The sequence below is a fragment of the Thalassobius vesicularis genome, assembly GCF_004799325.1.
GTDB classification, from domain to species: domain Bacteria; phylum Pseudomonadota; class Alphaproteobacteria; order Rhodobacterales; family Rhodobacteraceae; genus Thalassobius; species Thalassobius vesicularis.
In genome coordinates this window covers 1-54,299 of record NZ_SSMD01000013.1, presented here as the reverse complement: position 1 = coordinate 54,299, position 54,299 = coordinate 1, and the positions used below count along the sequence as shown (strand labels likewise).

Sequence of the window (54,299 nt, the reverse complement as noted above, 5' to 3'; positions counted from 1 at the left end):
GGTATCGCCGTCAAAAAGCGTCGGTTCCATGCTGTCGCCTTCCACCTTCATGATGCGCAGTTGGGAGGGCGAGGCTCTCAGGCTTTGTTTGATCCAGGATTTCCGGAAGTGGTAGGCGCGACCCGGCTCATCATACTCTTCGAGTGCCACGGAACCGCCACCCATGGACGGGCGCACTGGAGCCTGCGCGATCGGCACGAAGGTTTCTTCGGGGTTTTCCAAGAAAGGGGAGGGACCCTCGATGTCCCCGATGCCGTGGATCAGCCAATCCACCTCGACTTTCAGGACGCGCGCGACCTCCATCAGCCGATCCAGACCGGGCCGGGAGGAGCGGCCTCGCAGGATGTCGTAAACGAAGGAGCGATTGACCCCGGCCATCTCCGCAACATGCGCGGGGCTGAGCCCAAGCTGGTCGGCGCGCGCCTGAAGTCGGTCGGCCAAACTATGATGCGAGGTCATCTTATCCCCATCCGGTTGTGGATATAATAGGATAAGACATGATTGATATGGGATCGTCAAGGCGATAGAACAATAATGGAACATTCGGGGTGGGAGTCGGAAGTAATCATGCGGATTGAGAAGGAGTATTATTCGCTGCCAGAGATCCTTCGGCGCTGGTCCATTGATGAAGACGATCTGATCTACCTCGCAGAGAACAACCAGGTCCGTTTGTCCATTCGGGTCTTCAATCAACTCCTTGAGTTTGGTGACTATGACGCTGACGTCGACGAGGCGCGGTTTCGGGTGCCTTATGAGGAGAGGGTGTTCAGTGGCCTTCTCGATCTGCACGCTTGCGACGTCTTCCACCTGTTCCGTTGCGGGGAAGCCCATCTGAATGAGTTCCGCCATGATCGCTGCGGTTACGCGGCTTTTCCAGAAACACATGCACCGCAATATGTTGTTATTGGTGACCTTCTGATGCGCCGCCATGAGCGGGATCGCTATGAAATCAAATCAGGATTTCACACGGGCGACGGGCGGACGCCAGAGCAGGGGTTGATCTTTACTGTTGGTTATCGCGAAGTGCGAAGCCGGGGATTTTGCTTCCAGCTTGGCGCCATCCAGGCTGAAGTTGTGCGGGTGCTCCATGCCGCGGCCGAAGCGGGACAGCCTTGGCAGAACGGGAAGACCATTCTTGCGGCGGCAGGGTCTCGTAGCCTGAAGATGGTGGATGTCTTCAAGTCCAAACCACAGTGGCGCGAACTGATTCAGTCCGACGGGCGCGGGAACTACCGTTTGCGCTGCGAGTAAAAAGCGTCCTCCCGTGCATGCTGCGGGATGGGTGCGGGATCAGCTGGGGGATGGGTGCCGGATGCCCATCCCCCAGTGCGTTTCAGGGCTCTGATTTTACTAAGCGTCTTTATCCGGCACCGCATCCCGCTCCAATCCCGACGACATCCCACACCGGCGTTTTGCATTGTCTCCTGGTAACCAAGACAGGAGACCACGATGCAGTCAAAACTCTGCCTCACTCAAAAGGAGTTGGCCCGACGCTGGGCAATCTCACATCGCACGCTTGAGCGGTGGCGCTGGACCGGCGAAGGCCCCGATTATCTGAAACTCGGCGGTCGGGTGATCTACCGGATTGAAGACATCACGGCCTTTGAGGCTGCGGCTTTACGCAGGAGCAACGCCTCACAAAGCGCACAGGTGTCGTGATGGCTTCGCAGATCCGCGACGACATTGCCTTTTACGCCTGGGTCTCGCTGGCAGATCCGGGTGCGGCCGTCAGCTATCACCGGGGGTTTCTGGCGGTGGACAAGGGCTCGCTCATGTCGCGCCTCACGCCCTCCCAGCAGGCCAAGTTGAGCGGCATCGCGGATGCCGCTTGGCGCGCCTCCGAGCAAAAGCTGGTGCACCTCGTCCAGGAACGCCTCGGCCCGGATCTCTTTGAATACCGCGCCATCGCCCGGCCGAAGCCGCCCTCACAGTCCATCCCCGAACGGCTGATTGCGGCCAACTAATCCCATTTGAAAGGAGCCCCTATGGCTTTCCCCGAAAATACCCCGAGCGTGGATGACATGCTTAATATGCCGGTTATAGAACTGGCTCTCATGCCGCCAAGCCTGCTTGCGGCCGTGCAAGCAGAAATCGATGTCGCCACCGACCGCATGAAGGCGGTGACAGAGCGGTTCGCGCTCGCACTTGAGGTCCGCTATTCAACACGAGCCTCTGAGTGCCGTCATCACGAAGGCAAGGACACTGGCACCATCCGGTTCGAGGATGACGGCGTCACCGTCGTCGCGGACTTGCCCAAACGCATCGATTGGGACCAAGCCAAGCTGGCCCAAATCGCTGAGAACATCGCCTCGGCAGGCGAAGACCCGGCGGAGTTCATCGAGACCAAGTTGTCGGTGTCCGAGCGCAAATTCGGCGCTTTGCCGGAAAGCTGGCGCAAGGGCTTCGAGCCTGCGCGCACGGTCCGCACCGGCAAGCCGAAGTTCCGCCTCGTGCTGAACGGAGGTGCGTCGTGACGGCACTTCTTCCTATCCCCCAGGGCGATCCGAGCCTTCCCGGCTTGATTGATCGTGCCGCGACCATGCTTTCGAATGCGAAGACCTCGGCGGAAGTTCTTGAAGCCCGTGAGGCCGCAGGGCTTGCCTACGATGTCGCAAAGCGTGCCGCGCGCCTCAGCCGTGCCAAGTCTGCGCATGATGATCTGATTGCGGCGGCCCATCGCGCCCAGGCTGATGCGTTGGAAATCGAGGCCGCTGCCAAACGCCGCCTCGCCGATGAATACGACGCCGCGCAGGCGCGTGGCGACGTTGCGGGCCACGGCCGGAGTAAGGTTGAACCTGCCAACGTTACGACAGCCGCCGATCTCGGCCTCCGTCGCGACCAAATCCACGATGCGCGTCTGATCCGTGATGCTGAACAGGCTGATCCGGGCATCGTACGCCGCACCCTCGACGAGAAACTGGAACGTGGTGAGGAACCAACACGCTCCGCGGTTCGCCGCGCGGCAGAGGATCGCCTGCAACGCTCTCTCGATCGGCTGCAGCGCATCCAGGAAAGCGTTCGGCAACTCGAAGAGAACCGCCCGCCACCGCTGACGCCCGAGATGCGGGCCCGCCAGATCGCGGTGTTTGGAACCCCAGAGGATCGCGCCATTCACGAGCGCTTGGTCGAGATCGTCGAACGTATCGATGAACAGCCTAGCCCGGCGGAAGCGGTGCGCCGCATTCCACCAGCCTCGCGGCACGCCGTGGAGATCGCGCCCATGCGGCGTGCAGCGGCCTGGCTCACCGACTTCACCACCCTTTACGAACAGGAGGTCCAAAATGGGACATATGCGACTGAATGATGTTGTCGGCGAGATCGTCGGCGAAGTGATCGCGGGACGCGCGATCAACAAGCGGCAAGCTGCGGTAAACCGCTGGGACGATATCGATGCGGATGGCCAATATCTGGCCGGTATCGATGGCGTAGTCGCGCGGATCGACACCCGTGCCCGCCGCCTCAAACTCAAGGCCGAGCAGTCTTCGGCGCCGGACCAAGCGGCGTTACCGTTCCAACTCCCGGCTGCAGTGGCCATGGATATTGACGGAACGACGCTGGTGGCCACGCGCCAATTGTCCCGAGCCGAATTCGAACGCGCCATCGCCATCCGCCGGATGCAGATCGCGAACGACCAACATGCCCTGCGGGAATGGCGCAACGCGTTACGCCAGGCGGATCAGTTCTGGGCGGAAAACCCGGACTGGAGCTTTGGCGAATGCCTTGACGCGATCTTGGCCAAGGGCGGCACCCCGCTCGGTGGGGAGGCTGTGCAATGACCACGCGTCCTCTCAACCCCAGCAATCCGACTGACGACCCTGTTCTCCTTGATGAAATGCGGCGCGCGATGCGGCGTCAGGCCTTCGAACACCGCGCGGAAGCCGACCGGCTCGATGCGCTCTACGCGGCTATCGCCGGCGAAAAGACAACCGCCGCGGCGACGATTTCCAACGACAAACCTGACATGGGAGAGTTTTGATGGCGATTTCCCTCGCATCCCTGCGCACGACATCGGCGCTGACGCCACCGCGCATTCTGATCCACGGCGTGGCCGGGGTCGGCAAATCCACTTTCGCGGCCGCTGCGGACCGGCCGGTGTTCATTATGACCGAGGACGGGCTTGGCAAACTGCAGGTGCCGCACTTTCCGCTGGCAACAAGTTATGCGGAGGTGGCTGAAGCCCTTGATGCGCTGCTGAAGGAGGACCATGATTTTGGCTCCGTGGTGATCGACAGCATCGACTGGCTCGAGCCGCTCATTTGGGCTGAGACCTGCAAGCGCAACGGCTGGGCCTCGATTGAGGCGCCGGGGTTCGGCAAGGGCTACGCCGAAGCGCTGAATGTCTGGCGCGAATATCTCGACAAGCTCAACGCGCTGCGCGACCGCAAGGGCATGGTGGTCATCCAGATCGCCCATACTGACATCAAGCGTTTCGACAGCCCCGAGCACGAGCCCTACGACCGCTATGTGATCAAGCTGCAGACCCGCGCCTCGGCGCTGCTGCAGGAGCATTCAGACGTCGTGCTCTTCGCCAACTACCAGATCTCGGTCGCCAAATCCGATGTCGGATTCAACAAGAAGGTGACCCGGGCGCTCGGGTCCGGTGCGCGCGTCATGCACACCGAAGAGCGCCCCGCCTTCCTCGCCAAGAACCGTTACGGCCTGCCGGACACCCTGCCGCTTGAGTGGTCAGAGTTCCTCGCGGCCATGCCCCAACCTGAATGATTGCCTTGAAAGGATAAGACCATGGCACGTTTTGACACCTCCTTTGACGCCACTAGCGTCGAACCCACCACCGCCTATGAGCTGCTGCCCGCCGGCAAATACCGCGCCCAGATCGTCGAGAGCGAGATGCGCGTCACCAAGAACGGCATGGGGCAGTTTCTCTGGCTGATGCTCGACATCCTCGAGGGCGAGCACAAGGGTCGGAAGATCTTCGACCAGCTGAACCTCGTGAACCCGAACCCGACCACGGTCGAAATCGCACAGCGCACGCTTTCGGCGATCTGCCACGCCACGGGCCGGATGCATGTCAGCGACAGCGAGGAGTTGCACCTGATCCCGATGACGATCCAAGTGAAGATCCGCCCGCCGAAGAACGGCTACGGCGAGAGCAACGCGATTGCCTATCTGCTGCCTGAAAAGGGCGCAGCCTCGGCTACCCGCCCGGCGAAGCCTGCCTCTGACCCGGCTGGATCTGCGGTGCCGCCCAAAATGGCCTCCGCACCCTGGAACAAGAAAGGCTGAGCCTTCGCGCCGCCCTGACCTGTTGACGACCGGGGCGGCGCCCAACCCCACCTGAGGACACCCCCATGACTGACATGACCAACGCAGCCCTTGCGGCTGCGAACAGCCCCGGCTTGCCTGATGACAAGCGCCGGTTGATCGAACTCGACGATGCCATTGCCAAGATCCGCACTCAGATCGCGACGGCCGATCTTGCCCGGCAGCGCGGCCAGAAGCCCATCGACCCGGACTGGTTCCACCGGGCCCGCACGGCACTCCGGCACCTCAGCCGCGAACGCGCGGAACTCTTGGCCCAAGGTACGGGCCGCCGCCGCCGCGAGAAGCTCAAGGACGCGCTGATCGGTGTGCTGCGCGAACGCCATGACCCCGAAACCTGGAGCGGCATTCTGGCCGAGGCACAGGCCCGCAGTGAACGGGAGGGTTTGTGATGGCCGAGTTGCCCTGCGCCCCCACACCGACGTTGACAGCGATTTATGCCGATTATGAGGCTCGCCAGGGCGATGGGTTCCGCGACCACCTCGGCGCCTCGATCATCGGCAAATCCTGCGCACGCGCACTCTGGTATGATTTCCGCTGGGTCACACCTGCGCGCCACTCCGGTCGCCTGTTGCGCCTCTTCGAGACAGGCCAGCTGGAAGAGGACCGTCTCGTACGCAATTTGCGCGCCACCGGGGCGACCGTGCTCGAGGTAGATCCCGAGACCGGTCGCCAGTTCCGGGTCGAGGCCCATGGCGGCCATTTCGGCGGCTCGCTTGATGGCGTGGCTATCGGCATCCTCGAGGCCCCGAAGACCTGGCATGTGCTCGAGTTCAAGACCCATGGGGTCAAGAGCTTCTCTGAGCTGACTGCCAAGGGTGTTGTTTTGGCCAAGCCCCAGCACGCTGCGCAGATGCAGATCTACATGCATCTGACGGGGATCACCCGCGCGCTGTATGTGGCAGTCTGCAAGGACACCGACGCGCTGCATATCGAGCGCACCGAGGCCGACAGCGCCATGGCCGAGCGCCTGCTGGAAAAAGCCGGGCGCATCATCTTCGCCCAGCATCCGCCCACGCGGATCAGCGAGGACCCGGCCTGGTTCGAATGCCGGTTCTGCGATCACCATGCCGCCTGCCACGAGGGCGGTGGGGCGGCCGTAACATGCCGGTCCTGTTTGCATTCCACCCCAATTGAGGGCGGCTGGCACTGCGCTCGGCACGACCGAATGCTGGCACCCGCCGAACAGCGCGCCGCCTGCAACCGCCACCTTTTCATCCCCGATCTCGTTCCGGGCGAGGTCATCGATGCGGGCGACGATATCGTCACCTACCGCATGGCCGATGGCTCGACCTGGATCAATGACGCCCGTTCCCTGGAGGCCGCGCCATGCTGACCCTGCGCCCCTATCAACAGGCCGCGATCACCTCGATCTACGGCTATTTCCAGAACCATAAAGGCAACCCGCTGGTGGTCATCCCGACCGCTGGGGGCAAGAGCTTGGTGATGGCCGCCTTCATCGAGGGCGTGCTGAAGGCATGGCCCGACCAGCGCATCCTGATCGTGACCCATGTCCGCGAGCTGATCGCCCAGAACCATGCCGAGATGATCGGGCTCTGGCCCGAGGCGCCTGCCGGGATCTACTCGGCGGGCCTCGGCAAGCGCGAGGCACAGGCCCGCATTCTCTTCGCAGGCATCCAGTCGATCCACCGCCGCGCGGCTGAAATCGGCCACACGGATCTCGTGCTGATCGATGAGGCCCATCTCATCCCTGGCAATTCCAGCACCATGTACCGCCGGTTTCTGGATGGTCTGACCCGCATCAATCCGGCACTCAAGGTGATCGGGCTCACCGCCACGCCATTCCGGGTCGATAGTGGCATGTTGCACGAGGGCAAGAACGCGCTCTTCACCGACATCGCCTATGAGGCCCCGGTCCGCGCGCTGATCGATGCGGGTTATCTGAGCCCGCTTGTGTCGAAACAGCCCGCCACGCGGCTGGATGTCTCGAAGGTCGGCACCCGTGCGGGCGATTACATCCAGCGCGATCTGGCTGCCGCTGTCGATCAGGAGGCCATCACGCGGGCCGCCGTGACCGAGATCATCGCGCACGGTCGTGACCGGAAATCCTGGCTGGCCTTCTGCTCGGGCGTCGAGCATGCGCGTCATGTCGCCGAAGAGTTTGCCCGCCAAGGCATCAGCTGCCGCACGATCTTCGGCGACACGCCAAAGGACGAGCGGGATGCCATCATCGCCGCCTTCAGGCGCGGAGAAATCCGCGCGCTGGCTTCGATGGGCGTGCTGACCACCGGCTTCAACGCGCCTGGGGTCGATCTCATTGCGCTCCTGCGCCCCACGAAGTCCGCGGGGCTCTATGTGCAGATGGTGGGCCGCGGCACGCGCCTCGCGCCGGGCAAGGAAAACTGCCTGGTCCTCGATTTTGCCGGCAATGTCCGCCGCCATGGGCCGATCGATCTGGTGCGGCCCCGGCGGCCTGGCGAGGCCGGTGGCGGTGAGGCCCCGACCAAGCTCTGCCCCGAATGCGACAGCATCATCGCGCTATCGGCGGCGGAATGCCCGGACTGCGGCTACGTCTTCCCGGCCCGTGAGGTCAAAATCGCGCCGACGGCGGCAACACTTCCGGTCCTATCGCCGAAATTGCAATGGTTGCCCGTCCACGGCGTCTCCTACAGCCGCCACGACAAGCTGGGTGGGCAGCCCTCGCTGAAAGTCACCTATAGCTGCGGGATCAAATCCTACAGTGAGTGGGTCTGCATCGAGCATCAGGGCTATGCGCGCCAGAAGGCGGCTGAGTGGTGGCGCAAGCGCGCCCCCGGCTGTCCGGTGCCGCTCAGCGTGGATGAGGCCATTTTGCAGGCCCAAGAGCTGATGCGCCCCAGCGCAATCTCGGTACGCCCCGCGGGCCGCTATGTCGAAGTCTCCGGCTACAGGTTTGATCCATGCGCCAAAGTTCCCCCGGCCTTTGCGCCGTCTGCCACCGGCAACCTCGCGGGTTTGGCTGGTTCGACCGGAATTTCCGGGTCTCGGACCCGCGCCGCGATGCCAGCCGCAAGTACCTCTGCAGCCGGACCTGCCAAGACATCTGCCACGGGAGGAAGGGCATGATCGATCCCACCCCAAATGAGATGCAGGCGATGACTGTCGGCGGCCAGATGGGCGGCGAGTATCTCGAAAGCATCGGCAAGTCCGATCTCGCCACCCTTACTGAGACCGAGTGGGACCGCTTCATCGATGCGGTTGTCACTGGATATTGCGACCACTTGCGCGAGCTGGCGGGCCACGACCGCACACGCCTCGACGCCATGACCCCCGAGGTGCCCTTCTGATGACCGATACATCCTTCATGGCGCGCTTCGGCGCGCGGCTTGTGACCAATGGCTATGCCATCCTGCCGATCGGCCCGGGCACGAAGAAGCCTGGCCGTTTCCAGCGTGGGGCATGGGCGGATTATCCCGAATGGAACCGCCATGCGGAACGCGGCACCACCGAGGTCGAGGTGGCCACTTGGTCGTCTTGGCCAGATTGCGGCGTCGGGATAGTCGGCGGCGCTGTCGCGGCAGTTGATATCGACATCAAAGATGACGCTGCCCTTGCCTTGCGGATTGAACAGCTGGCCCGCAAACGCCTCGGTGACACACCCGCCCTGCGCATTGGCCGGGCGCCTAAGCGCATGCTGGTCTATCGCACGGCCGCGCCGTTTCGAGGTATCAAGCGCCACCCGCTGGAGGTGCTCTGCCTCGGTCAGCAGTTCGTGGCCTATGCCAATCATCCGGACACGGGCGCACCCTATGCTTGGCCCGAGGAGGGGCTGGCGGACATCGACATCGCCGATTTGCCGGAAATCACGACTGAGGCTGCCACCGCTTTCCTCGACGAGGCCTATGCACTGTTGCCAGAGGCCCTGCGGCAGCGCGGGCTGGCTTTTAATGCACCAGCCGGTGACATCGCGCGTAGCCACAGCCAGATCGGAACCTTGCCCGCCATCGAAGCGGCGCTCGCCTGGCTGCCCAATGCCGAGTTGGACTACGACAGCTGGATGCGGGTCGGCATGGCCCTGAAAGGGGCGCTCGGCGAGGCCGGGGCCGATCTCTTTGCGGATTGGTCAGCGCAGGCGGCCAAGGATGTGCCCGCGACCACGATGAAGGCCTGGGCCAGCTTCAAGCCCGACCGGATCGGGGCGGGCACGATCTACCATCTCGCTATGGAACGTGGATGGCAGCCTGAACCCGACCTTCGGCTGGATGGCAGCCTGCCGGAGCACGGGGATCATCCTGCGGCGGGGATGCTGGCGAGGCTGGATGTGGCTGCAACCGTGTCATCCGCAATTCCAGCCGCACCGTCGTTCTCGCTGGCCATCCCTGACGGATTGGTGGGAGATCTCACGGATTACATGCTGACCACGGCCCGGCGCCCGCAGCCACTCCTGGCATTGGGGGCCAGCCTTTGCGCTATCGGTGCGCTGATGGGTCGGAACTACCGCACCGAAAGCAACCTGCGCTCGAACCTCTATGTCGTTGGCATCGCCGACAGCGGATCGGGCAAGAACCACGCCCGAGAAATCATCAACGAGACCTTCTTCGAGGCGGGGCTCGCGCACCATCTTGGCGGCAACAAGATCGCGTCCGGCGCGGGGCTTCTGACCGCGCTGCATCGTCAACCAGCCATCCTATTCCAGATCGACGAGTTCGGCATGTTCCTGTCGGCGGCGGCCGACCGCAAGCGCAGCCCGCGCCACATTACCGAAATCCTCGACAACATGACCGAGCTTTACACCTCGGCCGGCGGAATTTTCCTCGGGGCGGAATATGCCAACCGCGATGGCACCAACGAGCGGCGCGACATCAACCAGCCCTGCCTCTGCGTCTATGGCACGACGACGCCATTGCACTTCTGGGGCGCGCTGCAGGGAGCGAATGTGGTCGATGGCTCACTGGCGCGCTTCCTGATCTTGCCCAGCGATGAGGACTACCCCGATGAAAACATCGCGGTGGGCATCCGGCAGGCCCCGCCGGCGCTGATCCAAGGGCTGCAGTTGATCGCGGCCGGTGGAGGCGTCCCAATGGGCAATCTTGCTGGCAAGACCGCCGATCAGAACACTGCCGTGAACCCGATGATCGTGCCGATGACCGAGGAGGCTCGCGCCCGGTTCCGCCAGCTCAGCATCGAGCTGACTGAGGAATTGCGCGCCGCCGCTGGCACGGCCTTCACGGCCATCCTCGCCCGCATCGGGGAAAACGCCCTGAAGCTTGCGCTCATCGTGGCGGTTGGGCGTGATCCAGCACGGCCCGAGATCGAGATCACGGCGGCGGAGTGGGCCATCGCCTTTGTGCGGCATTATGCAAAGCGCACCATGGAAGCGGTCGAGCGGCACGTCGCGGACACCGAGACCGAGGCCCACCTGAAGCGGCTGAAGGAGATCATCCGCGCGTCAGGGGCCAAGGGCATCACCAAGTCCGAGATCACCCGGGCCTCGCAGTGGCTGAAATCCCGTGACCGCGATGAGATCCTGCTCACCCTGATCGAGAGCGGGGACATCACCACCGGTATGCGTGGGTCGTCGACGAGACAGGCCATGGTCTATCGCATGGCCCATTGGGGTGGCCCCTGGCGGGATGCTTCAGGGCGTAAAATCATGCAGAAGGAAGTTTGATCATGCTCAAGCACATGAGAATAATGGAGAAAGGAGGAACCCTCACGTCCTTCAATCTTTCAAGAGGACACCTTATCCTCTACGCGTGTACGCGCGCGCGGTTTAATAAAAGAATGACTAACCCCTATAACTATATAATAATATGAATTATATATATTATATATGTGTGCCAATGGGTTAGCATGGGGAAAGCTTCAGGCTGCCTATTTGAAACACCAGAAAGATCTGCCGGGCGGCCCGCTCGCCCTGCGCCTGACATGACCAGACCACCCTTCGGGGCCTGGCGAGACCGCAGCCTTCACCGGCCAGCCCTCTCGCCACGCTCGCCCAAGCGAAGAGGAGGTCTTGATGACCCAATCCGAAAACACCCCGCGCTGCATTCTGGCGCTCGATCTCGGCACCACCACCGGCTGGGCCATCCGTGGCTATGACGGTTTGATCACGACCGGCACAGCCAGTTTCCGTCCCGGACGTTATGACGGCGGCGGTATGCGCTATCTGCGTTTCACCAACTGGCTGACGGAACTCGACCGGTTGTCCGGGCCCATTGCGGCCATCTGGTTCGAAGAGGTCCGCCGCCATGCCGGAACCGACGCAGCCCATGTTTATGGCGGGCTGATAGCCTCGCTGACGGCCTGGGCTGAACTACGGGGAATCCCGTATCAGGGTGTGCCGGTCGGCACCATTAAACGTCACGCGACTGGACACGGAAACGCGCCCAAGCAAGCCATGATCGCGGCCGCCCGTGCGCGGGGTTACAGCCCGGCTGATGACAACGAGGCCGATGCCATCGCCATCTTGCATTGGGCCCTTGAGACCTGGGGAGGTGTGGCATGAGGTTCACTCCCAAGGGCTATGGCGGCCAGCGCCGCGATCCCGAGCAGGTCAAGCGGGAGGGTTGGCATGAACAGCATGTACTGGCCGTGTCTCTGGACGACCCGCGCCTGACCTGGCCCGAGCGCGAACTCGTCCGTCAGCTTGGCGAAAAGCTCTATGGCAGACTTCCTGCCGCGAGGGAGGTGCGCCATGGCTGATCACATCTGGACCGCTGAGGACGTCGCCGATCATTTTGAGGAAGCGTTCCGCACCCTGCGGAAGCTCCCGCCGGTAAAGGTGCAAGGATACTTCAGCGCATGGCCGCAGATCGTGCGGACCGATCGTGAAATCCTCGCGATGGAGCCTGAGCCCATGCGGGTCTGGCCATCGGCCAGCGCCATCACCCGGTTGGAGCAAACCTTCGATTGGGTGCTGTGGATCGGCGAGGACGAGCGTCGTCTGATCTGGTGGCGCGCTGCCCGGCGTCCATGGAAGGAGATCACCTATGAATTGGGTGTCAATCGCAGTACGGCTTGGCGGCAGCACAAGCTCGCGCTGACCAAGATCGCGACCCGGCTCAATGCTGCAGCTGCATAAAGTGTTGCAACACTTTTGTTTTCGACAGCTGCAACAACTCCATGCTATGTGAAGCATATGATGGGGAGAGTACGTCGCGGAGACGTCTCTCCCCGTTTTCCTAATGGATTTAGGTGGTTCGAAGTGGTGCAAATGGTGACCGGATTACCGAAAAACTATCACCGCTCAAAATTTTTTACATCGTAACCCATTGAAATTGAACGGGTCCCTCCTGTTTGCAACCGTATTCGGGGGGGCGAGGCGCGGCGCTTTCCCAGTCACACCCTAAAAAATACCCGTTTCGTTTCGCTTTGAGTTCAGACGTAACAAAACAAGGGCCTGACGGTCCCTAAAACCCTTTTGAAACGAAATGGCCCCTTTGACCCATTTCGTTTCGCGCGCTGACCCCGTTTCGTTTCGGGCCAAATTCGAGGACATTGTGATGGACGTTGTCGACCTGCCGCTCGAGCAGATCATTCCCTATGCGCGCAACCCGCGGAACAACGCAGAGGCTGTGGCGACGGTCGCAGCGTCAATCCAGGAATTCGGGTGGCGTCAGCCCATCGTGGTGGATGAGGCGATGGTCGTGCTGGCCGGGCACACGCGGCTGGAAGCAGCTCGCAAGCTCGGTTTCAAAACCGCGCCGGTGCATGTCGCCAAAGGGCTGACCGCCAATCAGGCGCGGGCGTTCCGGATCATGGACAATCGATCCAGCGAGAATGCCGAATGGGACACGGACTTGCTGAACCTCGAACTGGCGGACCTGCTGGAGGCGGATTTTGACCTTGGGCTGACCGGCTTCACCGAGGACGAACTGAACGCGCTGATGTCGAGCCTTGATGCGGGCACCGGTCCGCAGGAGGGCGAAGACGAGATCCCGGAAACCCCGGAGGAGCCCATCAGCCGTCCCGGCGATCTCTGGATCTTGGGCAACCATCGGCTGCTCTGTGGCGACAGCACCGTTGCTACGGATGTCGAGCGCTTGCTCGGCACAGTGAAGCCGTTGCTGATGGTCACAGATCCTCCATACGGTGTGGAATATGATCCCAGCTGGCGAAACCAGGCAGGTGCGGCCAAGACCAAGCGCACCGGCAAGGTGCTGAACGATGACCGAGCTGACTGGCGCGAAGCCTGGGCGCTGTTTCCCGGGGATGTCGCATATGTCTGGCACGGTGCGTTGCACGCGGCGACGGTCGCCGAAAGTCTCGAGGTCGCGGGCTTCACCATCCGGTCGCAGATCATCTGGGCCAAGGAGCGGCTCGTTCTGAGCCGGGGCGATTATCACTGGCAGCATGAACCGGCCTGGTACGCCGTGCGCAAATCCGGCAAGGGTCATTGGGCCGGGGATCGCAAGCAGACGACATTGTGGCATATCCCGAACAAGGACCAGGACGCAAAGACGGTGCATGGCACCCAAAAGCCGGTCGAATGTATGCGCCGTCCTATCCTGAATAATTCGAGCCCGGGTCAGGCTGTCTATGAGCCTTTCATGGGATCTGGCACGACATTGATCGCGGCCGAGACCACTGGCCGCGTTTGCTATGGCATCGAACTGAACCCCGCCTACGTTGATGTCGCCGTCCAGCGCTGGCAGAAATTCACCGGGCAACAGGCTGTCCTTAAGAGCAGCGGACAGAGTTTCGATGATCTGAATGACAGGGCGGGTACAAAGCCTGACGCGGGCTAACTAAAAAAGGGCCAGCACGTGGCTGGCCCAGTTCAAGGCAGGTGACGCAGGCGAGCAGGCACTGCGTCAGCAGTTGAGGGCCATACAGGCGAATCCTCGGGATCAACTTTCCGCAAAGCAGTGGGGCGGGCAAGCGAGCGGGACCTGTTGGTGTCCGTGAGTCACCTCAAGGACACAGTGAGGTTCTGACGCCCGACCAGCCCAAGGTGCTGATCAGTTGACGTGTTCGCCTTCCTTGAAGGCGCTGTCGGTGATCTGGCGTAGAAGGCCCGCGTAGTGGTCAAGCGTGCCAACCGTCGCCCAGCCCACCTCTTCGGGGTGGCAGTCGAAATGTTCGTCGCTGAGTGCCTGAAGGCGCGCCAGCATCGCATCGATCTCGGCTTTCTTTGCAATGAAGGCGGCGAGGGCTGCCTCCCGGTTCCGCCGGGCGGTCTCGCTGCGGAGCTGGCTGCGGGCGGACTGTGTCAGGCGGTGGGTGGTCATGGCGGCGGTTCCTTCGGGTGCGTCGTTTTGGTAGGGCCAGCTTCGCTCTGATGTCCCCGCATATCCAGTATAATCGCAGCAATAACATAGCTTTAATCGGAGCATCCGGATCATCTCATGTCATCAGCGAGCCAGCCCATCGGGGTGATTGCAAAGCTCCTGGATCTCTCGGAGCGGCGGGTGCAGCAGCTGAGCCGCGAGGGCGTGATCCCGAAGGCCGAGCGCGGACAATACGACTTGATCGGCTCGGTACGCGGCTATGTTCGCTACCTCCGTGATCAGGCACAGAAAGCACAGGCGGGCGCACCGGATTATGCGGCCGAGCGGGCGCGGTTTATTCGGGCGCGCGCCGACCTTGCCGAGATGGAGGCCGAGGAAAAACGCCGATCGCTGATTGCGGCTGACCAGATCGAGGCCGCGTGGATTGCGGTGCTGGCGCTTCTGAGAACCCGCCTCTTGGCACTGCCTGACCGGCTGGCACCACAAGCCTTTGAACAATCAACCGTCGGAGACACCCGGAACCTGATCCGCGCCGCCATCCGCGAGGTGCTCGATGATCTCGCGCAGCCAGACATTGAATTCGAAACCGATCCTGAGATTGACGGGCTCGCCGATCCTGAAGCGGACGGTGGCAAAAGCGCTGGCCGTGCTGAAACCGCCGCCGGACCTGACGATCAGCGATTGGGCCGATCAGAACCGGCGACTGAGTTCTGAAGCCAGCGCCGAGCCTGGTCAGTGGCGCACGAGCCGCGCCGAATACCAACGTGGGATCATGGAGGCGGTCTCGGATGCCGCCACCGAAACTGTCGTGATCATGTCCAGTTCACAGGTGGGCAAAGCCCTGGCGCTGGATACGCCGCTGGTTACGCCGACCGGCTGGACCACGATGGGCGATGTGCAGGTCGGCGACATTCTTTTTGATGAAACCGGCGCGCCTTGCCGGGTCACTGGCGCCACGGATGTGATGCGCAACCGGCGCTGCTACCGTGTGCGGTTTTCGGACGGAAGCTCGATCATCGCCGATGCCGAACACCTGTGGGCGGTGGACAGCGATACGCCAGTGCGCGCGCAGGACGCGATGAGGGACCTGTTCCATGACGATCCACCGGGCGGTCCTGACGACGAAGGAGATTGCTGAGACAGCCCATTACTTTGGTGCGAAGAAAAGGAACAGATACGCCATCCCGGTAGCTGGGCCGCTTCAACTGCCCGAACAGGCATTGCCAATCCCGCCTTACGCCCTTGGCGTCTGGCTGGGGGACGGCCACAGCTACGGCTCGCAGATCACCTGCCATCAGGATGATCTGGAAATCGCCGATCATCTCCGGGCCTGCGGCATGGAGGTTGAGGTCAAGTCGAAGGACAAACGGGTTCCGCATATCCTGACGCTGAAGCCCACGCTGCCTTGGCCCGACAATATGTGTCGCCGTGGCCACGACATGGATGTGCTGGGCCGCCATGGGAATGGGCAATGCGCGGAATGTGGCCGGCAGTTCGCTATGCAGTGGAAGCACGGCCTTCCCGTTGATCCTATATTGGAAGAAGGAAAGCCGTTTAGCCTGCGCTTGCGGGAGATGGGGCTGGCCAAAGATCGGAAGACGCCAGAAACCGGCAAACACATTCCGCCCGCCTACCTGCGCGCCTCGATTGATCAGCGTCTGGCTCTCCTGCAGGGTCTGATGGACACGGACGGCTATATCGCTGAATGCGGCCGCTGCGAGTTCATCACGGTTCATCCGCGTCTGGCCGAGGGCTTCGGCGAGCTTCTTGCCTCTTTGGGCATCAAGTTCACCGCCGTGGACAAGCAGCCGACGGTTGTAATCGATGGCGAACGGCGTCTTGGTAATCCCGCGACGCGGTTCTCCTTCATGATCTATGACGACACGCCAGTGTTCCGACTGGCAAGGAAGAGCGCGCGTCAGGTCTCGCGCGCGGGGCGGCGGACGACGGAAACCGAGCGGCGCCGCATTGTGGCCGTCGAGCCGGTCGAAAGTGTTCCTGTGCGCTGCATTCAGGTGGACAGCCCGAACCGTTTGTATCTGGCCGGGCGTACCATGATCCCGACGCACAATACGGAAATGCTCAACAACGCTGTTGGCTACCATATCGACCAGGATCCGGCACCGATCATGGTGGTTATGCCGACCGAGCGGGATGCGGAAACCTGGTCGAAGGACCGCTTCTCGCCGATGGCGCGGGACACGCCCTGTTTGCAGGACAAGATCGCCAATCCGAAATCTCGGGATGGCAACAACAAGATCCTGCACAAACGGTTCCCGGGCGGGCATCTGACCATTGTGGGCGCCAATGCGCCCTCGGGGTTGGCGAGCCGCCCGATCCGGTTGCTCTTGTGTGATGAGGTGGACCGCTATCCGTTCAGCGCAGGCGCTGAAGGCGATCCGGTCAACCTCGCCAAAAAGCGCACGGTGACCTTCTGGAACCGCAAGATCGTGCTGGTCTCGACGCCGACGAACAAGGGGGCGAGCCGGATTGAGGCGGCATTCGAGGAAAGTGACCAGCGCCGGTTTTGGGTGCCGTGCCCCGCGTGTGCTCACGAACAAATCCTGACCTGGGGGCAGGTGAAATGGGACAAGGACGAGAACGGCGGCCATCGCCCGGAAACCGCGCGCTACCACTGCGCAGATTGCGACGCCTCCTGGAAGGATGAGACCCGCTGGGCTGCCATCTCCAAGGGTCGCTGGATCGCGGAGGCACCGTTCAACGGGACGGCCGGGTTCCATCTGAACGAGATCTATTCGCCCTGGGTGCGGCTCGAGGCCATGGCCAAGGGGTTCCTGTCCGCGCGCGCCGGTGGGGACGAAACGATGAAAACCTTCGTCAATACCTCGCTTGGCGAGACCTGGATGGAAAGCGGCGAGGCGCCGGACTGGCAGCGGCTGCAGGGGCTGAAGGAGAACTGGCCGGCAGGCACGGTGCCCGAGGCTGGCCTCATCCTGACGGCCGGGGCGGATGTGCAGAAGGACCGGATCGAAGTTGATGTCTGGGCCTGGGGGCGGGGGCTCGAAAGCTGGCTCGTGGATCATGTCGTCATCGGGGGCGGTCCGGGGGAGCCGGCCTGTTGGAGAAAGCTCTCTGACCTGCTTGGTCGCACCTGGCAACATGCCAGCGGCACGCCGATGACCATCGCGCGGCTTGCGATCGATACGGGCTACGAGACAGCCGCGGTCTATGCCTGGGCGCGGCAGGTGGGCTTTGGACAGGTGGCACCCGTCAAAGGCCTTGAAGGCTTTAATCGGGCAAGCCCGGTGACCGGGCCGACGTTTGTCGATGCGACGATCGCGGGCAAGCGTCTTCGCCGCGGGGCGCGGCTTTGGACCATCGCCACCTCCACCTTCAAGGCTGAGACCTATCGTTTCCTGCGGCTCGATCCGCCGGAAACCAGCCCGGTGGATCAGGAGAAGTTCCCTCCCGGCTTTCTCCATCTGCCGGGCTGGGTCGATGCCGAATGGCTGAAGCAGTTGACGGCCGAGCAGCTGGTTACGGTCAAGAACAAGCGCGGCTTCGCCAAACTCGAATGGCAGAAGCTGCGGGAACGGAATGAAGCGCTCGACTGCCGGGTCTATGCCCGTGCGGCCGCTTGGATCCTCGGGGCCGACCGCTGGTCGGATGCGCGGTGGGAGGAATTGGCGGCACAGTTCGCGGTCTCTGATGCCAAGGGCACCGCCTCTGCCGGGGGCCCGCAATCCGCGCGCAAAGCACAGGTGCGCCGCGTTGCGCGGTCAACATATATGGGATGACAGACAATATGGTGGATTTGGCGACACTGAAACTCCGCCGGGAAAGTCTGACAGCACAACGGGCATCCGGCGTGGCCCGCGTCAGCTATGACGGCAAGATGGTGGACTATCGCTCCATCGCGGAGATCGACCGGGCAATCGAGGCGCTCGACCGTGAGATCGCTGCGGCTGAAGGCCGACGAATGGTGCGCCAAGTTCGCATAACAGCGACCAAGGGTCTCTAACCGACATGGCATTGTTCGACATGTTCCGCCGCCCCAAGCCGGGCGGCCCTGAAGCCATGCGCGCGCGCCTCGAGGGGGCGATGGCCAAGCGCCGCTTGCGCGGCTGGAACCCTCCGCTTGAGAATATCAACGCGCTGGTCGCCTCGGGTGGCCCGCGGCTCTTGGCGCGCTCGCGCGAGTTGGTAGTGACCAACGGCTATGCCGCCAATGCCTGCGAGGCTTTCGCGGCCAACCTCGTCGGCGACGGCATCAAACCCTCGTCGCTCATTCGCGATGCCGACTTGCGCGACCAGGTCCAAAAGCTCTGGCTCGCCTGGACGGATGAGGCAGACGCGGATGGCCTGACGGATTTCTACGGCCTGCAGGCCATGGTCGCACGCGAGATGTTTGTCGCGGGCGAATGCTTTGTGCGCCTGCGCCCGCGCCGTGCGGAGGACGGGCTTCTGGTGCCTTTGCAGATGCAGCTTCTCCAGTCGGAGATGCTGCCGTTTGAGAAAACCGAAACGGACCCGAACGGGAACCGCATCCGCTGCGGGATTGAGTTCGACCTGATTGGACGGCGGGTGGCCTATCATTTCCGCCGCCGCCATCCGGGCGACAGCACGGATCAGCGGGTTGCGCTGCCGGACACGGTGCGGGTGCCTGCCGAGGAGGTATTGCACATCTACCGGCCGATCGATGCGGGCCAGATCCGAGGCTTGCCGCATATCGCCCCGGCTATGGTGCGGCTCTTCCTGCTCGATCAATATGACGACGCTGAACTCGACCGCAAAAAGACCGCGGCGATGTTCGCGGGCTTTATTACCAAGACGGCGCCAGAGGACCCGATGATGGGCGAAGGCGAAGCCGATCTCGACGGAGCCGCGATTGCGAGCCTTGAGCCCGGAACGATGCAGGTGCTCCTGCCGGGTGAGGATGTGAAGTTCTCAAGCCCCGCCGATGTCGGCGGCGGATACGAGGCCTTCCAATACCGCACGCTGCTCGCGGTCTCGGCCTCCCTGGGGCTGCCCTATCATCTGGTCACCGGCGATGTCCGGCAGGCGAACTATTCCAGCCTGCGGGCCGAGCTTGTCGAGTTCCGCCGCCGCATCGGGCAGTTGCAGCACGGGGTCATGGCACACCAGCTTTGCCGCTCAATCTGGCGGCGATGGCTTGAAACGGCTGTGCTCTCGGGTGCGCTCAATGCTGATCCTGTCATCGCGCGGCCCGTACAATGGATCCCGCCGCGATGGGACTGGGTCGATCCGTTGAAAGACATCCAAGCCCAAGTGCTCGCGATGGAAGCGGGTCTGACGTCCCGGCGCAAAGTGGTCGAGGCCACGGGTTATGACATCGAAGAGGTCGACCGTGAAAATGCCTCTGATGCCAAACGCGCAGCAGACTTGGGCCTGACCTATCGCGCCAGCCCCGGCGAAACACAGGGGGCAAGGGCCACGCCAACGCGCATTCCAGACCAAAATACCCCCAACGAGGACGGCAGCGGGTCGTCCACGACACCGCAGCAGGAGTAACATCATGAAATCCTGGTACACGATCCGTGCCCGAGCGTCGGGAACGGAAGTCCTGATCTATGACGAAATCGGCGCCTATGGTGTCAGCGCCAAGGGGTTCCTCGCGGAACTGGGCGCGCTGCCCGACGATGCCGCCATTGATCTGCGCCTCAACAGCCCCGGCGGCTCGGTCTTTGACGCGGTGGCGATCTACAATGCGCTGAAACGGCACACGGGCGACATTACCGTCTGGATCGATGGCATCGCGGCTTCGGCGGCCAGCTACATCGCGATGGCAGGTGATACGATCATTATGCCGGAAAACGCTTTCCTGATGATCCACGACCCCTCGGGGTTGGTCATGGGCACGGCCGAGGACATGCGCTCCACCGCCGAGGCGCTCGACAAGGTGAAGGGCAGCCTGATCCAGGGCTATGCCACGAAATCGGGCACGCCGGATGAGGAAATCGCCGCCCTGATGGCGGCAGAGACCTGGCTGGACGCAAAGGACGCGCTGGATCTCGGCTTCATCGACCGCATCGCCGAGCCTGTGAAACTCGCCGCCTCCTTCGATGTGGCACGGTTCCGCAACGCGCCGCCGGAAGTGGTGGAAGCGGCAAGTGAACCCTATGAACCCGCAGCCTCGGAGCCTGAACCCGAGGGTGTTACAGACGCCAACACCCTGCCTGACCCCGAACACCCGGCTGCAGACGCGCCAAGCCATGACGCAAGCGAGCTCACAATGGTCGACACCGCGACCGTCCGCGCCGAAGCCATCGCCCATGCGCGCGCTGTAATCGATCTTTGCCGCCTTGCAGGTCAGCCGCAGATGGCAGGTCGCTTCCTCGAAGAAGACGTGGGTCTCGATGAGGTCCGCAACCGGCTTCTCGCAGCCAAGGCCGAAGCCACCCCCGACATCACCGCTGCCCATGCCCAGCCCGGACGGGCGGTGCCCACCCAATCCTGGGGCGATGTGATCGCCCGAACCTTCAAGACGAAAGGATAAGGCATCATGACGACGCTCACTGAAGGCAAACACGCGGGCGACTTCCTCGTCTGGGAGGTGCTGCGCGATTACACCCGAGAAACCGTCACCATCGCCTCGGGGGCCGGAAAGCTCGAGCCCGGCACGGTGCTGGGCAAGATCACCACCGGCGGAAAATACACAGGGCTCGCACCGGCGGCCACGAACGGCAGCCAGAACGTCGCCGGCATTCTCTGGGCCGGCGTTGACGCATTGTCAGCTGATGCACCGGGCGTCGTCGTGCTGCGCGGCCCCGCCATCGTCAACAGCCACCAGATCGTCTGGCCCGAGGGTGCGACCGAGGCCCAGATCACCGCCGCCACCACGGCTTTGGCCGCGCTTGGCATCATTCTGCGTTAAGCCTGAGAGAGAAAGGACATCCCCATGGCAAACATGGACATCTTCGAGGGCGACGCCTTCAGCATCATCGAGCTCACCCAGGCTCTGGAAAACATCCCCTTCAAACCGGCGATCCTGTCGGGGGCGGGCCTCTTCGGCTCGCGCGGCGTGCGCCAACGCACCGTGATGATCGAAAGTCGCGATGGCACACTATCGTTGATCCCGTTCTCGGAGCGGGGTTCGGCTTATGAACAGCAGATCCCCGAGCGTCGCGACATGCGCGCGTTCGTGTGCCGCCAGTTCAAGAAGCAGGACGTGCTTTGGGCTTCAGAAGTCCAGGCCATCCGCGATTTCGGCTCTGAGACTGCGACCCAGCAGGTGCAGACCGAGGTGGCGCGCAAGATGGCGCGTCTGCGCAACGACGCAGAGGCCACCTTCGAGTTCCACCTGTTCAACGGCATCCAGGGCGTGGTGAAGGACCCAAAGGATGGGGCCACGGTCATCAATTACTATACCGAGTTCGGCATCACGCCTGCGGCCGAGGTCGACTTCGATCTCGACAATGCAAGCCCGGCGTCGGGCGCGCTTCGCAAGCGCTGTCAGGCGCTGATTGAAAGCGTCGAGGATAGTCTTGGCGGCTTGGCCGCAGGTCAGGTGCAGCTGCGCGCCGAATGCGGCTCGGCCTTCTTTGCCGATCTTGTTGCGCACAAGGAGGTGCGCGAGACCTATCTCAACACCGCTGCCGCCGCCGATCTGCGCGGCCGCGTCGGCGAAGAGGTCAGCTTTGGCGGCATCACCTTCCGCCGCTATCGGGGAGGCCTTGGCTTCGGCGTGCCGACCGATAAGGCGTATTTCTACCCTGAAGGTGTCGAGGGGCTCTTCGAGATTTACTACGCGCCGGCCGACACATTCGAGACGGTAAACACGCTGGGTCTGCCGCTCTATGCGCGCATGATCCCCGACCGCGACCGTGACGAATGGGTGCGCCTCGAGATCGAAAGCAACCCGCTGCCGATCTGCACCCGGCCGCAAGTCTTGCGCTCGGCAAAGCGGACCTGATGAATGCCTTCGCTGACGCCCTCAGGGTGCTCTTTCTCGATGCCAATCTCTCGGTCGAGATTTGGCATCGGGACAGCGAGGGGCAGTTCACCCGCGCGCGGGGCATCCTGCGCCGACCTGACGAGATCACCGAGTTCGGCGCGGCGCGGCTTCTTTCGGACAACACCCGTATCGATGTCCGGGTGGCGGATATCCCAGCACCTCGGCCGCAGGAGCAGATCCTGATCGGGGACGAAACCTTTCTGATCCAGGGCGAGCCGCGCCGTGACCGCGAGCGGCTCATTTGGACGATTGAACTGACCCCCGCATGAAATTGGGCCTCGACATCACACCCGACCTCGTCGCCGTGATGGCCGCCGAGATTAAAGCAGGCGAAAAGGCCGTCAGCGCCGCGATGCGGGAAGCCGGAACCGAACTGAAATCCGCTTGGCGCGGGCAGATCACCCAAGCGGGGCTTGGTCGGCGGCTAGCAAATTCGATCCGGAGCCAGACCTATCCAAAGGCTGGTGAAAGCCTGAAAGCCGCAGCGCTGGTCTGGTCGAAGGCCCCGGAGGTTGTCGGGGCGCATGACACGGGCCCGCTGATCCGCTCGAAGGATGGGTTCTGGCTGGCCATACCGACGGCGGCGGCCGGCAAAGGCCTGAAGGGTGGTCGCATCACACCGGGCGAATGGGAACGGCGGCGGGGGCTGCGGCTGCGATTTGTTTATCGGCGCCGGGGGCCAAGCCTCTTGGTGGCCGATGGGCGGTTGAACAGCCGTGGACTGGGCGTTGCATCGCGGTCGAAGACTGGGCGTGGCAAAACAACGGTGCCGATCTTCCTGCTGGTGCCGCAGGTGAAGCTGGCGAAACGGCTTGACTTGGCGCGGGATGCAGAGCGCGCGAAGGCGGCCGTGCCGGGGCTGATCGTGGCGAACTGGAAGTGAAGAGGAGGCGTCCGAACAGCGGGCTTCTTCAACGCATCATGCCAGTCGCCGCCAAGTCAGCTGCACATACATCCGAGTGAATCTGATTCAACCTCTGAAGCAGCTGACCGGCATTTGGTCGCCTTGCTGGATCGGCATTGAGGACCTGTCGGAATAGCGTGTCGAGCCGGGTGTTCGCCGCTCCAACGACTGGCCGGATATCCATTTCTATGTCGTCAGCTACCCCGTTGGCCGGGGGCTTCTGAGGGTTAAATCCGGTGATGGCTCGATACAAAACCAGCCCCAGTTGATAGATGTCGCTAGCAGGTGTGAGAGAGATTTTTTCTCCTCGCGCAATCCTCACAAGCTCCGGTGTCCGATAAAAGAAAGGCATTGCTGCATACGCATTAAACTCCTCAGATAGTTCATTGTCCTCACCCATTAGAACCTTGGCCAGCCCTAGGTCGCCAAGTTTTGCGGCGTGGCCGTCAACAAGAATATTTGCGGGTTTGATGTCTCTGTGAACAATAGGCTGATCGAGCGTATGTAGGTAGTTGACAGCAGAAGCCACGTTATAGGCGTAGCGGATGGCTTCAAGCCGCGAAATTTGAGTGGCGCCTCTACCAATCATTGCTTCGAGGTTTTGCGGCACGTAATCGACCACGGCAAATGGATATTCCCTATCTCCTGAAACATAAGTGCCTTCATCATACACCTTGAGAAGCGCAGGATGATTAAGGCTTCTGTAGTGTCGTATCTCATCGAGAAATCTATTCCGGCGTCGGTCATCGCTGATTTTGTGAAAGACCTTTAACGCAAACTGGATTCCTTGATTTGGGCCGGAGGTGCAAGTGACGAGAAAGGTCGTGCCATTGCCGCCCTTCCCAAGAAATTTCTGGTTCAAGTAGTAAGCACCATCGGCTCGAACCGACTGAAGGTGATTCAGAAAGAAATGATCAAAATGAGGTGCCGCTTCCACTTTTTCTTCAGCGCTCATGTCCTTCAAAACCTCCAGCGTTTCTGTCTGATCCCGAGACCGACATCTCTCTGAGCAGAACGTAGTGAAACTCCAGCCACGACTCCAGTGCAATGACTCATAAGGCGCGACATCGACCACAAGGCCAAGGGATCGAGATATGAGCCTCCGCGAAACCATCCTAACCGCGCTGTACGCGCGACTTTCGGCGCTGCCCGCAACCGCCCTGCGCGGCGAGGTGCTGCCCGAGCGTGTCCCGCCCGATGGCCTGCTGATCCTGCGCGACGGTGAGCCGGGAGAACCCGAAGTAACGCTGTCTCCGCTGACATACCACTACCAGCACCGGGCCGAGATCGAGGCCGTCGTCCAGGGCGCAAACCGCGATGTCGCTTTCGATGCCCTCTGCGCTGAGATCGGCGCAGTTTTTTCTGCCGACCGAACTTTGGGCGGGCTTTGCGACTGGATTGAGGCCGAAGCCCCGCAGCCTGTCGATCTGCCTGTCGAGGGCGCGGCAAGCCTGAAGGCGGCCGTGATCAGGGTGTCCCTGTTCTACTCCACAAGCGATCCGCTTGGATAAGCGCCAACTGGCCGTTCCCCGGCTAAGTGCGCTGTGCGTTGGGATTGTCCCCGAGGAGTAGAAGCAAAAGGCAGGCCAGGATTGGCGAGAACAGCAGGCTCAGGACGACCCAGCCAAAGGCACTACGGCCACGCTTCGTGGCCATTTCTGCAGGAAGCAGGATGTAGATCCACAGTACGATATAAAGGGCTGCCAGCCCGATGATGATGGCGAAAATCGTTTCAAACATGGCAGCTCCTCAAATGCGCGTGTGATCCTAACCCCGGGGGGAAACCCGGGTTCTGTGATGTCACGCGACGCCTCTAGCATTGTTTCCGGTACAGGAGAACACCATGGCACGAGCCCAGGGGGCGCGGGCGCAGATGGCGCTTGCGTTCGAGACGACGTATGGAACGCCGCCAGTGAGCGGCTACACCAAGATGCCTTTTGCCAGCACGACGCTTGGTGCAGAACAACCGCTGCAGACCTCGGAGCTTCTGGGATATGGCCGTGATCCGCAGGCCCCGATCAAGGATGCGGTAACGGCCGATGGCGACGTGGTCGTGCCTCTGGATGCCGAGGCCTTCGGCTTCTGGCTGAAGGCGGCTTTTGGCACCCCGACGACCACCGGCACAGGCCCCTATACCCATGAATTCCGCTCTGGAAACTGGGCGCTGCCGAGCTTCTCGGTTGAGACCGGCATGCCCGAAGTACCGCGCTTTGCGATGTATTCCGGCTGCATGGTGGATTCCTTGAGCTGGCAGATGGCGCGCTCAGGGCTGCTGACCGCGACGGTCAGCATCGCGGCACAAGGCGAGGCCATTGCGACGAGCACCGCTGCAGGAACGCCCGCCAATATCGTGCTGAAGCGCTTTGGCCACTTCAACGGGGCCATCACGCGTAACGGGGCCAATATCGGTAACGTTGTCTCTGCCGAACTTACTTATGCCAACAATCTCGACCGGATTGAGACGATCCGGGCGGATGGCAAGATCGATGGCGCGGATCCCTCGATAGCCGCGCTGACCGGCAATGTCGTCGTGCGCTTCGCCGATCAGACATTGGTGACCCAGGCCATCAATGGCGAGGCCTGCGAGTTGGAATTCTCCTACACGCTGCCCACCGGCGAGAGCCTGACCCTGACAGCCCATGCCGTTTATCTGCCGCGCCCCCGGATCGAAATCTCGGGCCCACAAGGTGTGCAGGCGACCTTTGACTGGCAGGCGGCCAGCGATCCGGTGGTGGGCCGGATGTGCACCGTGACCCTGACCAATGACCGCGAGGATTACTGATGCTGCGCCTGAACCTTTCCACTGAACCACGCTGGCTCGATCTTGGCCACGGAGTGCGACTTCTTGTAGAGCCGCTGACGACCGCCATCATGCTGGCCGCGCGGAGCGATCCAACGATCATCGCGGCGGCGGAAGCGGACCGCGCTTCATCCAATGATGATCTCGCGCGCATTGTCGCCAAAGCCGTCGCCCGAATTGTCGTGAAAGACTGGGACGGCGTCGGCAATGAAGATGGCCAGCCGCTCACTCTCACGGCCGAAGGCATCGACGCGCTTCTGGAACTCTGGCCGATCTTCGAGGCCTTTCAGACCAAATACATCGCGGGTGCGCTCATTCTGGACGCGGAAAAAAACGTCTGACCGCTCTCGCCGAGTGGGAATTCGGCGGGGGCGGTGAGTATTGCGCGGCCTGTTCGGGTGCATGCCCGGACTGCCCGGGCCGCCTCCATAAACCCGTGACCCTTGAGGGCTGGCAGGTCTGGGATCTGGTTCAACGCCTCGGCGGTCAGCTTCGGATTGCCGGCGGCATGAGCGGCGGTGGCGTTCTCGGCTGGGATATGGCTGCTGCCCTTCAGCTTGGGGCTGCGCTCGGGCTTTCGCCTCTCATACTCGCGGAACTCTTGCCACCCATCGAGGCGGTGATGGTGCGCAAGATCAACGAAACCCTGCAGGCCGGATCAGGCCTGACCTGACCTCGTTTCCATTGGGTACGAGGTGTTATCCCTTGAGGACGTCTTCCGATGGCAGAAAAGCGCGTTTCCGTCCGGCTTTCCGCGACTGGCGGGCGGCAGGTGCGTGCCGAATTGGAAGGTGTCGGCGAGGCTGGATCGCGCGGCTTCGGCCGTCTCAGCCGTGAGATGGATCAGGCCAATGCGCGCATGGCGGCTTTTGCCCGCCGGGCCCGGATTGCCGCCACCGCAGCCGCAACGGCCTTGGCCGGTGCCGTTGTCGCGATGACCCGGTCAACTGTTTCTGCTGCGAACGAAATCAACCAGCTTTCCCAGGTGGCCAATGCCACACCGGAGGTGTTCCAGCGCTGGTCGGCCGCCTCGGCCACGGTGGGGATCGAGCAGGAAAAACTCGCCGACATCCTGAAAGACGTGAACGATCGGGTGGGGGATTTCCTGCAGACGGGCGGTGGCCCGATGGCTGACTTTTTTGAGAACATTGCGCCCCGCGTCGGCGTCACTGCTGACCAGTTTGCGCGCCTCTCGGGGCCGGAAGCGCTACAACTCTATGTCTCGAGCCTCGAGCGCGCAGGTGTCAGCCAACAGGAGATGACCTTCTATCTCGAGGCCATGGCATCCGATGCCACGCGGCTCATTCCGCTTCTGCAAAACGGTGGGGCAGAGATGACCCGGCTCGGTGCGCAGGCGCAGGCGCTTGGAGCGGTGCTCGACGCCGATGCCATCGCCGCCATGCGCCGATCCGAGCTGGCCCTCGTGAGCATCGGGCAGGTCTTCACCGGCGTGCGCAACCGGATCGCCGTGGCGCTGGCGCCGACCTTGGAAGCCGCCGCGACGGCGTTTGACGCGTTGGCGTCTTCCACGAGCCCGATTGCCCAGGCCTTCGATGCCGTGCTGGCCAATCTCGACCGGCTGGCGGTCTACGCCGGAACCTTCGCCGCCTTCCTCGCCGGACGCTGGGTTGCTGCGATGGCGGCGGCTACCCTGTCGGTGCGCGGGCTCGCCACCACGCTGGTGGTTCTCAAAGGCGTGCTGATCCGCACCGGCATTGGCGCTCTGATCGTGGGGGCGGGGGAGCTCGTCTACTGGTTCACCCGTCTGACCGAGGGTGCCGGGGGCTTCGGAGAGACCATGCGGCTTCTGAAGGATGTTGTCGTCGAGGTCTGGGACCGGATCCAGCTCGGAGCAGCGGCGGCAGGGGCGCGGTCCGCGGCGATGTTTTATGACCTCAAATCCGATGCGGCCTCGGCCATGGCGTCGGCGATTGAAAGCGTGGTCGCCTTTGGCAATGTGGCGGCGAACACGTTTGAAGGGGCACTGCTGGCGGTCAGGGCGAGCTGGTCGCGCCTGCCGGAGGTAATCGGGGATCTGGCTTTTGTGGCCGCGAACCGGATGCTCGACGGGGTGGAGGCCATGCTGAACGGGGCGATCCGGCGCATCGATGCCTTTACGGGCCGGATCCGCGAGGCGCTGGCTGCCGTCGGGATTGAGACCACCTTTGGCGCGATCGGCGAGATCGATCTCGGCGATATAGCCAACCCGTTCGCCGGGGCCTCTGCCGAGGCCGGGACATCTGCCGCCGAGGCCTTCCGGCGGGCGTTTGAAGACACCCCGCTGACGGTTCCGGATCTGGGACTGGAGGGGATTGCTGCCGAGGCGCTGGCCACGGCCGGCCGGTTCCGGCAGGCGGCGGAGGATCTGATTGCCGCTGGAAAACTGCCGCTGGAAGCCTGGCAGGCGCTCAGGGAGGCGGTCACCGGGGCCGGCGGGGCGGGAACAGCTGCGCTTGATGCGGCGGCGGCCTCTGCCGACAAGGTGACCGGGGCGCTCGGGCGCGCAGGGGGAGCTGCAAAGGGGGCGAAGGCCGAGCTGACAGGGTTTGCCGCGGTTCAGAAAAGCCTGAGTGCGTATGCCAGGGACGCGATGAACTGGGGCAAGGGGCTGGGCGAGACGCTGGTCTCGGCCTTTCAGGGGGCGGAGACGGCGCTGCGGGGTTTTGTCGAAGGCGGCAAGCTCGACTTCCGGTCACTGATCCGCTCGATGATAGCCGATCTTGCGATGCTGGCGATCCGGCGCAATATCCTGGGCCCCCTTGCCACGGCACTTGTGGGCGTGTTTGGCGGGGGCGGGTCGGGGCTGGTGACAGCGGCGGTCTCGCATACGGGCGGGATGGCGGGGATGTCCGGGGTCACGCGGTCTGTGCCGGCGGCGGTCTTTGCCGGCGCCCCGCGTCTGCATGGCGGGGGCTGGGCCGGGCTGCGGCCGGACGAGGTGCCGACGATCCTGCAACGGGGCGAGCGGGTGCTCTCGCGCCGGGAGGTGGCGCAGGGCGCGGCTGCATCGGCCGGGGCGGTCGATGTGCGGGTCTGGGTGGATCAGGGCGGCAGCTGGCAGGCGGCGGTGGAGCGGATCAGCGGCACTGTTGCGGCCGGCGTGATGCAGGCGGGGCTCCGGCAGTATGATCGGGAGGTTCTGCCGGCGCGGGTCGGGGCGATCAGTGCCGATCCCCGGAGGGTGGGCTGATGGCGCTGAGTTATCCGCTCGACCGGGATGACTTTCTGGGCGTCTTGCGGATCCGGAGCTTCAGCCTGGAGCTGGGGGAGCGGATGGAGGTCTCAGGGCTGGCGGACGGGTCCGTGCTGCGCGATCAGCTGGGACCGCGGCTCTGGCGCGGGCGGGTGGAGCTGCACCCGGCACCGTTTGCCCAGGCCCGGGCCATGGCGGCACGGCTGGCGCTGTTGCAGGAGCCGGGGCGCAGCTTTCTGGCCTGGCCGGTAGATCAGGCCGGGCCGGCGCGGGACCCCAAGGGGACACTGCTGGGCGCGGCAGCCCCTCAGATTGCCAGCCTCGCGCCGGATGCGCGGGAATTGTCGCTCTCGGGCCTGCCTGCGGGCTATGAGCTGAGCTGCGGTGACGGGCTGAGCTTTCTCTATGGCAGCGATCCGGTGCGCCATGCTTTCCACCGCATTGTCACCGGGTCCGTTGTGGCCGACGGGACGGGAGCGACCTCTGAGTTCGAAGTGGTCCCGTCGCTGCGGGCCGGGGCTGCCATTGGCGCGCCGGTCACGCTGCTGCGCCCGGCCTTCAAGGCGGTGCTGCTGCCCGGCACGGTCACGGCGGGCAGTTCGGAACGCATGCGCACGGGCGGGGCGTCCTTCGAGTTCATTCAGACCCTCAGATAGGAGAGCCTTGTCATGCGGGCCATGACCTCACCGGTTCTTGCGCGGCTGGCGGCGCGCGAGGGGATTTGCGCGCGCGTGCTGCTCTGGGTGAAAGCCCGGGAGCGCGACAGCGGGGCTGAGGCCTGCCTCGGGCTCTGGTCGGGCGAGGATCATGCGGTCTTCGTGATCGGCGGGGAGAGCCGGAGCTATTTTGGCGCCGGCGGGCTGATCTCGATGCCGCCTCTGACCTCGGAGGTAGGACTGAACGTGCGCAGCCACCGGCTGGTGCTCTCGCCGCTGGCGCCGGAGGTGAGCCAGCTCATCCGTGGCTATGATCCGCGTCTCGCGCCTGTCGAGATCCATGTGGCCAGTTTTGATCCCGCCACCGGGGCGCTGCTGGCCGAGCCTGCGCGGGTGTTCCGGGGGGTGATCAACACGGTCACGGTGGAAACCCCGCCCGAGGGTGGCGAGGCGCGGGTCGAGCTGGAGCTGCTGAGCGCGGCCCAGGCGCTCACCCGCACGCTGGCTCTCAAGAAATCCGCGGAAACCCTGCGCCTGCGCGCGCCCGCAGATGGGTTCCGCCAGTATATCGCCGTCACCGGCGCTGTGGAGACGGTCTGGGGCGAGGCGCGCGCCACCCGGCCCGCGGACAGCTGACCCTGCGCGCATCACACGCCCTGACATTCCTCACTCTCGGAGAGATCCCGATGACCCGTTTGCCCGACTGGACCCCGCGCCTTGTGCGCTGGCTCGCCCTTGCTGCGCCGCGCCCCTTTGTGCCGGGCACGCATGATTGCGCGCTGTTTCTGGCGGGCGCGGTGGAAGCGATGACCGGGGTGGATTATGCCGCCTCCTACAGGGGGCGCTATACCACCCTGCGCGGGGGGCTGCGCATCCTGCGCCGGGACGGGTTTGCCGATCACATCGCGCTGGCTGCGCATCATCTGCCGGAGATCTCCCCGGCTGCGGCCCGCCCTGGGGACGGGGTAGTGGTGGAGACGCCGGATGGCCCGGCGCTGGGGCTGCATCAGGGCGAGGCGGTCTGGGTGCTGAGCCCCCAGCGTCTGGCGCTGGTCCCTGCCGAGCGGGTGATCCGCGCCTTCGGGGTCTGAGCCATGCCCCAGGTTGGTGCATTCTTTGCGGGCATGTTCTCGGCCGCAGCCCCGGCGATCGGGTCGGCCACGTTCGGGGCCTGGGCGGCAGGCGCAGGGGTGTCGGGCTTTCTCACCACGACGGTGCTGGGCCGGCTTCTGAGCACGGTGGCGCTGACGGCGCTGTCGCGCGCACTTGCTCCCAAACCCACGGTGCCGGGGATCCGGACGACGCAGACCCTGACCGGGGGCGTGACACCGGCGAGCTTCATTCTGGGGCGCTATGCCACCGAAGGCCAGCTGGTCTGCCCGCCGATGAGCCACGGGCGCGATGGCGGCACGCCGAATGCTTACCTGACCTATGTGATCGAGCTTGGGGATGTGCCGGGTCAGACCCTGGAAGGGGTCATCGTTGATGGCCGTGCCTGTGTGCCGGATCTGGACAATCCGCATGCGGATTACGGCTTTCCGCTGCCGGAGCTCAGTGAGAGCCGGACCCGGACGCAGGTGGTGGGCAGTGATCCGGTGGATGGCTATCCGATCTATGACGAGGTCACGACCGAGACTCCCACGGCCTGGGTTCGGTATTACGACGGCACGCAGGTCGCGGCCGATCCGATGCTGACGGACCGGTATGGCGATTATCCCGAACGGCCATGGACGGCGGACATGGTGGGGACGGGGATCTGCTATGCGATCCTGACCTTCCGGCTGGCCCGGGCGATCTACACGGGCTTTCCACAGGTGCGCTTCGTGCTGGGGGGCATTCCGCTTTATGATCCGCGCGCTGATGACACGGCCGGCGGCGCCGGTCCCCAGCGCCGGGAGGACCCCGCCACCTGGACCCCTTCTGAAAACCCCGCCGTGCAGGTCTACAATATCCTGCGGGGCATTGCCCTGCCGGGCGGTCATGTCTGGGGCGGGGATATGGCGGCGGAGGATCTGCCGGCCGGGAGCTGGTTTGCCGCGATGACGGCGGCGGATGCGCCGGTGGCGCTCGACGAGGAAGGTGCCAGCGAGCCGGCCTGGCGCAGTGCTTACGAGGTCTTTGTTGCCGATGAGCCGGCCGGGGTGATCGAGGAACTGCTCAAGCCCTGTTCGGGTCAGCTTGCGGAGATCGGGGGCGTGTGGAAGATCCGCCTCGGGGGACCGGGCCTTCCGGTCTTCTTCTTCAGCGATGCGGATGTGAACATCTCCGACAGCCAGCAGTTCGATCCCTTCCCGGCGCTGGCGGACACCTATAATGGTGTGCATGCGAGCTATCCCGATCCCGATGCGCTCTGGAACAGCGTCGATGCGCCGCCGCGTTATGATGCCGGCTCCGAGGCGGCCGACGGACACCGGCGCCTCATCGCCGATCTGAGCCTGCCGGCCTGTCCCTATGCCAATCAGGTGCAGCGGGTGATGCGGGCTTATCTTGAAGAAGAGCGGCGCATGCGGCGTCATGTTCTGACGCTGGCGCCCGAGGCCATTCCGCTCGAGCCGCTCGATGCGGTGGCCTGGAGCTCGGCGCGCAATGGCTATGAGGCGAAGATCTTCGAGGTGGTCACGATCGTCGATCCGCTGGTCACCTCGAAACCTCAGCTCAGTCTGCGCGAGCGCGATCCGGCCGATTATGACTGGCAGCCGGGGTTTGCGCTGCCGGTCAGCCTGCCGAGCCCGGCCACGGTGCCGGCGCGGCCCCTCAGTGTCGGTCTGTGGTCGGTGGCGCCGACCAGCCTGCGCGGCGCCGATGGCACGGCGCGTCGTCCCGGGCTCTTGCTGAGCTGGCAGGGGGCGGATCGCGATGAGGCGGCGGGCCTGCGCTACCGGGTGCGGCTGGCGGCCACGCAGGAGGTGGTGGCCACGGGCCAGACCGAGGATGCGGCCGAGGGGGCGCGGGTGATCTCGGAGGGAGTGCTGCCGGACACGGACTATCAGGTCCGGGTGGCCTGGGCCGCGCGGGACGGGCGCGAGTGCCTCTGGTCGGACTGGGCTGCGGTCACGACGCCCGACACGCGGCTGGCCCCGCCGGATCTCGATCCGGGCGTGCAGGGCGCGCTCAGCGATGCGGTCAGTGCGCGGGCCGATCTCGATGCGCTGACGGATGGCTATACCGGCACGCTGGCGGGGACGGTTGCGGGGTTTGACGGGGTGATTGCGGGTCTTGAGGCCACGCTGGCGTCTGTCTCGGGGGATCTGACGGATCTCTCCGGCGCCTATGGCGCGCTCACCACCGGTTTTGCCGGCACACTTTCGGCGGCCGTCGGGGATCTTGCCGCTCAGATCGGCGGGCTTGATCAGGCGGTGCTCGATGCGCGCGCCGAGGCCGCAGCGGCAATTGCGCCGCTTGGCGCAACCGTACCGCGCGCGCCATATACGAACTGGACCAGGGACAGCACGAACACGGCTGCGCCGGCCAGGCGGATTGCGCAGGATTCGTGGCGCTTCAAGGACGATGACGCTGTGTTTGGCGATTGTTGTGAGCTTGGCCCGACCAACACCACGATCGGCAACGCCTATCCTGCGGAGTTTGATCCGAACGCGATCTATCGTCTTGATGTGACGTTCCGCGTCACGGATGACGGAACGCTCGGAGGTGTGGACTGGCGCGTCGGCCTTACCACGTTCGATGGCGCCACCTGTCTTGAATCCAACACTCAGACAGCCACCGCGTCATCGACCGTCGCAGACGGTATTGTGCGCGCAGGCGTCTACATCTCGGCAGACCTGGCGAAGATGCAGGCGGCCGAGCTGGTGAACACGCTGCATGCCTCTCTGTCGGGCACCGCGAACAAGGCCTTTTTCCACTTCCGCGCAAACGTGTCTGGCAATACGGACGGTCTGGCGCGCGTGGCCTCCTTCGAGCTGCGCGACGTCACCACGGCCATAGACGCTGCGAACACGGTGCGCACGACCCTGGCGGCCAGCATTGACGGCGTCTCTTCGGATCTGAGCACGAACCATTACACGATTGCGGCGGCGAATAGCGCGATCGCGGCAGCAACGACCACGCTGAAGGCCGAGATGGAAGGGCCGACAGGGTCTGTCGGCACGCTCACTGCGTCTCTTGCGAGCGACTACTACACAAGCGCCCAGGTTGATGGCGAGATCAGTTCTGCCGTGTCTGCGGCACAAATGACGTTGCAGTCGATGATCGACGGCGTTTCCTCGAACCTGACCACGACCTATTACACCAGCGCTGAAACCGACAGCGCAATCGCGGGTCAGATCACCAGCTACAACGCCCAGCTGACCGACCCTGCCGGTGCGCTGGGTTCCCTGTCTGCCGATCTGACGAGCAATTACCTGACCAGCGCTGAGACCGGGGAGGCGATCGCCGTCGCCGTCCAGCGCCTGGCCGCGCGCTCTGAGCGGCGTATCATGGGCGCTGGTCTCTGTCTGCCCCAGATCTGCATGATCGCAGGCGTCTACGAGTTTGCTGCCTTTGAAGATGGCACGGTTGTCTACAAGAACGATGTTCCCGTTCTGACGCTGAACCGCGGCGATCTCCTGCCGCTGACCTGCGCGCGCGGCGACCGGTTCACCAGCGACAAGCCGTTCACGGGCTCGTTCTCGGCAAACCCCGGTTACGGCACGCAGCTTGTCTCGGAAGGCATGAGCGGCGTTCGGTTCTCGCACTCGTTCACCCGCGACACGCCCGTGACGACCACGATCTATCCACTGGCCTCGGGCAAGTATCGCTCTCGCATCAGCACCACCGACGATGCCGATCTGAGCGCGGCGTCCTGGATCGACATGACCGCCGGAACGCTGATCGACCTGGCGGACAGCACGACCGGCACGGTCTTCGTTCATATCGAGGCGACGGCCAGCATTCTGGTGCACCGCCGCGGTGGCGGGACGTCTGACGGCGAAGCCATCAGCCCGGCAGCCCCGGAGATCATGCTGCTCAATGACTGGCCGTCGATGATTGCACCGCCCGTCGGGGTGGTCGTTCAGAACTCCGGCGCCTATTATGCCTCCAGCGACGGGGAAACCCTGATCTGGGGCTTTGCAGCCGGCGACGGTGCTGGCAGCGACGCGGAAACACATATGCCGGTCGCGGCCTGTGGCGATGAATATTGCCTGGCCCAGACCGGGATCGCCGACTATTTCCTGGCCACGATGGACCAGCCTTCGGTGATCACCGTCACCGACCGGACCGGGACGATGATCGGTACACATGCGCTGGCGGCTTTCGATACGCTGCAGATCGGTCTGGAAAGCGGTGCGGGGGCTCAGATCAGTTCTGAGGGGCCGTTCTACTTCAGCGGCAGCGCACCGTTCTTTCTGCGTGCCAACAAAACCTCGGACGAGTTTGTCGCGGTGGGCTACCGGCGCGCCGCACGTCAGGAGGTGGAAAGTGCGGCATTGACGGGCGCGATCAATGATATCCGCAATCTTGAGACCAATGCGCTGACGGGTACGGCTTTTGCGACGATGTTGCAGGCGCTGCAGGTCGATGCGGCCGGCAATTCGGCCTTCGTGTCACTGTCCGGAACAGCGCTGGCCAATCTGGAGGGCTATCTGGCGGCCAGTGCATCGCTGACAGCGGAGCTCTCAGGTGGTCAGATCGCGGGGCTGCGCGCGACGGTCTATGACGGGGCCGGAGGGGCAAGTCCGGGTGCGCTTCTCGAGCTCATCGGGGATACGGTTATTGCACCGGGTACGATCTCGACGAGCCGTCTCGTGGTGTCGGATCTGACGAACTTTGCGGCCGGTTGCGACTTTGAAACCGATGCCGGCATTCCCTTCGATGTCGCGGCGGCCGGGTTCGTGCTGGACGACACGGTCTGTTATACCGGCGCACGGTCGCTCAGGATCAGTCATGCAGCGGTCACGGCGCCCTTCTACAACGACATGATCGTCTCCCCGGGCTCAGAGATCCATGCGGAGCTCCACGCCCGGAAATCCCCTGACTGGGATGGGGACGGGGCCAATGCGAAGCTGCGCTTTGGTAATAACACAACAGGTGCAAACAGCTATGTTGCGGCGATCCCGCTTGGGGCGGGAGACTTCAGTGCCGCTGACAGCTGGGAGCGCAAAACGCTGGTCGTCACCGTGCCGGCGGGCTGTACGCGCCTGAGCGTGAGCCTCATGTTCGCCAGTGCGGCGGCCAGTGCCGGCAGCATCTGGCTCGATGACATCGTCATCCGTCACAGAAACGGCGGTGAGCTCATCGTGGATGGCGCAATCACCGGGGATCATGTCGCAAGCCAGACGCTGAGCTCGGAGCATGTTCTGGCCGGGGGGATCTCTGCGGACAGGCTGGCGATCGGTATGGGCGGCAACCTGATCGAGGATCCGGTCTGGGCCACGGGGCTCGAGGGTGTTGGCAGCTGGACGGGAAATGCGGCGGTCGGTGCCGAAACCCAAGTCGGTCTGCGCGCGCCGGGGCAGTGGGCGGGGGTGAACTTCCCGACCATGATGATCTTCCAGAACGGTACGACGGTTGCGGATTATTACCTCTATCTCAAACGGGTAGGTGCGGGCTATGGCAATGGCCAGTGTTTCCCGGTTGAGCCCGGGCAATGGTATGATGGCAGTGCGCATGTCTCCACGCATCGCTGTGGTGGTCAGTTGCAGATCCGCTGGCGCGATGGCTCCGGCACCGATCTGGGTGGGCCTGCGAGCGTGGAGCTCAGCAACAATCTTGCGGGCTCTTCCGGCAATCCTGATGCATGGACGCGCTATGGCGTGAGGGGGCATGCGCCGTCGGGCGCGGTGATGGGGCAGGTCGTGCTGCGCAAATACGGCACCAATCCGGGGGAGGCGAACAGCTACGTCTTTGTGCACAAACCGATGCTGGCGCAGACCCATGCCCATGCCACGGCCTCGCCACCCTGGTCCCCCGGCGGTCAGACCACGATTGCCGGGGATCAGATCCGCACCGGGGCGATCCGGTCCGCCAACTTCGTCTCAGGCGTGGCGGGCTGGAGCATCGACACCGTCGGCAATGCCGAGTTCAACAGCCTGATTACCCGTGGCGCGCTGATCGATGGCGCCGCCTCGGACGGGGGCGCGATCGTGGCTCATGCCGGCGGTGTGGTCGCGGTGCAGAATACCGTGGCGGCGGTTCTGGCCACGGGCCCGCTGCAGCACGGGCAGCTCTGGCAGATCGGCGTGATGTCGGAATACCGGCGCCATTCAAGCTACAGCTACGAGGCCAAGACCACCGTGACGGTGAACGTGGAAACGCGGTTCCGGGTGCAGACGCGCGTGAAGAGCGCAGGGGTCTGGTCGGGCTGGGCCACGGAGTTCACCGCCCCTTACAGCTCGGGCCCGGTCTGGACGTCGGACAATTACCTCTTCAGCCGGATGGGAAGTTTTGAAGATATGGAAATCCGGCTGCTTTGCGAGCTCTCGGCCACGCCGGATCCGGCCACTCCGGGCCAGAGCAATATCCGCAATGCCTCGGTCTTTGCCCGGGCGCTGGAGCGTTAGACATGCCTGTCTTCGTCAAACTCGATGCGGCCGGTCTGGTGACCGGGGTGCTGCGCCATGCGGCGCGCCCGGGGCCGGACTGGCTGGAAGTGGTGCCGGCCCGGGATCAGGAGGTCCCGGCGCAGGTGGTGATGCAGGCCGATGGGGTGGAGGTTCTCGAGGAGGCGCATGTGCTGGCCTTCGTGGCCCCGCCCGGAACGATCGGGCTGCGGGATGGGCCTGCCGGTCTGGTGCGCCTGTCGCGCATGCGTGCTGAGGGCGACGAGCTGGTGTCCCGGCCACTTCCCGGCGTGCTGACCGAAGAGGCGGGGGGCTGGCGGATCACCGAGCTGCCTCAGGGCGCTCAGGTCGAGATCCATGATCTGAGCGGCGGCGAGGTGCTGGCGCGGGTCATGCCGGAGGGGGGCGGGGCGGAGGTCAGCTTCTCTCTGACAGATCCCGGGCGCTACGCGGTCGAGATCACGGCACCGGCGCCCTACCTGCCGGTCACCCATCTGATGGAGGTTCCCTGACATGCTGATCCTGTCCCGGTCCGGGCAAAGCAAGGCGCGCGAGCTTGAGCACCATGCCAGCGCGGGCATTGCCGCGATCAATGCGGCCGTGGATCAGGCGCGGCGGCGCTACATCACCCCGATTGCCGGTCAGGACATGATCTACCGGGAAAAACAGGCCGAGGCGGAGCGCTTCCTGACGCTGGATCCGGTGCCCGATGCAGAGAGCCTCGATCCGGGGGTGTTTCCCTTCATCGCGGCCGAAAGCCATGCCACGGGGCAGACACCTCAGGAGGTCGCGGTCCTCTTTGAGCGTTTGGCGGCCGAGTGGCGCCAGCTCGGCGCCCAGATGGAGGCGCTGCGCATCGGGGCCATCGCGCGGGTGCGGGCCGCCGCAAGCCCTGCGGACATCGAGGCTGCGGTTGCGGAGGTCGCGGCGCTTTTGGAGGGGTTGTCATGATCACGATTGAGGCTTTCGATCTGGCCGGTTTGCGGTTGCGCTGGCCGGACATCGCCCGGCTGCAACAGGACGTGCCACACGAGCAGGACTTGCATTACCTCGCGGATCTGGCCGGTCGTGGCGCCCGGGCGGTTCTCGCGCGGCAGGGCTGGCGCATTGTCGGCAGCTATCTGCATCTGCCGGCCACAGAGGTGCCGGCTCTGGCTGGAGATGCGGAGCTTGTTGCGGAACTTGCCATGCTGGAGATCGGGCTCGGGGAACTGAGCGTGGCCACGCATATCTATGTTGATGGCGCGGTTCGGGGGCAGGGGCTCTCGCTTCGCCTGGCTGCGGCGCGGGCCCTTGATGCGCAGGCCCGTGGCATGACCCATGGCGTGCTTTTTGCCGCCCAGACCGCCGAGATCCGGAGCTGGGCCGGGCGCTGGCCGGGGATCCTCACGACCGGTGTGGCGGACGCAGATGGCCGGGCGATCTGCCTTGTGCCGCTCGACGGGCTGCGCGGGGCGGCAACGCCACAGAGCTCTCACGCATAGAAGGACAGGAAACATGTTGGACAGGATCGAGGACGCGCTCTTCTGGGCGGTCAGTTCTCTTGTGGGGGCGATTGCCTCGGGCACGCTCTGGCTCATCCGGCGGGTGATCACCAATCAGAAGCAGATCGAATTGCTGCAGGCCGAGCTCAGCACCAGAGAAAAGCAGCGCGATGAGGATCGCGAGCGCATGGCCAAGATCGAATCCGGTGTCGAGCGGATCGAGGGCGTGCTCATGAAACGGGGAGCAGACAGATGAGATTTTACAGAAAAGCCGGGCTGGGTCTTGCCAGCGCGGCGGTGCTGGCCGCCGCCATTCCCGGTGTCCGTCATTGGGAGGGGCGCAGCCTGCGCGCCTATCAGGATATCGTCGGGGTCTGGACCATCTGTGACGGGGTCACCGACGGGGTGAAGCCCGGTGATCTGGCCACCCCGGCGGATTGCGACGCGCGGCTGATGCAGGAGCTGCGCAGCCATGCCGAGGGGCTCTCGGCCTGTATCGACGATCCGCTCGTGGCGCAGATCCCGCGCCAGACTGCGGCAGCTCTTCTTTCCTGGACCTATAATGTCGGGGTTGGCGCTGCCTGCGGCTCAACCCTGGTGCGGTATCTGAATGCCGGGAACTGGGCCCGGGTCTGTCCCGAGCTCTCGCGCTGGACCCGGGCCGGCGGGCGGGTCATCCGCGGGCTCGTCAACCGCCGCGCCGCCGAACGCGCCGATTGCGAGGCCGGACTGCATGAGGCGGGGCTGATATGATCGGACGGTTCGCCCTGCCGGTGCTGGTTGGGGTGCTGGGGGCGGCCCTCGGCTGGGGAGCGCTCCTGCATAGTGAGAACCAGAGGCTCGTTCGTCAGATAGCCGTGCTCGACGGGCAGCTCTCAGGTTGTCAGGCCCGCACCCGCAACATCACAGAGGACAAACAAAGCGATGCGACTGTTGCTGATCCCCGCACTTACCACGTGCCTGAGCGCTGGCTCCTGCCTGACCCCGACGCCGCCCGCGATTGAGGCGGCGCTCTTCTGCGATGTCGAAGAACCCCGGCGGTTTACCCAGGCCGAGATCGACTGGCGCAGTGAAAACGCGCCGTGGAACCTCGCGCGGGACTTCAGGACCAACCTCAGTTGGGAACGGGAGTGTGGGGGCGCGAAGTAATCCTCCCGGGGCGCGGTCTTCGCCAAATCCTGGGTCAACGAGTTTGCGTTCGATATCGGGAAATGGCCGCCAGCTGGCATGTGACAGGTGAGGTACCCCTAGTTTCCTAGACACCTGCCTTTTTCAGTTTGCGCTGTCTTTCTTCGAAGTCAATCGGGGACAGCAAGCCGTTGTTGGCGGTTGAGGTTTCAATTTAGCCTTTCAAAGCTGAAACAAATATTTTCGATGCCAAGCCAGGCGCTTTCTGACTTCATCATTCATACGGGTAAGACGCATATGGTTACCAATTCCGGATGAAATCCGATCCCTCTCACTCAGTTTTCCGGAAATCAGAATTCTGCCGTCATCTTCGAACGTGACGAGGCCAGCATCAAAGGCAGCATCCAAGGTCGCCACGAGCAGAAGGCCGTTATGCACATTAAGGCGCTCTTCATCGCTTTCGCAGGTGGCCCATGGAATAATATGGCTTGCTCGTAGAAGGGTTGGGTTCTGAACCCCTGTAACAGCACAAGATTTTTCCCAGTAATCCATGAGGGCAGAGCGGAACACGTTTTGCCCGATGCGTTCTTTGCGCAGGCGCTCTACCTCGGTTGTAGAGGGTTCCTCTTTCAGCAGTCTCTCGAACTCTGCCAAGGGTTCATTGGGCAAAGAGCGGGCAAGAGACCATATCCGCCCTATGATGCGGAAGAGATCGCTTGAGCTTGGGGCAACAAAGCAATCAAAACCCTCATGTGCATAGGGGGCTATCTGCAGTTCGTCTGAAAGTTCGCTGCCAACTCCTCGATGGGATGTGCCAACCAGATATCGCCCTTCAGCGTCTGAAGACAGCACAAGGCGTGTTGGAACCGCATGCGCTTGAAACACCAGCCAGCCATCGCTTTCGCCAAGCGGAATCGAAAACCCTTGGTCGAGGGCTGATTTCTCAAGTCGGTTGCGAAGGCTGAGGTCCATACGTCAGCCCCCCGTCATGCGATCAAAGGCTTCAAGGACGAGGCGCTGCGTGCGGTATTCACCGAATTGGTTGATCTCCTTGTTCTTCAGGCCACGGAAGGTCTCTGACGGATAATCGCTGCCCTTCACATCATGTGGGTCGAGCACATAGCGCAGTTCATCCCGTGTGAGGCCGTATTTCTTGGCAAAGAAGGCATCCAGTTCCGCACGCAATTGTGCCCGTCTATCAGGGTCGAATGCGAAGGGTGTGCCAGTATAGCCAAGATCTTCTGCCCATGGTCGCATAGCGTGGCTGGTGTAGGTGAGTTCGATAATTCTTGGTTGGATGAATTCTTTATCTTGCGAATTGAATTGGTCGGGAGCGAGCAGAGGCAACTGCTTATAAATAAAGTAGTTCATAGAAGTGCCGCCGATTTTTTGTCGTGACACATAGTCGAAAGTCAAAGACGAAAGGTTGCTCACGATGCAGGCGGCATCGATACCGTTTGCTGAAGGTAAGTTCATTACGGGCAGTTTGTTACTAACGCCGCTGTAAGGGTAAACGGCTGCAATAACAGTGCGTTCGTTGGTTGAGTTAGTGATGTCTCGCCACGATAGGAACCATCGGGCTTTCTTCCGATCAATCAGATCCCCCGTCAGCTCTAACCAGCGCCCACCATATTCCTTGATGAATGCCAAATCCTCTTGGTCGAGTGGTGTATAACGCTGCATTTCCACCCCACGGGGGGCAGCGGCGCTGAGCCAGTTTTGCAAGCTACGACCTACAACCGTGGATGAGGTTGCTTGAGGACCAAGAACAGCCGCCAGATGCGCCTGAATATCCCGCAAAGATGCCACGGGGTTTTGTGGGCTCAGCCCAGGTGTAGACCCAAGAACCCATTCCGCCAGAATCTTAAGGCACCCTTCAGCGTCGTCTTTCTTGAAGGCGGTTTTCAGGCGAGTTGGCACACGAGAGGCCCGCATATCCACTTCATCTTCGGGCACCCAGTAGCGGGGGGTGGGTTCAAAGTTGGGGTCCTGCTTTTCCTCAAGGGTCACATCACGTGTGCCTTGTTCCTCATCCTCACCTTCATAGGTTGCCCACCGGTGATCGTAGTGGTGGATCATCTTTGCTTCATACAATGGCACATAGCGCCGACCATCTGAGTGTTCCCAATCGGTGCCGGTGCGAGCGAAGCCGATTTTTTCGAGGTCATCAGTCCCACGGAAATATCCGCTGTCATTCGACATGTGGAACATTGTCTGGAAACTGATCCCCCAGGGGTTCTTATCCCCCTCTGGATGGTCAGGCCGCTCTTCTATAAGAACTGGAGCCTTTGAGTAGAGTTTGGCTGTCAATTCGGCATCTGCACGGGAGCGGAACACGGGCGCTGTTTTCGTGTTGGGATTGATGGCTGCAATCTGCTCAGGCGACAGCGTAAAGCGGCGTTCTTTTTCCTCCAGCATCGAGACATCATGGAGGAAGAAGGCAAAATTGGCGACTTTTGCAAGTCCAATAGACAGTGTTGAGAACTTGAAGCTGCGGTGAACTCCGGGAAAGATTCCATCTCGGTTTTCGAAGTCATAAAGGGCGTTCAGGCGTTTGGTAGATACAAGATCACCAAAGAAAGCACTGGTTGAACTATCGGTTGCGATGCCCGTGGGAACAATCATGCCAGCACGACCAGCAGGTGCTTCACGCACGCCACCAGTATCAGCAATCGCTTGCAGAAGGGATGTTTGCGCAGACTTGGTGTTCTGTTGGGGTCGCCGTGCAAGGCGAGAGAAATGTTCCGCAAAAAGGGCGTACGTGTTTACATCACCCACGCCTGAAAGCGGGAAGCGACCTGTCTTGCGAACAAAGAAGCTTGATGCTTCCGCAGCACGTTTTGCCGCCTCGAATTCGAGAAACAGATTATGCTCTCGTGTTCCCTCTTCCGCCGTTGAAAGCGCCTTGATGAGCTTATCTCGTGCAGCCTTATTTTTTGCGGTCGCAATCGCCGTGTCACGAGATGCGAAGAATTCTTGTTCTTGAAGTTTGATCCGCTCCCAAGGGGGATTGCCGACCACTGCATCAAAACCACCCCGTGCCATCACGGCAGGGAACGCCAAGGGCCAATGCAGGGCGCTGTTTTCTTCAGAGACCTTGGTGGCATTATCGAGCAGAACATCCGAGCGGATATTGCCAGCGACCGCTTCCCACATCGCCCCTGTGGTTGGAACGGGCATATCGACCAATGTTCGAGCAGAGGGGGTTTCACCCACTTTGGGCGTAAAGAAAGCCGCAACATACATATCGCAAGCAAGTTTGAGACGCTGCCATTGGTCGGAGGCTTCATAACGAGCGAAGGCCCGTGCTTTGGCCTTCACCTCGGACAGGGTATCTTCTGGCATGGCTGCGATTTTGCGTGCGCCATCCACGATTTCAGCAGGGGCGGCTAGAGTCTTGATGAAGCCCGATGCTGCTTTGCCGTCCCGCTCATCCTTGTTCAACCGTTCGTAGGCTTTTGCCACTGCCTTATCGTCCCCCGACATGGCAGTGTAGGCATCATCAGGGATGCCAGCCTTCAGCATCTCATAGTCAAAGATACCAATCAGGCTGTCGCCACATTTGATGCGAGCATCAAGAAAGGACAGTGGTTTGCCGGGCTCTAGGGCTTCAATCCAGAGGGCAACCTTGCAAAGCTCAACCGCCATCGGGTTCCGGTCAGAGCCGTAGATGCAGTTTCCAACAACCTCACGCAGCGCATGTTGGAAGACCTCTTGAGAGATCGCTCCAGGCATGCGGTGACGGGCAATACGGCCCGCAGCCCGGCGTGCAGCACCTAAGAGGAAGTGACCAGACCCACAAGCAGGGTCGATCATGGAAAGCTTGAGGATTTCAGAGACAGGATCGCTCGGATTGCGAGCCTCGGCCGCATCCAGCACAGGGTCCAAGGTCGTATCGAGCAGAAGCTTCACAAGGGAGTCAGGCGTGTAATAGGAACCCGAGACCTTGCGAGCGTTACCCTTGGTGGCATCCCCTTCCGCAAATGTGAATTCACGAGCTTCGAGGTTCAGTTCAGGGGTTAGTTCCAGAAGGCTTTCATAGACCGAACCCAGTTCTTCGGTCTCCATGTCTCGCCAGTTCACTTTGGTCATCGCTTGGCCCTCAGGGCGGAACCACGCTACATGCCAGATGGCTTTCAAGAAGCGTTTGTTCTCAATCTTGCAATTCCCAAGATGAGCGAGCTTTTCAGGGTCGAACAGGCCACCCAAAGCCACCAGACCAAGTGCAGGCTGTCCGTCTGACAGAGCCTTGAAGAGGGATTTCATTCCCTCCCAAGCATCGATGTTCTTGTCGAGCGAAGCATTGCGAACGCAGCGTTCCCGCAAGCGGTGCAAGGAATAACCACCCAGATAAGCTTTACGTGCAGCATCGCTGGTATTGGGGGCGTGCAGAAGGTCACGGTCTTCTGCAGCAAAGAGGAAGATTATGCGGTAAACGAGACGCAAGAGTTCTTCATAATAGGCTTGCCGCCTAAGTTCCCCTGACTGGAACTTATCTCGGAGATCTGTGTTGTAGGGGTGCTGAATGAAGCCTCGTCCCAATTCAATAAGGGCGGCCTCTACCCCAAGGCGCAGGTAGTCTTTAGCGGCAGCACCGTCGAGACGGCTCCGCTCTTTCCAGCGTTCCAGCGGGCAGTCGGATGGGCTTGTGCCATCTGCACCAAAGCGTGATGCATGAAGAATAAGCCAGACAGCAGAAAAATCGGGGAAAAGACCTTCGGTGAAGACCTTCTCGAAGTTCACCTCAATCCAGGCAGGCCGTGTGAGACTGGCATTGTCCCGCATGATGCGCAGGACACTCCCATCACAGGTGATCCCCCAGAGAGCGTCCTCATCGGCGTTCAGGTATTCCTGCAGGAGCTGCGTTGCTGAACGTCTCCGGGTATCATCCCCAAACTGGGAAAGGGCTTCATCGATACCAGGTTTTCTGCTGTCAGCAGGAGCTGAAGGGGCGATGATAACTGGAATACGCCCATTTTCTGCGGAAAAATTAACAGGGAAGGTGCGGTCAGCAATCTGCTTGCCAGCCGACTTTGTAAGGGTTTTGAAGCCGAAACACTCTGAGAGCAGGCTTTGCACGAAACCAATAGGAGCAGACGCATTCGCCCCCTTGGCAGCTTCAAAGCTTTCCCAATGCGCATGGGCGATCTGATAAAAGCGAGCGATTTCATCCCGTAGCTTTAGACCTTTGGGAATGCCGTAGCTCTCATCACTTTGCTCGGCTGCATCACCAGCCGCAATTTGGGCGATTACATCTGTTGGCAGGAGACCACCAACGACTTCAATTGCCGCAAAATCAAGGCGAGCAGAGCGGCGGGATTGCTTACGTCTTTTTGTCATTCTAGCCATGGTCTTACCCTTACAATCCCGGCATCAGCACATAGAAACCAATCACATCCACTGGTGTGATGGCGCTGACTTTTACCTGTCCTTTTGACCCCAATGCTTGACGCACCCGAACATGGTCGCCGGCCAAAACTTCTGACCGCTCATGCGCAAACTGGGTGAGAGCTGGCTGAAGAGCCGCCAGAGAATTCAGTGCCCGTTCAATCTGGTTTTGACGGGTGCTGTTATCAAGGTTTTGACCATCCTGATCGAGCATAGCAAAGGCATCTTCATTCCACTTCACTGGAAGCTTGGAAGAAGCGCTGAAGGCGATGGCAGCGGACTCTTCTGCCATGGCAAACTTGGGACCAAGTTTGCCCCTGGAGTCGATGCGATGGCGAACTCTGAGAAGCGCAAGCCAGGTCACCTCATCAACTGCGTCCGTTTCCCAAGCCCCCAAACGAGGCAAGGTTGATAGGGCATCTTCGTCCGCAAACTCATCTAGAGCTTGTTCAAGGAAGGTTTCAGCGAGCACAGACGGCAAGGCATGCGCACGGTGAACAGAAATCGTCCCACTTGGAGGGCGAGCAGAGAACCCGACCTTGAGCGGCTTGATATCTGCATCCTCTATTAAGCTTTCTGCGATAAAACGCTCTTTGATGTGGTCGGGAACGAGGTGAAGAGCGACTTTGTAGGCACCAGATTTTAGGGGCTCCAAGGGTTGTCCAAGACGTTTCATGGCTTGGAACACAAAGCGTTCCGTGTCCTCATAACCACCAAGAGCCGTTTGGGTCGCTTCCCATTCAACTGCAACTTCTTCAGGCTTCAAAGAATTCTGCGCAAAAATGGTGCGGGTCTTCTTTTCCTGCTCAGATGCATTGATCCACGCCATCTCAATCTGGCGAGCCTCTTCCGAGTCTGAAAAGTCGAGATCAAGGGTCATCTGTTTCTGACCTCTCGCCCGCAGCATCACCGTAGACATGAGGGCTTTGGTCAAAGAGCCTTGGTCATCAGGCATCGGCACCCGAACGCCCGTCTGCTTCGCAATAGCTTCCGCTTTGCGGATGATTACTTCGAGAACAGCACCATCCACAGGGTTGTTCTCGCCATACATCAATACAGAACGAACAATCGGGGCTTTCTGCCCAAAACGGTCGATACGGCCTTCTCGCTGTTGATGACGGGTCGGGTTCCATGAAAGGTCATAATGAATGACGGCGTCGAACCAGGCTTGAAGGTTGATACCTTCAGACAGACAGTCAGTCGCAACCAGAATGCGGTTTTCATGACCTCCGAGTTCTTCAACTCGGATTTCACGTTCTTCTGAAGGCATAGCCCCGGTCACAACCTCTACAACGTGCTTTGAGGCAAACTTTTGAAGTGCTGCCCCGATTTGTTCAGCCGTTGCGATGTAACGGCAGAAGATAACAGGCGAATGCCCCTTCTTGAGCATATCTTCCAAGGCTTTGATGAGCGCCTTGAACTTGGGATCCTTTTCGACCTCTGCGGAGAGCTTGTCTGCAGTGGCAATCAATGAACGCAGATTTTCATCTTCGATGCCGACGCCAGGTTCGAGATCGTTTTCGGAAAGCTCCTCGTCATCCAAGGTTTGAGCTGAAAGCTCACTTTCGGAGATGGCATCAGGGTCCAGTTGTGCCCGTGTTTTGAGCGCACGTGCAGCGGCAGCTGGACTGGATCCCACACAGCGCATCAGGGCCAGTGTGCCCCAGAAGGCGAGACGTTTTTTGGTCTCACCTTCAACAGACTCAATGACTTCCGCACAGTAATCGAGGATTTTTCCGTAGAATTCTTCGTATTCGCCTGTCAGGCGATAGGGGAAGTTAGAAGTCTCATGCGTTGGGAAGAGACCAGGTTCTTTCCATGCATCGATGTCACGACGACGACGCTGGATAAAGTGTCCTGCGAGCCTTTCTCTCAGCTGGCGCTGTCGTTCACCACCTGCATCCTGAAGTCCTGCGAATTCTTTGTCCAACAGTCCGAGAAGATTGTGGAAGGCTGTCTCATCACCCGAATGTGGGGTTGCAGTCAGAAGCAAGATGTTGCGTTCAGGATCATCTGCCAGCGAGCGGACAAGCTCATAGCGTCTTTGTCGTCCTCTACCGGCACTGACCGCAGAGTGGGCCTCATCGACCACAACCATGCTTGGGCAGGCACGCTTAAAGTCAAAGAAGCGCCGTTCACTCTTGATGAAATCCATCGAAACCACGGTGAAGGGGTAGGCTTCGAAAATGGAGACGGTATTGGGCAGGTTGCGTTCAAGCCGTGCCGCTTCAGATGCGGTCACAGGCGTTGCTGGAATAGAGAACTTACTCTCAAGTTCACTTGTCCATTGCTCGACAAGATGGGGTGGGCAAAGCACGGTGAAGCGGTCAATTTCACCACGGTCGAGCATCTCTCGTAGGATAAGGCCAGCTTCGATTGTCTTACCGATACCCACATCATCAGCGATGAGAAGACGGATGACATCCTGACGAAGAGCCATCATCAATGGAGCGAGCTGATAGGCTCTGGGTTCAAAGTTAATGCGACCAGCAGCACGGAACGGGCCCGCACCACGGCGCAAGGACAGTCTGAGTGCATCCCTGAGTAACTGGGCAGCATCACGTCCACCCGCCTTATCTGTTAGCGAGGGGGGGGCAAAGCTGGCGTAGGTTACAGGATCCGCTTCCAGCTCAGGAATGATCGTTTCAAGGTCGGCTTCAGAGCCAGATAAAGGACGCAAAGTCAAAGCGTTTGAGCTATCGACAACAACCCATTCACGTCCACGTGCTCTTACCAATTCGCCAGGAGAAAACTGTTCTGCTATACCCATGGTTTACTCCTTCAAGGCGGATTTCAGGTCGTTGAAGACCTGTTTTTTATGGTCAGGTGATGTGGGAAGAACAAAAAGCCTGACGCCCTTTGCATCCAAAGCCGAGCGCAATTCCTCGGTCACCCGCTCGTCCTCAACCGCAACGATGCGTTTATTTCGCCAGAAAAGCGGGATCTCGACACCAGCGATGACCAAAGGATTTGGTTCAGTGGGTGGCAAGTCTCCTGCATCAATGTCTGCTCCAGACGAAGGAGCAGACGAGGATACTGATCCTGCCTCGTTCGCAGCCTTTAGTGGTGCAGGTTCTTTTCTGGTTTCTTCCGGTGCAGAGGTTGTGCTGTAGGCCAGCCTCAGCAGCATCCTCTGCATTTCCTCATCACGTCGCTCGATATGCTCGTGGTCAGGTTGGTTGAAGTAAGACAGCACACATCGGTAGCAGCCAGCCACGCAGTCCACACCAGCCTTCTGAACAAGCTTATCGGGATCACTATGCGGCGTGCTGAAGGATGAAAGTTCAAAATGCATGATTTCGAGTGCTTTTCGAGCAACCAGTGCGATGCTGTCTTTTTCAGATACCATCTGTCCGAGAGCACCAGCACCACCTTCGGCAGCTTCATAGAACAAAAGCGCACGGCGTTCTGAACGGGAAGGCGTTGGCTCCACGAGTATCTCACCTTCTTCAAGCTGGAATACAGCTTCGATACCACGAGCCAATGCGTGTTGAAGTGTCGTGAGTGTCTTATCAGCTTCCTTGCCGAGGTCAGAAAGCCACTCGTCATCAAATCGGATGAGCAGTGCATTCTTGCGGTCTTCTACCAACGGGACGATGAGCTGTTTGAGTTGGTCTGGACGCTCTTCAACACTGCCGTCATCTTTGGGTTTGCCGACCCATACGCCAGTTTTCGGATTGATGTAGAAGCCAATCTCGGACTTGTCGGCTCGACGCCGTAAGCCTTTGTTGATCCTACTGATATAGGCAGCTTGAGCGTAGTCGATCTGGATGATGTCACCGGCATCATCGCTGACTTTCATCGAAGCGGTGTAGCTGGACGCATCAAAAGCGAATGTCGTCTGAATCTCAAAGCCCTGACGTTTACGTTCTTCATCATTTGAAGTGATCCGCTCAGCTGGGCGTGTGCCAACATTCTCAATACGATAGAGGTTGGTCAGCGGAACGGATTTGCTGAGTGCCGTGTTACACACATGGCAACGTTCCGGATGCTCACCATCATGGCTTGCTCCACAAGAGGGGCAGAGGGCACGTGATTTGGTGCTTAGATAGCCATCATCTCGGTCACCAGCCTCCTTGAGAAGGGCACGGTCAACACGGAAGGCACGTCCTTCATGATAAACGAGGCTTTGCGGTCCGAATTCTGAAATCGCAAGGAACCTGGCACGCTGGATGTAGCGCTGGTTCTTGCCATCATTTCCACCCTGCACATAAGCCATCAAAGGAAGGCGGGGGAAGTTATACCCGGGCAAGAAACCTTCAGTCGCCAGATACCTGTAGATGTAGAAGTCGTTATCCTTGTTTGATTGGTTCGACAAAAGGATCGACCGCTGGAATTCACCCATGCGGCGGCGGTCTTCTGCAGCTTTCCGCTCCGGGGGAGAAATCGTGTAATCTTTCAGGGTTTGTTCAGCGAGGTCGATAGAGCGCTCAGCAGCCTTTAAGAGATCTCGCCAACGGTTGAAGGTATCATTGAAGCGAGCTGGCGCTTGCGAGACGATATCCTCGGTCACAAAATCCTTAGACTTAAACCAGCGTGGGTTGTCGCCCCCGTAGTCTTTTTCCAGAGCTGTCAAAACGGCTGTAATGAGTGGTCTTGCACGTTCAGCCGTTTTTGGGGCAGCAGCCACATCCCGGATTTCTGGCAGGAGTGCTTTTGCTGGGTCAGAGAGGTCAAGGTTTGCCTTTATGTTCTTGTCCAACTCGATGTTGTCAGCCTTCAGCTCCATACCCAGTGATGCGAGCCACTCTGCGTTGAGATGGCTTTCAACCAAGTCACGGTTTTTAAGATCGATGGAGGGCGGCACCACCACGCCATCGACAAGATCAGTTTTCCGGTCAAAGAAATACTGGTCATGAGGGCTTTGAGCTGCGCAATACGTTAAGATAAGCGCAGCTTGCCCACTACGACCTGCGCGACCACTGCGTTGTGCATAGTTGGCAGCGGTAGGGGGAGCATTGCGCAGATAGACCACGTTCATGGCGGAAATATCGACCCCAAGTTCCATGGTCGGTGAGCAGAAAAGGGTTGGCAGAAAACGACCGTCCTCCCTGAAGCTTTTCAAACTTTCTTCTGCCTCAGCCAGAGACTTCTGGTCTTCTGGTTCATAGCGGAAGCGCATCTCCCGCAATTCTCTGAGATCCCCCTCAACTTGCGCGGTATGCTCACGCCCTTCGAATCCGAAGAGTGTCTGGCCACCTCGGTCGAGCATTTCGGCAACCATCTGATACACGCCGACAAAATAGGTGTTGGACAGTTCCGCGTCAGTGAGGGTTTCATCAAGGGCAAAGCGGACGGTGGAGCCAGCAAGTCGCCACCCCATCCCGAAGGGGCCGGCCTCTTTTACGACTGATCCGTAGTTCTCGGATGCCTTCAGTAATCCTTCAAGAACGTCCGGAACTTCCTTCAATTCGATGCGGCGACCTGAGAAAGTCAGCTCCCTCATCTTGCGACCAATCGCGCTTGTGGGGCTACCGCGCAAAAGCCGGTCTTCATCCTTGTTCTTCATTTCCTTCCGCTTGGGCGGCTCAGTCATGAAGATTGTGGAGGTCACCATGCGATCATCATCGATGTTCCAGGGCGACTTTATGAGGTTGTGGTTTTTGCCGACCAGTTCTTCAAGCTTCAATCGGTTGAGAGCGGCACAATCAACGGCCAGACCTTTACGCATATGGTCGTAAAGAGCCTTAAGAGCCTTTTTTCGCTCTGCTGAGCTGGCATTGTTGAGGATGGGAGAACTACGGAATTCATCAGTGTCCGCCGAGATATCATCAAGATATTTGTAGCGAGAAGAGAGCAAACCAAGCTGCTCAAGGTTCGGGTTCGTGTAACGCCAGCCTCTGCGCTGATCGATCCAGAAAAGATGCTGTAGGTTCTGCCGCAAGATGGCTTCAGCCTCGTTGCGACGTTCACCCTTAACTCCCGTGTTCAGTAGCCACTCAGGTGCACGTTGAGCATAATCCGGCGAAGCAAGAAACCCGAGTGCTTTTTGAACTTCTTGTCCAATATTTGCTTCATCAAGCGAGCCATCTGGCGCTGAACGCAGGGCGCTAATGATCGCCCCACGAAGCATAGTGACAAACACGAAATCGTTGAAGTGACCTGCCTGTAGGGCAGCATCCTGGCGGTTGTCCGTGAATGCGAGCAGTTTGCGTGAGTAATCGTCAATCGTGGACTCTGGTGAATTCATCCAACGCAAGACAGTGGAAAGCAAGATTGTCGTAGCTGAGCTTCGGCTCTCAGCACTCAGCGATGCCAGTTTGTTGATATCCCGCGCTGTGGAGGTGCTGACATCCCGACAAGAGGGGCAGAAGCGGTATTTCCCAGGTAAGAACCAAGCTTGCCTTGAGCCGGCATGAGCGGTCCCATCTGGTAGAACGGAGAATTGCTGTGCCCGCTTTTTGCGGTATGTCGCTTTCAAGCGTTTGTCACCGTTTGGCTTCTCATCCAGCCAGGCATCTGGGTAATCTTCGTCTTTCCCGGAGAAGCTGAAATCCGGATCGGAGGGTTCTGGCATCAGAAAACCCCAATCCGCCCCGTCATCATCTTCATCACCCTCGACGGGGATATCGTCGATTTCACGCTTCTCGAAGACATCTGTTCCGTCATGGCTGCGAAGGGTTACTGGATGGAACTCTTGGCCGCAGTTCCGACAGAAATGAGTAGGGTAGAGCCGTTCAGCGTCATTATTTGGATTAAAGAGTTGCCCGCTGAAGGTCACATCCCGCTCACCCTCAGGGCGCAGGGTCATATACAGCCTGCCTGCACCCGCTACGAACTGGTGCAGTTTGAACGCAAAAAGTGGGGAGTATTCCTTGCTGCCCTGAACCCTGTCTTTTTCCGGAACAGAGTATCCAATCAGCGCTTCTCGAAGGGCTTGAGCGCAGAGTTCTTCATCCAGCCCGCAATCAGCCGAAAGGGTCTTAGCAGCCTCTTCGAGTGAGATTGGCTTTGCTCTTTCAGGCTTGGTTTCAACATTCTTGAGGCCAATCCGTGTTTCGACCCAGATAGCCAGCGGATCATCGAAGAAATCAGAATTCTTGCGGCCTTGAGCGACATCACCCTTTGAGGCAGCGAGAACCGCATCGGAAAGTCCAGTTAAGCCTTTACCCCCAATGTTTACTGGGTTCGTCACTCGTTTGAGTGTTTCCGTCACAACAGCATCAGGGCCGATGTCAGCACCAAAAATCTGACTGGCGATGCGTGCAACAGCTTCGTTCTTTTCGTGCTGTGCGCCCTCAGAGGCCATGGTTGCCGATGTGCCAATGCACAGTGGAGGGTTCTTGGGGTCTCCAATGCGAGAGCGCAGACGGCGCATGAGCATGGCAACATCAGCACCCTGCCTACCTCGATAGGTGTGAAGTTCGTCCAGAACGATGAACTGTAGACCTTCGCAGTTTTGCAAAACCTTGCGATCCAGGTCACTCTGACGTGTCATCAAAAGTTCAAGCATCATGAAGTTGGTCAACAGAATGTCTGGCGGGTTTGCCTTGATGAGTTCTCTATCTTCATTGCTTTCTTGCCCGGTATAACGGGCGTAGGTGACAAGGCCACCAGTTGCAGACCCGAGGTAGCTTTCGAGTTCCTTGGCCTGACTGTTTGCCAATGCGTTCATCGGATAGATGACAATGGCACGTGTTTTCGCACCACCTCCTGCTTTTTTTGCACGTATGGCAGAATCGATAATCGGAATGAAAAAGCAGAGGGACTTACCCGAGCCTGTTCCTGTTGTGACCACGTAGCTCTGGCGCTCTTTGGCAAAGCTGATGGCTTGCTCCTGATGCTTGCGGAGCTTCAAACTGGGGTCACTCTGGTCAGCGGGTCCCCATTTATCCTTAAAGACATCTGCGCATTCAGGTTCGAGTATGCCCCCGTTAACGAAATCTCGGATAGATCCACCGGATGCGTAATGCGGATTGATCTGCAACAGAGGTTCTGGCCAGAACCGTTTGTCGTCATAAAGCGCATTTACCTTTGAAAAAATCTCAGGCGACCTGATCTTCGTAAAGGAGCGGGAAAACGCTTTATATTGGTCGATTACAAACTTATCGAGATTGAACACGTCCATTAAATTCGCTCCTTCGCCCCCAAAACCTCATAGCGGTTAAGGAGCACAATCTGTTGATCTTGCGGCTTTCTCGCTGTGGGATCGGTATCGAGCCCGAGGCGCCGTAAAGCATAATAAAGCAACGCTCGGCGCACCTTTATCTTCGCGCTGCCGCCACGCATCCCGTAGTCGAGCGCAATCACCTTTGCCTGCGTTTCCGAAAGCTCGGGGTGGGGGCCAACTTCCAGAGTGACTTCAGAATGCCAGTCATGGTCATCAGCAGCAGACGCTTCGCTTTCGCGCGCCCCACGGATCTCGAGGATTCGAGAGAGCAGGAAGTCTTTGAAGTTTTCGTCGGTCAGACAAAAAGCGCGCGTGTGCCAGCGGAACCCATCGAAAGCTATGGCATGGGGCGCAATCCACCGCCAGCGCGGTTCTGGGCTCGACAGGGACTGGTACTTTACCTCGATCTCCTCAGAACGCCGAATGGCACCGACGACAGAGCGGAGCGTTACCGGGTTCACGCCGCGAACGGGCGTCGGAGCTGAGGCAAAGGACGGCAAGTTGGCGATCCAGGAATCTTCGCGGTCGAGAATACCGTCTGTCACCGATCGCAGTTGGGCGAGGTAGCGGCTCGCGTCTGGCTCGAGAAAGTGCGGTTTGAACTGTGGGCCAGGGACATAGGTCCGGGCGCTTTTGTCGTAGAGCATGTTCTCCGGAGCGATGCCGATATAGCGGTTCAGGTCGGCGGACGCTTGGTTCACCGACAGACCGAACTGCTCCATCAGGTCGCTTCGGTTCACATATCCCTCCC

At 61.0% G+C, this 54,299-nt stretch carries 52 protein-coding genes; 43 read left to right on the top strand and 9 right to left on the bottom strand.

What is annotated here, in order from left to right:
* Positions 1–459: LexA family transcriptional regulator (locus E7681_RS18330; RefSeq protein ID WP_136340712.1), on the bottom strand; the 459-nt coding region annotated here is incomplete at its 3' end.
* A 108-nt stretch (positions 460–567) separates the two neighbouring features.
* Here E7681_RS18330 and E7681_RS18325 point away from each other — a divergent pair.
* The 18 genes from E7681_RS18325 (at position 568) to E7681_RS18240 (ending at position 13,970) form a co-directional block, all read left to right on the top strand.
* Positions 568–1,251, top strand: a complete 684-nt coding sequence (locus E7681_RS18325) for a hypothetical protein (RefSeq protein WP_136340711.1) — start codon at positions 568–570, stop codon at positions 1,249–1,251.
* A gap of 198 nt (positions 1,252–1,449) precedes the next feature.
* Positions 1,450–1,659: a helix-turn-helix transcriptional regulator gene (locus E7681_RS18320; RefSeq protein ID WP_136340710.1), complete on the top strand. Its 210-nt coding sequence runs from the start codon at positions 1,450–1,452 to the stop codon at positions 1,657–1,659.
* A complete protein-coding gene (locus E7681_RS18315) occupies positions 1,659–1,964 on the top strand; it encodes a hypothetical protein (protein ID WP_136340709.1) in 306 nt (101 codons plus the stop codon). Before E7681_RS18320 ends, E7681_RS18315 begins: the two co-directional genes overlap by 1 nt.
* A gap of 21 nt (positions 1,965–1,985) precedes the next feature.
* Positions 1,986–2,474, top strand: coding sequence for a hypothetical protein (locus E7681_RS18310; protein WP_136340708.1), 489 nt, complete (start codon positions 1,986–1,988; stop codon positions 2,472–2,474).
* Positions 2,471–3,304, top strand: coding sequence for a hypothetical protein (locus E7681_RS18305; protein ID WP_136340707.1), 834 nt, complete (start codon positions 2,471–2,473; stop codon positions 3,302–3,304). The genes E7681_RS18310 and E7681_RS18305 overlap by 4 nt, the downstream gene beginning before the upstream one ends.
* The gene (locus E7681_RS18300; protein WP_136340706.1) at positions 3,282–3,776 is read left to right on the top strand and encodes a hypothetical protein; all 495 of its coding nucleotides are present in this window, start codon (positions 3,282–3,284) and stop codon (positions 3,774–3,776) included. The genes E7681_RS18305 and E7681_RS18300 overlap by 23 nt, the downstream gene beginning before the upstream one ends.
* Positions 3,773–3,976 carry a hypothetical protein gene (locus E7681_RS18295; protein WP_136340705.1) on the top strand — a complete coding sequence of 68 codons (204 nt, stop codon included), beginning with the start codon at positions 3,773–3,775 and terminating at the stop codon, positions 3,974–3,976. The genes E7681_RS18300 and E7681_RS18295 overlap by 4 nt, the downstream gene beginning before the upstream one ends.
* Positions 3,976–4,722: an ATP-binding protein gene (locus E7681_RS18290; RefSeq protein WP_136340704.1), complete on the top strand. Its 747-nt coding sequence runs from the start codon at positions 3,976–3,978 to the stop codon at positions 4,720–4,722. The genes E7681_RS18295 and E7681_RS18290 overlap by 1 nt, the downstream gene beginning before the upstream one ends.
* A 21-nt stretch (positions 4,723–4,743) precedes the next feature.
* Positions 4,744–5,244: a DUF669 domain-containing protein gene (locus E7681_RS18285; RefSeq protein WP_136340703.1), complete on the top strand. Its 501-nt coding sequence runs from the start codon at positions 4,744–4,746 to the stop codon at positions 5,242–5,244.
* Positions 5,245–5,309: 65 nt separating this feature from the next.
* Positions 5,310–5,672: a hypothetical protein gene (locus E7681_RS18280; protein WP_211089829.1), complete on the top strand. Its 363-nt coding sequence runs from the start codon at positions 5,310–5,312 to the stop codon at positions 5,670–5,672.
* Positions 5,672–6,616: a PDDEXK family nuclease gene (locus E7681_RS18275; protein WP_136340702.1), complete on the top strand. Its 945-nt coding sequence runs from the start codon at positions 5,672–5,674 to the stop codon at positions 6,614–6,616. Before E7681_RS18280 ends, E7681_RS18275 begins: the two co-directional genes overlap by 1 nt.
* Complete coding sequence (locus E7681_RS18270; RefSeq protein ID WP_136340701.1) at positions 6,610–8,346, top strand: DEAD/DEAH box helicase; 1,737 nt, start codon at positions 6,610–6,612, stop codon at positions 8,344–8,346. The genes E7681_RS18275 and E7681_RS18270 overlap by 7 nt, the downstream gene beginning before the upstream one ends.
* Positions 8,343–8,567, top strand: coding sequence for a DUF6511 domain-containing protein (locus E7681_RS18265; protein ID WP_136340700.1), 225 nt, complete (start codon positions 8,343–8,345; stop codon positions 8,565–8,567). Before E7681_RS18270 ends, E7681_RS18265 begins: the two co-directional genes overlap by 4 nt.
* Positions 8,567–10,891, top strand: coding sequence for a PriCT-2 domain-containing protein (locus E7681_RS18260; protein ID WP_136340699.1), 2,325 nt, complete (start codon positions 8,567–8,569; stop codon positions 10,889–10,891). Before E7681_RS18265 ends, E7681_RS18260 begins: the two co-directional genes overlap by 1 nt.
* A 348-nt stretch (positions 10,892–11,239) precedes the next feature.
* Positions 11,240–11,728: a crossover junction endodeoxyribonuclease RuvC gene (locus E7681_RS18255; protein ID WP_136340698.1), complete on the top strand. Its 489-nt coding sequence runs from the start codon at positions 11,240–11,242 to the stop codon at positions 11,726–11,728.
* Positions 11,725–11,925: a hypothetical protein gene (locus E7681_RS18250; protein WP_136340697.1), complete on the top strand. Its 201-nt coding sequence runs from the start codon at positions 11,725–11,727 to the stop codon at positions 11,923–11,925. The genes E7681_RS18255 and E7681_RS18250 overlap by 4 nt, the downstream gene beginning before the upstream one ends.
* On the top strand, positions 11,918–12,304 hold the full coding sequence (locus E7681_RS18245) for a DUF6362 family protein (protein WP_136340696.1): 387 nt from the start codon (positions 11,918–11,920) through the stop codon (positions 12,302–12,304). The genes E7681_RS18250 and E7681_RS18245 overlap by 8 nt, the downstream gene beginning before the upstream one ends.
* A 421-nt stretch (positions 12,305–12,725) precedes the next feature.
* Positions 12,726–13,970 (top strand): DNA modification methylase, encoded by a 1,245-nt coding sequence (locus E7681_RS18240; RefSeq protein ID WP_136340695.1) that lies wholly within the window; start codon positions 12,726–12,728, stop codon positions 13,968–13,970.
* A 213-nt stretch (positions 13,971–14,183) separates the two neighbouring features.
* On the opposite strand, the gene E7681_RS18235 is transcribed toward E7681_RS18240, so the two are convergent.
* The gene (locus E7681_RS18235) at positions 14,184–14,453 is read right to left on the bottom strand and encodes a hypothetical protein (RefSeq protein ID WP_136340694.1); all 270 of its coding nucleotides are present in this window, start codon (positions 14,451–14,453) and stop codon (positions 14,184–14,186) included.
* Positions 14,454–14,633: 180 nt separating this feature from the next.
* Between E7681_RS18235 and E7681_RS19210 the strand changes: the two genes are divergently transcribed.
* Genes E7681_RS19210 through E7681_RS18190 form a run of 10 tightly spaced genes read left to right on the top strand, consistent with a single transcriptional unit; the run spans position 14,634 to position 23,272 of the window.
* The gene (locus E7681_RS19210; RefSeq protein ID WP_246032545.1) at positions 14,634–15,167 is read left to right on the top strand and encodes a terminase small subunit, Nu1; all 534 of its coding nucleotides are present in this window, start codon (positions 14,634–14,636) and stop codon (positions 15,165–15,167) included.
* Positions 15,082–15,591 carry a phage terminase large subunit family protein gene (locus tag E7681_RS19380; protein WP_342777077.1) on the top strand — a complete coding sequence of 170 codons (510 nt, stop codon included), beginning with the start codon at positions 15,082–15,084 and terminating at the stop codon, positions 15,589–15,591. Before E7681_RS19210 ends, E7681_RS19380 begins: the two co-directional genes overlap by 86 nt.
* The gene (locus tag E7681_RS19200) at positions 15,548–18,211 is read left to right on the top strand and encodes a phage terminase large subunit family protein (protein WP_246032544.1); all 2,664 of its coding nucleotides are present in this window, start codon (positions 15,548–15,550) and stop codon (positions 18,209–18,211) included. Before E7681_RS19380 ends, E7681_RS19200 begins: the two co-directional genes overlap by 44 nt.
* Positions 18,208–18,435 (top strand): phage head-tail joining protein, encoded by a 228-nt coding sequence (locus tag E7681_RS18220; RefSeq protein ID WP_136340692.1) that lies wholly within the window; start codon positions 18,208–18,210, stop codon positions 18,433–18,435. The genes E7681_RS19200 and E7681_RS18220 overlap by 4 nt, the downstream gene beginning before the upstream one ends.
* 5 nt (positions 18,436–18,440) lie before the next feature.
* Positions 18,441–19,946 carry a phage portal protein gene (locus E7681_RS18215; protein ID WP_246032543.1) on the top strand — a complete coding sequence of 502 codons (1,506 nt, stop codon included), beginning with the start codon at positions 18,441–18,443 and terminating at the stop codon, positions 19,944–19,946.
* A gap of 4 nt (positions 19,947–19,950) precedes the next feature.
* Positions 19,951–20,931 carry a head maturation protease, ClpP-related gene (locus tag E7681_RS18210; RefSeq protein ID WP_136340691.1) on the top strand — a complete coding sequence of 327 codons (981 nt, stop codon included), beginning with the start codon at positions 19,951–19,953 and terminating at the stop codon, positions 20,929–20,931.
* Between the two features lie 6 nt (positions 20,932–20,937).
* Complete coding sequence (locus E7681_RS18205) at positions 20,938–21,309, top strand: head decoration protein (protein WP_136340690.1); 372 nt, start codon at positions 20,938–20,940, stop codon at positions 21,307–21,309.
* A gap of 24 nt (positions 21,310–21,333) precedes the next feature.
* On the top strand, positions 21,334–22,347 hold the full coding sequence (locus E7681_RS18200; protein WP_136340689.1) for a major capsid protein: 1,014 nt from the start codon (positions 21,334–21,336) through the stop codon (positions 22,345–22,347).
* Entirely contained in the window at positions 22,347–22,658 is a 312-nt protein-coding gene (locus E7681_RS18195) for a head-tail joining protein (protein WP_136340688.1), read from the top strand. The genes E7681_RS18200 and E7681_RS18195 overlap by 1 nt, the downstream gene beginning before the upstream one ends.
* A complete protein-coding gene (locus E7681_RS18190) occupies positions 22,655–23,272 on the top strand; it encodes a DUF6441 family protein (RefSeq protein WP_136340687.1) in 618 nt (205 codons plus the stop codon). The genes E7681_RS18195 and E7681_RS18190 overlap by 4 nt, the downstream gene beginning before the upstream one ends.
* A gap of 28 nt (positions 23,273–23,300) precedes the next feature.
* Here the strand turns inward: E7681_RS18190 and E7681_RS18185 are convergent, their stop codons facing one another.
* Positions 23,301–24,248 carry a serine/threonine-protein kinase gene (locus E7681_RS18185; RefSeq protein WP_168733251.1) on the bottom strand — a complete coding sequence of 316 codons (948 nt, stop codon included), beginning with the start codon at positions 24,246–24,248 and terminating at the stop codon, positions 23,301–23,303.
* Between the two features lie 139 nt (positions 24,249–24,387).
* Here E7681_RS18185 and E7681_RS18180 point away from each other — a divergent pair, with 139 nt between their 5' ends.
* Positions 24,388–24,804, top strand: coding sequence for an acyl-CoA transferase (locus E7681_RS18180; RefSeq protein WP_136340685.1), 417 nt, complete (start codon positions 24,388–24,390; stop codon positions 24,802–24,804).
* 22 nt (positions 24,805–24,826) lie between these two features.
* Here the strand turns inward: E7681_RS18180 and E7681_RS18175 are convergent, their stop codons facing one another.
* Positions 24,827–25,033 carry a hypothetical protein gene (locus E7681_RS18175; protein WP_136340684.1) on the bottom strand — a complete coding sequence of 69 codons (207 nt, stop codon included), beginning with the start codon at positions 25,031–25,033 and terminating at the stop codon, positions 24,827–24,829.
* 103 nt (positions 25,034–25,136) lie between these two features.
* On the opposite strand from E7681_RS18175, the gene E7681_RS18170 reads away from it, so the two are divergent.
* From E7681_RS18170 to E7681_RS18105, 14 genes are all read left to right on the top strand, one after another.
* The gene (locus E7681_RS18170) at positions 25,137–26,075 is read left to right on the top strand and encodes a phage tail tube protein (RefSeq protein WP_136340683.1); all 939 of its coding nucleotides are present in this window, start codon (positions 25,137–25,139) and stop codon (positions 26,073–26,075) included.
* Positions 26,075–26,434, top strand: a complete 360-nt coding sequence (locus tag E7681_RS18165) for a hypothetical protein (protein ID WP_136340682.1) — start codon at positions 26,075–26,077, stop codon at positions 26,432–26,434. Before E7681_RS18170 ends, E7681_RS18165 begins: the two co-directional genes overlap by 1 nt.
* 95 nt (positions 26,435–26,529) lie before the next feature.
* The gene (locus E7681_RS18160; RefSeq protein ID WP_136340681.1) at positions 26,530–26,766 is read left to right on the top strand and encodes a DUF7697 family protein; all 237 of its coding nucleotides are present in this window, start codon (positions 26,530–26,532) and stop codon (positions 26,764–26,766) included.
* Between the two features lie 48 nt (positions 26,767–26,814).
* On the top strand, positions 26,815–29,283 hold the full coding sequence (locus E7681_RS18155) for a phage tail tape measure C-terminal domain-containing protein (RefSeq protein WP_136340680.1): 2,469 nt from the start codon (positions 26,815–26,817) through the stop codon (positions 29,281–29,283).
* 44 nt (positions 29,284–29,327) lie between these two features.
* Positions 29,328–29,942 carry a hypothetical protein gene (locus E7681_RS18150; RefSeq protein WP_136340679.1) on the top strand — a complete coding sequence of 205 codons (615 nt, stop codon included), beginning with the start codon at positions 29,328–29,330 and terminating at the stop codon, positions 29,940–29,942.
* Between the two features lie 12 nt (positions 29,943–29,954).
* Positions 29,955–30,578: a hypothetical protein gene (locus E7681_RS18145; RefSeq protein WP_136340678.1), complete on the top strand. Its 624-nt coding sequence runs from the start codon at positions 29,955–29,957 to the stop codon at positions 30,576–30,578.
* Positions 30,579–30,628: 50 nt separating this feature from the next.
* On the top strand, positions 30,629–31,033 hold the full coding sequence (locus E7681_RS18140; protein WP_136340677.1) for a DUF6950 family protein: 405 nt from the start codon (positions 30,629–30,631) through the stop codon (positions 31,031–31,033).
* Positions 31,034–31,036: 3 nt separating this feature from the next.
* A complete protein-coding gene (locus tag E7681_RS18135) occupies positions 31,037–37,438 on the top strand; it encodes a phage tail protein (protein ID WP_136340676.1) in 6,402 nt (2,133 codons plus the stop codon).
* 2 nt (positions 37,439–37,440) lie between these two features.
* A complete protein-coding gene (locus tag E7681_RS18130; RefSeq protein WP_136340675.1) occupies positions 37,441–37,950 on the top strand; it encodes a hypothetical protein in 510 nt (169 codons plus the stop codon).
* Between the two features lies 1 nt (position 37,951).
* The gene (locus tag E7681_RS18125) at positions 37,952–38,389 is read left to right on the top strand and encodes a hypothetical protein (protein WP_136340674.1); all 438 of its coding nucleotides are present in this window, start codon (positions 37,952–37,954) and stop codon (positions 38,387–38,389) included.
* Positions 38,386–38,922: a hypothetical protein gene (locus E7681_RS18120; RefSeq protein ID WP_136340673.1), complete on the top strand. Its 537-nt coding sequence runs from the start codon at positions 38,386–38,388 to the stop codon at positions 38,920–38,922. The genes E7681_RS18125 and E7681_RS18120 overlap by 4 nt, the downstream gene beginning before the upstream one ends.
* A gap of 13 nt (positions 38,923–38,935) precedes the next feature.
* Complete coding sequence (locus tag E7681_RS18115) at positions 38,936–39,178, top strand: hypothetical protein (protein ID WP_136340653.1); 243 nt, start codon at positions 38,936–38,938, stop codon at positions 39,176–39,178.
* Entirely contained in the window at positions 39,175–39,675 is a 501-nt protein-coding gene (locus tag E7681_RS18110; protein WP_136340672.1) for a lysozyme, read from the top strand. The genes E7681_RS18115 and E7681_RS18110 overlap by 4 nt, the downstream gene beginning before the upstream one ends.
* Positions 39,672–39,926 carry a hypothetical protein gene (locus tag E7681_RS18105; protein ID WP_136340671.1) on the top strand — a complete coding sequence of 85 codons (255 nt, stop codon included), beginning with the start codon at positions 39,672–39,674 and terminating at the stop codon, positions 39,924–39,926. Before E7681_RS18110 ends, E7681_RS18105 begins: the two co-directional genes overlap by 4 nt.
* Positions 39,927–40,272: 346 nt before the next feature.
* Here the strand turns inward: E7681_RS18105 and E7681_RS18100 are convergent, their stop codons facing one another.
* The 5 genes from E7681_RS18100 to E7681_RS18080 all read right to left on the bottom strand — a co-directional run.
* Positions 40,273–41,022: an HNH endonuclease gene (locus E7681_RS18100; protein ID WP_136340670.1), complete on the bottom strand. Its 750-nt coding sequence runs from the start codon at positions 41,020–41,022 to the stop codon at positions 40,273–40,275.
* A 3-nt stretch (positions 41,023–41,025) separates the two neighbouring features.
* Positions 41,026–45,399: an Eco57I restriction-modification methylase domain-containing protein gene (locus tag E7681_RS18095; protein ID WP_136340669.1), complete on the bottom strand. Its 4,374-nt coding sequence runs from the start codon at positions 45,397–45,399 to the stop codon at positions 41,026–41,028.
* 10 nt (positions 45,400–45,409) lie between these two features.
* Positions 45,410–48,208 (bottom strand): DEAD/DEAH box helicase, encoded by a 2,799-nt coding sequence (locus E7681_RS18090; protein WP_246032542.1) that lies wholly within the window; start codon positions 48,206–48,208, stop codon positions 45,410–45,412.
* 3 nt (positions 48,209–48,211) lie between these two features.
* Positions 48,212–53,506 carry a DEAD/DEAH box helicase gene (locus E7681_RS18085; protein ID WP_136340668.1) on the bottom strand — a complete coding sequence of 1,765 codons (5,295 nt, stop codon included), beginning with the start codon at positions 53,504–53,506 and terminating at the stop codon, positions 48,212–48,214.
* A partial coding sequence (locus tag E7681_RS18080; protein ID WP_136340667.1) for a WYL domain-containing protein occupies positions 53,506–54,299 on the bottom strand: 794 nt, incomplete at its 5' end. The genes E7681_RS18085 and E7681_RS18080, both read right to left, overlap by 1 nt.

Excerpts from the sequence above, each read along its gene's own strand:
- E7681_RS18320 (WP_136340710.1), top strand. The coding sequence starts at position 1,450 with ATGCAGTCAAAACTCTGCCTCACTCAAAAGGAGTTGGCCCGACGCTGG.
- E7681_RS18185 (WP_168733251.1), bottom strand. The coding sequence starts at position 24,248 with ATGAGCGCTGAAGAAAAAGTGGAAGCGGCACCTCATTTTGATCATTTC.
- E7681_RS18280 (WP_211089829.1), top strand. The coding sequence starts at position 5,310 with ATGACTGACATGACCAACGCAGCCCTTGCGGCTGCGAACAGCCCCGGC.
- E7681_RS18270 (WP_136340701.1), top strand. The coding sequence starts at position 6,610 with ATGCTGACCCTGCGCCCCTATCAACAGGCCGCGATCACCTCGATCTAC.
- E7681_RS18155 (WP_136340680.1), top strand. The coding sequence starts at position 26,815 with ATGGCAGAAAAGCGCGTTTCCGTCCGGCTTTCCGCGACTGGCGGGCGG.
- E7681_RS18200 (WP_136340689.1), top strand. The coding sequence starts at position 21,334 with ATGGCAAACATGGACATCTTCGAGGGCGACGCCTTCAGCATCATCGAG.
- E7681_RS18235 (WP_136340694.1), bottom strand. The coding sequence starts at position 14,453 with ATGACCACCCACCGCCTGACACAGTCCGCCCGCAGCCAGCTCCGCAGC.
- E7681_RS18190 (WP_136340687.1), top strand. The coding sequence starts at position 22,655 with ATGAAATTGGGCCTCGACATCACACCCGACCTCGTCGCCGTGATGGCC.
- E7681_RS18290 (WP_136340704.1), top strand. The coding sequence starts at position 3,976 with ATGGCGATTTCCCTCGCATCCCTGCGCACGACATCGGCGCTGACGCCA.
- E7681_RS18315 (WP_136340709.1), top strand. The coding sequence starts at position 1,659 with ATGGCTTCGCAGATCCGCGACGACATTGCCTTTTACGCCTGGGTCTCG.
- E7681_RS18115 (WP_136340653.1), top strand. The coding sequence starts at position 38,936 with ATGTTGGACAGGATCGAGGACGCGCTCTTCTGGGCGGTCAGTTCTCTT.
- E7681_RS18130 (WP_136340675.1), top strand. The coding sequence starts at position 37,441 with ATGCCTGTCTTCGTCAAACTCGATGCGGCCGGTCTGGTGACCGGGGTG.
- E7681_RS18245 (WP_136340696.1), top strand. The coding sequence starts at position 11,918 with ATGGCTGATCACATCTGGACCGCTGAGGACGTCGCCGATCATTTTGAG.
- E7681_RS18215 (WP_246032543.1), top strand. The coding sequence starts at position 18,441 with ATGGCATTGTTCGACATGTTCCGCCGCCCCAAGCCGGGCGGCCCTGAA.
- E7681_RS18300 (WP_136340706.1), top strand. The coding sequence starts at position 3,282 with ATGGGACATATGCGACTGAATGATGTTGTCGGCGAGATCGTCGGCGAA.
- E7681_RS18170 (WP_136340683.1), top strand. The coding sequence starts at position 25,137 with ATGGCACGAGCCCAGGGGGCGCGGGCGCAGATGGCGCTTGCGTTCGAG.
- E7681_RS18085 (WP_136340668.1), bottom strand. The coding sequence starts at position 53,506 with ATGGACGTGTTCAATCTCGATAAGTTTGTAATCGACCAATATAAAGCG.
- E7681_RS18250 (WP_136340697.1), top strand. The coding sequence starts at position 11,725 with ATGAGGTTCACTCCCAAGGGCTATGGCGGCCAGCGCCGCGATCCCGAG.
- E7681_RS18220 (WP_136340692.1), top strand. The coding sequence starts at position 18,208 with ATGACAGACAATATGGTGGATTTGGCGACACTGAAACTCCGCCGGGAA.
- E7681_RS18135 (WP_136340676.1), top strand. The coding sequence starts at position 31,037 with ATGCCCCAGGTTGGTGCATTCTTTGCGGGCATGTTCTCGGCCGCAGCC.
- E7681_RS18195 (WP_136340688.1), top strand. The coding sequence starts at position 22,347 with ATGAATGCCTTCGCTGACGCCCTCAGGGTGCTCTTTCTCGATGCCAAT.
- E7681_RS18260 (WP_136340699.1), top strand. The coding sequence starts at position 8,567 with ATGACCGATACATCCTTCATGGCGCGCTTCGGCGCGCGGCTTGTGACC.
- E7681_RS18210 (WP_136340691.1), top strand. The coding sequence starts at position 19,951 with ATGAAATCCTGGTACACGATCCGTGCCCGAGCGTCGGGAACGGAAGTC.
- E7681_RS18105 (WP_136340671.1), top strand. The coding sequence starts at position 39,672 with ATGATCGGACGGTTCGCCCTGCCGGTGCTGGTTGGGGTGCTGGGGGCG.
- E7681_RS18145 (WP_136340678.1), top strand. The coding sequence starts at position 29,955 with ATGCGGGCCATGACCTCACCGGTTCTTGCGCGGCTGGCGGCGCGCGAG.
- E7681_RS18205 (WP_136340690.1), top strand. The coding sequence starts at position 20,938 with ATGACGACGCTCACTGAAGGCAAACACGCGGGCGACTTCCTCGTCTGG.
- E7681_RS18275 (WP_136340702.1), top strand. The coding sequence starts at position 5,672 with ATGGCCGAGTTGCCCTGCGCCCCCACACCGACGTTGACAGCGATTTAT.
- E7681_RS18255 (WP_136340698.1), top strand. The coding sequence starts at position 11,240 with ATGACCCAATCCGAAAACACCCCGCGCTGCATTCTGGCGCTCGATCTC.
- E7681_RS18325 (WP_136340711.1), top strand. The coding sequence starts at position 568 with ATGCGGATTGAGAAGGAGTATTATTCGCTGCCAGAGATCCTTCGGCGC.
- E7681_RS18100 (WP_136340670.1), bottom strand. The coding sequence starts at position 41,022 with ATGGACCTCAGCCTTCGCAACCGACTTGAGAAATCAGCCCTCGACCAA.
- E7681_RS18310 (WP_136340708.1), top strand. The coding sequence starts at position 1,986 with ATGGCTTTCCCCGAAAATACCCCGAGCGTGGATGACATGCTTAATATG.
- E7681_RS18125 (WP_136340674.1), top strand. The coding sequence starts at position 37,952 with ATGCTGATCCTGTCCCGGTCCGGGCAAAGCAAGGCGCGCGAGCTTGAG.
- E7681_RS18175 (WP_136340684.1), bottom strand. The coding sequence starts at position 25,033 with ATGTTTGAAACGATTTTCGCCATCATCATCGGGCTGGCAGCCCTTTAT.
- E7681_RS18095 (WP_136340669.1), bottom strand. The coding sequence starts at position 45,399 with ATGGCTAGAATGACAAAAAGACGTAAGCAATCCCGCCGCTCTGCTCGC.
- E7681_RS18140 (WP_136340677.1), top strand. The coding sequence starts at position 30,629 with ATGACCCGTTTGCCCGACTGGACCCCGCGCCTTGTGCGCTGGCTCGCC.
- E7681_RS18295 (WP_136340705.1), top strand. The coding sequence starts at position 3,773 with ATGACCACGCGTCCTCTCAACCCCAGCAATCCGACTGACGACCCTGTT.
- E7681_RS18120 (WP_136340673.1), top strand. The coding sequence starts at position 38,386 with ATGATCACGATTGAGGCTTTCGATCTGGCCGGTTTGCGGTTGCGCTGG.
- E7681_RS18165 (WP_136340682.1), top strand. The coding sequence starts at position 26,075 with ATGCTGCGCCTGAACCTTTCCACTGAACCACGCTGGCTCGATCTTGGC.
- E7681_RS18110 (WP_136340672.1), top strand. The coding sequence starts at position 39,175 with ATGAGATTTTACAGAAAAGCCGGGCTGGGTCTTGCCAGCGCGGCGGTG.
- E7681_RS18285 (WP_136340703.1), top strand. The coding sequence starts at position 4,744 with ATGGCACGTTTTGACACCTCCTTTGACGCCACTAGCGTCGAACCCACC.
- E7681_RS18180 (WP_136340685.1), top strand. The coding sequence starts at position 24,388 with ATGAGCCTCCGCGAAACCATCCTAACCGCGCTGTACGCGCGACTTTCG.
- E7681_RS19200 (WP_246032544.1), top strand. The coding sequence starts at position 15,548 with ATGACGATCCACCGGGCGGTCCTGACGACGAAGGAGATTGCTGAGACA.
- E7681_RS18090 (WP_246032542.1), bottom strand. The coding sequence starts at position 48,208 with ATGGGTATAGCAGAACAGTTTTCTCCTGGCGAATTGGTAAGAGCACGT.
- E7681_RS18240 (WP_136340695.1), top strand. The coding sequence starts at position 12,726 with ATGGACGTTGTCGACCTGCCGCTCGAGCAGATCATTCCCTATGCGCGC.
- E7681_RS18265 (WP_136340700.1), top strand. The coding sequence starts at position 8,343 with ATGATCGATCCCACCCCAAATGAGATGCAGGCGATGACTGTCGGCGGC.